The sequence below is a fragment of the Achromobacter sp. genome (genome assembly GCF_050285585.1).
In the GTDB taxonomy this organism is placed as follows: Bacteria; Pseudomonadota; Gammaproteobacteria; order Burkholderiales; family Burkholderiaceae_B; genus Achromobacter.
Window position 1 is genome coordinate 1 of the sequence record NZ_JBLZXF010000025.1, and the last position, 55118, is coordinate 55118.

At 68.6% G+C, this 55118-nt stretch carries 53 protein-coding genes, 1 pseudogene and 1 riboswitch (1 of these 55 running past the window's edge); of the genes and pseudogenes, 34 read left to right on the forward strand and 20 right to left on the reverse strand.

Going from position 1 to position 55118, the window contains the following annotated elements; genetic code table 11:
* The 4 genes from ACN6PJ_RS23895 to ACN6PJ_RS23910 all read right to left on the reverse strand — a co-directional run.
* On the reverse strand, nucleotides 1-725 hold a 725-nt coding region (locus ACN6PJ_RS23895), incomplete at its 3' end, for an ABC transporter substrate-binding protein (RefSeq protein WP_427998281.1).
* A 104-nt stretch (nucleotides 726-829) separates the two neighbouring features.
* On the reverse strand, nucleotides 830-1573 hold the full coding sequence (locus tag ACN6PJ_RS23900; protein ID WP_427998282.1) for a GntR family transcriptional regulator: 744 nt from the start codon (nucleotides 1571-1573) through the stop codon (nucleotides 830-832).
* A 2-nt stretch (nucleotides 1574-1575) separates the two neighbouring features.
* Nucleotides 1576-3186 (reverse strand): AMP-binding protein, encoded by a 1611-nt coding sequence (locus tag ACN6PJ_RS23905; RefSeq protein WP_427998283.1) that lies wholly within the window; start codon nucleotides 3184-3186, stop codon nucleotides 1576-1578.
* 3 nt (nucleotides 3187-3189) lie between these two features.
* Complete coding sequence (locus ACN6PJ_RS23910) at nucleotides 3190-4224, reverse strand: cyclase family protein (RefSeq protein ID WP_427998284.1); 1035 nt, start codon at nucleotides 4222-4224, stop codon at nucleotides 3190-3192.
* A gap of 125 nt (nucleotides 4225-4349) precedes the next feature.
* Between ACN6PJ_RS23910 and ACN6PJ_RS23915 the strand changes: the two genes are divergently transcribed.
* Nucleotides 4350-5348 (forward strand): Bug family tripartite tricarboxylate transporter substrate binding protein, encoded by a 999-nt coding sequence (locus ACN6PJ_RS23915; RefSeq protein ID WP_427998285.1) that lies wholly within the window; start codon nucleotides 4350-4352, stop codon nucleotides 5346-5348.
* Nucleotides 5345-6067, forward strand: coding sequence for an SDR family oxidoreductase (locus ACN6PJ_RS23920; protein ID WP_427998286.1), 723 nt, complete (start codon nucleotides 5345-5347; stop codon nucleotides 6065-6067). The genes ACN6PJ_RS23915 and ACN6PJ_RS23920 overlap by 4 nt, the downstream gene beginning before the upstream one ends.
* Before the next feature lie 4 nt (nucleotides 6068-6071).
* On the opposite strand, the gene ACN6PJ_RS23925 is transcribed toward ACN6PJ_RS23920, so the two are convergent.
* A complete protein-coding gene (locus tag ACN6PJ_RS23925; protein ID WP_427998356.1) occupies nucleotides 6072-6968 on the reverse strand; it encodes a GlxA family transcriptional regulator in 897 nt (298 codons plus the stop codon).
* Nucleotides 6969-7058: 90 nt separating this feature from the next.
* On the opposite strand from ACN6PJ_RS23925, the gene ACN6PJ_RS23930 reads away from it, so the two are divergent.
* Nucleotides 7059-7736 (forward strand): DJ-1/PfpI family protein, encoded by a 678-nt coding sequence (locus tag ACN6PJ_RS23930; RefSeq protein WP_427998287.1) that lies wholly within the window; start codon nucleotides 7059-7061, stop codon nucleotides 7734-7736.
* 6 nt (nucleotides 7737-7742) lie between these two features.
* On the opposite strand, the gene ACN6PJ_RS23935 is transcribed toward ACN6PJ_RS23930, so the two are convergent.
* Nucleotides 7743-8225 (reverse strand): Lrp/AsnC family transcriptional regulator, encoded by a 483-nt coding sequence (locus tag ACN6PJ_RS23935; protein WP_043545456.1) that lies wholly within the window; start codon nucleotides 8223-8225, stop codon nucleotides 7743-7745.
* A 141-nt stretch (nucleotides 8226-8366) separates the two neighbouring features.
* Here ACN6PJ_RS23935 and ACN6PJ_RS23940 point away from each other — a divergent pair, with 141 nt between their 5' ends.
* A complete protein-coding gene (locus tag ACN6PJ_RS23940) occupies nucleotides 8367-8990 on the forward strand; it encodes a LysE family translocator (RefSeq protein WP_427998288.1) in 624 nt (207 codons plus the stop codon).
* A 47-nt stretch (nucleotides 8991-9037) separates the two neighbouring features.
* On the opposite strand, the gene ACN6PJ_RS23945 is transcribed toward ACN6PJ_RS23940, so the two are convergent.
* The 3 genes from ACN6PJ_RS23945 to ACN6PJ_RS23955 form a co-directional block, all read right to left on the reverse strand.
* Nucleotides 9038-10924 carry an ABC transporter ATP-binding protein gene (locus tag ACN6PJ_RS23945; RefSeq protein ID WP_427998289.1) on the reverse strand — a complete coding sequence of 629 codons (1887 nt, stop codon included), beginning with the start codon at nucleotides 10922-10924 and terminating at the stop codon, nucleotides 9038-9040.
* A gap of 386 nt (nucleotides 10925-11310) precedes the next feature.
* Nucleotides 11311-13191 (reverse strand): TRAP transporter large permease subunit, encoded by a 1881-nt coding sequence (locus ACN6PJ_RS23950; protein ID WP_427998290.1) that lies wholly within the window; start codon nucleotides 13189-13191, stop codon nucleotides 11311-11313.
* An 8-nt stretch (nucleotides 13192-13199) separates the two neighbouring features.
* Nucleotides 13200-14213, reverse strand: coding sequence for a TRAP transporter substrate-binding protein (locus ACN6PJ_RS23955; RefSeq protein ID WP_427998291.1), 1014 nt, complete (start codon nucleotides 14211-14213; stop codon nucleotides 13200-13202).
* Between the two features lie 237 nt (nucleotides 14214-14450).
* Between ACN6PJ_RS23955 and ACN6PJ_RS23960 the strand changes: the two genes are divergently transcribed.
* From ACN6PJ_RS23960 to ACN6PJ_RS24050, 19 genes and pseudogenes are all read left to right on the forward strand, one after another.
* Nucleotides 14451-15278, forward strand: coding sequence for an IclR family transcriptional regulator (locus ACN6PJ_RS23960; RefSeq protein ID WP_427998292.1), 828 nt, complete (start codon nucleotides 14451-14453; stop codon nucleotides 15276-15278).
* Between the two features lie 42 nt (nucleotides 15279-15320).
* Entirely contained in the window at nucleotides 15321-16493 is a 1173-nt protein-coding gene (locus ACN6PJ_RS23965) for an acetyl-CoA acetyltransferase (protein WP_427998293.1), read from the forward strand.
* The gene (locus ACN6PJ_RS23970; protein WP_427998294.1) at nucleotides 16490-18151 is read left to right on the forward strand and encodes an acyl-CoA synthetase; all 1662 of its coding nucleotides are present in this window, start codon (nucleotides 16490-16492) and stop codon (nucleotides 18149-18151) included. The genes ACN6PJ_RS23965 and ACN6PJ_RS23970 overlap by 4 nt, the downstream gene beginning before the upstream one ends.
* Before the next feature lie 34 nt (nucleotides 18152-18185).
* Nucleotides 18186-18950 carry an SDR family NAD(P)-dependent oxidoreductase gene (locus ACN6PJ_RS23975; protein WP_427998295.1) on the forward strand — a complete coding sequence of 255 codons (765 nt, stop codon included), beginning with the start codon at nucleotides 18186-18188 and terminating at the stop codon, nucleotides 18948-18950.
* Nucleotides 18951-19116: 166 nt separating this feature from the next.
* Entirely contained in the window at nucleotides 19117-19608 is a 492-nt protein-coding gene (locus tag ACN6PJ_RS23980) for a PPC domain-containing DNA-binding protein (protein WP_427998296.1), read from the forward strand.
* Nucleotides 19595-19990 carry a PPC domain-containing DNA-binding protein gene (locus tag ACN6PJ_RS23985; RefSeq protein ID WP_427998297.1) on the forward strand — a complete coding sequence of 132 codons (396 nt, stop codon included), beginning with the start codon at nucleotides 19595-19597 and terminating at the stop codon, nucleotides 19988-19990. The genes ACN6PJ_RS23980 and ACN6PJ_RS23985 overlap by 14 nt, the downstream gene beginning before the upstream one ends.
* Before the next feature lie 178 nt (nucleotides 19991-20168).
* Nucleotides 20169-21032: a VOC family protein gene (locus ACN6PJ_RS23990; RefSeq protein ID WP_427998298.1), complete on the forward strand. Its 864-nt coding sequence runs from the start codon at nucleotides 20169-20171 to the stop codon at nucleotides 21030-21032.
* A complete protein-coding gene (locus tag ACN6PJ_RS23995) occupies nucleotides 21029-21736 on the forward strand; it encodes a class II aldolase/adducin family protein (RefSeq protein WP_427998299.1) in 708 nt (235 codons plus the stop codon). Before ACN6PJ_RS23990 ends, ACN6PJ_RS23995 begins: the two co-directional genes overlap by 4 nt.
* 11 nt (nucleotides 21737-21747) lie before the next feature.
* Nucleotides 21748-23202, forward strand: coding sequence for a 2-hydroxymuconic semialdehyde dehydrogenase (locus ACN6PJ_RS24000; RefSeq protein ID WP_427998300.1), 1455 nt, complete (start codon nucleotides 21748-21750; stop codon nucleotides 23200-23202).
* 81 nt (nucleotides 23203-23283) lie between these two features.
* Entirely contained in the window at nucleotides 23284-24459 is a 1176-nt protein-coding gene (locus ACN6PJ_RS24005) for an ABC transporter substrate-binding protein (protein WP_427998301.1), read from the forward strand.
* A gap of 28 nt (nucleotides 24460-24487) precedes the next feature.
* Nucleotides 24488-25408, forward strand: coding sequence for a branched-chain amino acid ABC transporter permease (locus tag ACN6PJ_RS24010; protein ID WP_427998302.1), 921 nt, complete (start codon nucleotides 24488-24490; stop codon nucleotides 25406-25408).
* A 28-nt stretch (nucleotides 25409-25436) separates the two neighbouring features.
* A complete protein-coding gene (locus tag ACN6PJ_RS24015; RefSeq protein WP_427998303.1) occupies nucleotides 25437-26471 on the forward strand; it encodes a branched-chain amino acid ABC transporter permease in 1035 nt (344 codons plus the stop codon).
* A gap of 59 nt (nucleotides 26472-26530) precedes the next feature.
* Nucleotides 26531-27010: pseudogene (locus tag ACN6PJ_RS24020) on the forward strand (ABC transporter ATP-binding protein); the annotation flags it as partial.
* Between the two features lie 99 nt (nucleotides 27011-27109).
* Nucleotides 27110-27247, forward strand: coding sequence for a hypothetical protein (locus ACN6PJ_RS24025; protein WP_427998357.1), 138 nt, complete (start codon nucleotides 27110-27112; stop codon nucleotides 27245-27247).
* Nucleotides 27248-27262: 15 nt separating this feature from the next.
* Nucleotides 27263-27961, forward strand: a complete 699-nt coding sequence (locus ACN6PJ_RS24030; protein WP_427998304.1) for an ABC transporter ATP-binding protein — start codon at nucleotides 27263-27265, stop codon at nucleotides 27959-27961.
* Nucleotide 27962: 1 nt separating this feature from the next.
* Nucleotides 27963-28733 carry an SDR family NAD(P)-dependent oxidoreductase gene (locus tag ACN6PJ_RS24035; protein WP_427998305.1) on the forward strand — a complete coding sequence of 257 codons (771 nt, stop codon included), beginning with the start codon at nucleotides 27963-27965 and terminating at the stop codon, nucleotides 28731-28733.
* A gap of 106 nt (nucleotides 28734-28839) precedes the next feature.
* Nucleotides 28840-29577 (forward strand): 3-oxoacyl-ACP reductase family protein, encoded by a 738-nt coding sequence (locus tag ACN6PJ_RS24040; protein WP_427998306.1) that lies wholly within the window; start codon nucleotides 28840-28842, stop codon nucleotides 29575-29577.
* Nucleotides 29578-29632: 55 nt separating this feature from the next.
* A complete protein-coding gene (locus tag ACN6PJ_RS24045) occupies nucleotides 29633-29950 on the forward strand; it encodes a DMT family transporter (RefSeq protein ID WP_427998307.1) in 318 nt (105 codons plus the stop codon).
* Nucleotides 29947-30576: a TetR/AcrR family transcriptional regulator gene (locus ACN6PJ_RS24050; protein WP_427998308.1), complete on the forward strand. Its 630-nt coding sequence runs from the start codon at nucleotides 29947-29949 to the stop codon at nucleotides 30574-30576. Before ACN6PJ_RS24045 ends, ACN6PJ_RS24050 begins: the two co-directional genes overlap by 4 nt.
* A 48-nt stretch (nucleotides 30577-30624) precedes the next feature.
* Here the strand turns inward: ACN6PJ_RS24050 and ACN6PJ_RS24055 are convergent, their stop codons facing one another.
* Together ACN6PJ_RS24055 and ACN6PJ_RS24060 are read right to left on the reverse strand one after the other, a co-directional pair.
* Nucleotides 30625-30885 (reverse strand): DUF2798 domain-containing protein, encoded by a 261-nt coding sequence (locus ACN6PJ_RS24055; protein ID WP_427998309.1) that lies wholly within the window; start codon nucleotides 30883-30885, stop codon nucleotides 30625-30627.
* Between the two features lies 1 nt (nucleotide 30886).
* Nucleotides 30887-31786 (reverse strand): NmrA/HSCARG family protein, encoded by a 900-nt coding sequence (locus ACN6PJ_RS24060; RefSeq protein WP_427998310.1) that lies wholly within the window; start codon nucleotides 31784-31786, stop codon nucleotides 30887-30889.
* A gap of 107 nt (nucleotides 31787-31893) precedes the next feature.
* Between ACN6PJ_RS24060 and ACN6PJ_RS24065 the strand changes: the two genes are divergently transcribed.
* Complete coding sequence (locus tag ACN6PJ_RS24065; RefSeq protein WP_427998311.1) at nucleotides 31894-32787, forward strand: LysR family transcriptional regulator; 894 nt, start codon at nucleotides 31894-31896, stop codon at nucleotides 32785-32787.
* A gap of 127 nt (nucleotides 32788-32914) precedes the next feature.
* A complete protein-coding gene (locus ACN6PJ_RS24070) occupies nucleotides 32915-33154 on the forward strand; it encodes a hypothetical protein (RefSeq protein ID WP_427998312.1) in 240 nt (79 codons plus the stop codon).
* 72 nt (nucleotides 33155-33226) lie between these two features.
* Here ACN6PJ_RS24070 and ACN6PJ_RS24075 read toward each other — a convergent pair whose 3' ends face one another.
* Nucleotides 33227-34150, reverse strand: a complete 924-nt coding sequence (locus ACN6PJ_RS24075) for a LysR family transcriptional regulator (RefSeq protein WP_427998313.1) — start codon at nucleotides 34148-34150, stop codon at nucleotides 33227-33229.
* Nucleotides 34151-34304: 154 nt separating this feature from the next.
* On the opposite strand from ACN6PJ_RS24075, the gene ACN6PJ_RS24080 reads away from it, so the two are divergent.
* The gene (locus ACN6PJ_RS24080; protein WP_427998314.1) at nucleotides 34305-36881 is read left to right on the forward strand and encodes a penicillin G acylase; all 2577 of its coding nucleotides are present in this window, start codon (nucleotides 34305-34307) and stop codon (nucleotides 36879-36881) included.
* On the opposite strand, the gene ACN6PJ_RS24085 is transcribed toward ACN6PJ_RS24080, so the two are convergent.
* Nucleotides 36853-40467 (reverse strand): ATP-binding cassette domain-containing protein, encoded by a 3615-nt coding sequence (locus tag ACN6PJ_RS24085; RefSeq protein ID WP_427998315.1) that lies wholly within the window; start codon nucleotides 40465-40467, stop codon nucleotides 36853-36855. The two genes, ACN6PJ_RS24080 and ACN6PJ_RS24085, sit on opposite strands and share 29 nt — an antisense overlap.
* Before the next feature lie 93 nt (nucleotides 40468-40560).
* Between ACN6PJ_RS24085 and ACN6PJ_RS24090 the strand changes: the two genes are divergently transcribed.
* The gene (locus tag ACN6PJ_RS24090; RefSeq protein WP_427998316.1) at nucleotides 40561-41517 is read left to right on the forward strand and encodes a LysR substrate-binding domain-containing protein; all 957 of its coding nucleotides are present in this window, start codon (nucleotides 40561-40563) and stop codon (nucleotides 41515-41517) included.
* Nucleotides 41518-41551: 34 nt separating this feature from the next.
* Here the strand turns inward: ACN6PJ_RS24090 and ACN6PJ_RS24095 are convergent, their stop codons facing one another.
* From ACN6PJ_RS24095 to ACN6PJ_RS24105, 3 genes are read right to left on the reverse strand one after another with little or no spacing between them, the layout of a single operon-like run.
* Nucleotides 41552-42340: an ABC transporter ATP-binding protein gene (locus ACN6PJ_RS24095; RefSeq protein ID WP_427998317.1), complete on the reverse strand. Its 789-nt coding sequence runs from the start codon at nucleotides 42338-42340 to the stop codon at nucleotides 41552-41554.
* Nucleotides 42328-43098: an ABC transporter permease gene (locus ACN6PJ_RS24100; RefSeq protein ID WP_043545505.1), complete on the reverse strand. Its 771-nt coding sequence runs from the start codon at nucleotides 43096-43098 to the stop codon at nucleotides 42328-42330. The genes ACN6PJ_RS24095 and ACN6PJ_RS24100 overlap by 13 nt, the downstream gene beginning before the upstream one ends.
* An 18-nt stretch (nucleotides 43099-43116) precedes the next feature.
* Nucleotides 43117-44115 carry an aliphatic sulfonate ABC transporter substrate-binding protein gene (locus ACN6PJ_RS24105; RefSeq protein WP_427998318.1) on the reverse strand — a complete coding sequence of 333 codons (999 nt, stop codon included), beginning with the start codon at nucleotides 44113-44115 and terminating at the stop codon, nucleotides 43117-43119.
* 204 nt (nucleotides 44116-44319) lie between these two features.
* Here ACN6PJ_RS24105 and ACN6PJ_RS24110 point away from each other — a divergent pair, with 204 nt between their 5' ends.
* The 4 genes from ACN6PJ_RS24110 to ACN6PJ_RS24125 all read left to right on the forward strand — a co-directional run bounded on the left by ACN6PJ_RS24110 (nucleotide 44320) and on the right by ACN6PJ_RS24125 (nucleotide 47870).
* Nucleotides 44320-45507, forward strand: coding sequence for an NAD(P)/FAD-dependent oxidoreductase (locus ACN6PJ_RS24110; RefSeq protein WP_427998319.1), 1188 nt, complete (start codon nucleotides 44320-44322; stop codon nucleotides 45505-45507).
* Nucleotides 45491-46117, forward strand: coding sequence for a HutD/Ves family protein (locus ACN6PJ_RS24115; protein WP_427998320.1), 627 nt, complete (start codon nucleotides 45491-45493; stop codon nucleotides 46115-46117). The genes ACN6PJ_RS24110 and ACN6PJ_RS24115 overlap by 17 nt, the downstream gene beginning before the upstream one ends.
* Nucleotides 46118-46188: 71 nt before the next feature.
* Nucleotides 46189-46938: an electron transfer flavoprotein subunit beta/FixA family protein gene (locus ACN6PJ_RS24120; protein WP_427998321.1), complete on the forward strand. Its 750-nt coding sequence runs from the start codon at nucleotides 46189-46191 to the stop codon at nucleotides 46936-46938.
* The gene (locus ACN6PJ_RS24125) at nucleotides 46938-47870 is read left to right on the forward strand and encodes an electron transfer flavoprotein subunit alpha/FixB family protein (RefSeq protein ID WP_427998322.1); all 933 of its coding nucleotides are present in this window, start codon (nucleotides 46938-46940) and stop codon (nucleotides 47868-47870) included. Before ACN6PJ_RS24120 ends, ACN6PJ_RS24125 begins: the two co-directional genes overlap by 1 nt.
* A gap of 20 nt (nucleotides 47871-47890) precedes the next feature.
* Here the strand turns inward: ACN6PJ_RS24125 and ACN6PJ_RS24130 are convergent, their stop codons facing one another.
* From ACN6PJ_RS24130 to ACN6PJ_RS24140, 3 genes are all read right to left on the reverse strand, one after another.
* Nucleotides 47891-48904, reverse strand: coding sequence for a LysR family transcriptional regulator (locus tag ACN6PJ_RS24130; RefSeq protein ID WP_427998323.1), 1014 nt, complete (start codon nucleotides 48902-48904; stop codon nucleotides 47891-47893).
* 32 nt (nucleotides 48905-48936) lie between these two features.
* Entirely contained in the window at nucleotides 48937-49740 is an 804-nt protein-coding gene (gene hutG, locus ACN6PJ_RS24135) for an N-formylglutamate deformylase (RefSeq protein ID WP_427998324.1), read from the reverse strand.
* A gap of 124 nt (nucleotides 49741-49864) precedes the next feature.
* On the reverse strand, nucleotides 49865-50818 hold the full coding sequence (locus ACN6PJ_RS24140; RefSeq protein WP_427998325.1) for a LysR family transcriptional regulator: 954 nt from the start codon (nucleotides 50816-50818) through the stop codon (nucleotides 49865-49867).
* A gap of 105 nt (nucleotides 50819-50923) precedes the next feature.
* Between ACN6PJ_RS24140 and ACN6PJ_RS24145 the strand changes: the two genes are divergently transcribed.
* Together ACN6PJ_RS24145 and ACN6PJ_RS24150 are read left to right on the forward strand one after the other, a co-directional pair.
* Nucleotides 50924-52153: an MFS transporter gene (locus ACN6PJ_RS24145; protein ID WP_427998326.1), complete on the forward strand. Its 1230-nt coding sequence runs from the start codon at nucleotides 50924-50926 to the stop codon at nucleotides 52151-52153.
* 94 nt (nucleotides 52154-52247) lie between these two features.
* On the forward strand, nucleotides 52248-52931 hold the full coding sequence (locus tag ACN6PJ_RS24150) for a MarC family NAAT transporter (protein ID WP_427998327.1): 684 nt from the start codon (nucleotides 52248-52250) through the stop codon (nucleotides 52929-52931).
* 33 nt (nucleotides 52932-52964) lie between these two features.
* Here ACN6PJ_RS24150 and ACN6PJ_RS24155 read toward each other — a convergent pair whose 3' ends face one another.
* The gene (locus ACN6PJ_RS24155; RefSeq protein ID WP_427998328.1) at nucleotides 52965-54251 is read right to left on the reverse strand and encodes an LLM class flavin-dependent oxidoreductase; all 1287 of its coding nucleotides are present in this window, start codon (nucleotides 54249-54251) and stop codon (nucleotides 52965-52967) included.
* A 185-nt stretch (nucleotides 54252-54436) separates the two neighbouring features.
* Nucleotides 54437-54543: riboswitch (TPP riboswitch) on the forward strand.
* Nucleotides 54544-54648: 105 nt separating this feature from the next.
* On the opposite strand from ACN6PJ_RS24155, the gene ACN6PJ_RS24160 reads away from it, so the two are divergent.
* Nucleotides 54649-55118, forward strand: the beginning of a protein-coding gene (locus ACN6PJ_RS24160) for a sodium:solute symporter family protein (RefSeq protein ID WP_427998329.1). Its footprint extends 982 nt past the window's final position; 470 of the gene's 1452 nt are visible here — the first part of the coding sequence; the start codon lies at nucleotides 54649-54651; its stop codon lies beyond the right edge, outside the window.

The following is a 55118-nucleotide window of genomic DNA, read 5'->3' on the forward strand; positions in this document are numbered from 1 at the left end:
TTGGCCAGGCCCACGATCTGCGCGCGGCTGGCCTGGGCCTGCAGCAGGTAGGAGGCGAAGTCGCTGGAGCCCAGCGGGTGGCGGGACGCGCCCAGCACCGTGCCGCCGTTGGCCTTGACCACGTCGGTCGCGGACGCCTGCAGCGTATGGCCGAACGCGTAGTCGGCCGTCAGGAAGTACCAGCGCTTGCCGCCTTGCTCGACGGTGGCGCGCGCCGTGGTGTTGGCCAGCGACCAGGTGTCGTAGGTGTAGTGGACGGAATAGGGCGAGCACAGGTCGTTGGTGATGCGTTCGGTGCCCGGCCCGCTGAAGACCACGATCTTCTTCTTTTCGCGGGCGACTTCCAGCACCGCCAGGGCCGGCGCGGATCCCGCCACGTCCATGATGGCATCCACCTTCTGGGTGTCGTACCACTCGCGCGCCTTGGCCGCGGCGATGTCGGCCTTGTTCTGGTGGTCTACCACCATCAGGTCTATCTTTTTGCCCAGCACCGTGCCGCCGAAATCGGCGATGGCCATTTCGGCCGCGGTGGCGCTGCCCTTGCCGGTCACGTCGGCGTAGATGCCGCTCATGTCCAGTATCAGGCCCAGGCGGACCACGTCGTCGGAGATCGCCGCGGGCTGCGCCGGCGCGGCGCTGGCCGCGGCGGCGAGGGTGGCGGCGGACAAGAGGGCAAGCGTGCTGCGCAACTGCAGGGAAATCCGGGGCGTTCCGGGGCATTTCATGGCGGGTCTCCTTTTTTGCCGGATCTTTTCGGATACTGCGGAAGGCGCCTCGGGGCTTGCTGCGGCGCTCTGTTCTTGGAAAAACGGGTGGGGCGCGCCTCGCTTCAGCGCTCGGTCAGCAGATCGAATTCCATCCGCACCTTGCGGAAGGGGAATTCCAGCCGGGCGAAATACACCACGCGGCCGTCGATGCAGGCGTAGCGGCGCAATTCCGCAACCGGGGACGACACGGGAATCTGCAGGGATTCGGCGGATTCCTGGCCCGCCTCGATCACGTTGAGCACCTGGCGGGCTTCACTGATGCGCGCGCCGTAGAACTGGTCCAGCACGGGCGCCACGGTGCTTTTCTGGATGCGGGCCCGGTGCTTGCGGAACAGCCCGCTGTCCAGGAAGACTTCGCTATAGCAGAACGGGCCGGCCTCCGTGGTGTGCACCCGGCGCAGGTACTGGAAGCTGCCGCCGCGCTCGGCGCCGCAGGGCATGCCCAGGGTGTCGGGCAGCGGCGAATCGGCGCTGGACTCCACCAGCGAAACCGTGCCCAGCTGGTTGCTCAGTTCCACGGTTTCCGCCCAGGTCTTGGGGATCAGCAGGGTAGGCGTCTCGGGCAGTTCGGCGTTGACGAAGGTGCCCGAGCCGCGCGAGCGCCGGATCAGGCCGTCTTCTTCCAGCAGGCCGAAGGCCTGGCGGATCGTGGCCCGCGAGATGCCGTAGGTTTCCATCAGGGATTCCAGTGGCGGGATCTGCTGGCCCGGCCGCCAGGTACGGTTCTGGATATGGCTGCGGAAAAGCGCCGCCGCCTGCAGGTAGAGCGGCTGTGGGCTGTGCGAGAAAAGCTTGCGGGCGGACATGGTCAGGGCGAAGGCGGCGTGGCGGCCTGGGCGAGGGCGGCGTCCGCCATCTCGCGCAGCCGGTGTTTCTGGATCTTGACCGAATTGGCGCTTTCCACCGAGGGAAAGGCGTCCAGCACGCCGAAGCCGGCGGGCACCTTGAAGCCGGCCATCGCGGCCTTGCAGGCCGCGGTCCAGCCCGCCGGATCGGCCTGGGCGCCCTCGCGCAGCAGCACGAAGGCGTAGGGCACGATCTTGCCGGCGTGAGCGGCGCCCACGACCTGGCAGGCGCGCACGCCGGGCAGGGTTTCGACCACCTGCTCGATCTCCACGGGATTGACGAGAAAGCCGGACAGGCGCAGCGAATCGCCGATGCGCGTCTGGAACACGAACTGGCGCGGGGTCAGCGTGTAGCCAAGGTCGCCCGTCTTGAAATAGCCGTCCGCGGTCAGCGCGCCGCGGGTGGCCTCGGGGTTGTCCAGGTAGCCCTGCATCAGGCTGGGGGACAGGATTTCGATCTCGCCGGACTGGCCGTGGGGCAGGACCTGGCCGCTGACAGGGTCGCGCGCGCGCACGCGGGCGTCGGGGTAGATCAGGGCGCCGCCGGGCAGGTGGCGGGCGGAGACCTCGCCTTCGGCCGGGTCGCGGGGCTGGCCGGCAACCAGCGCCACCAGTTCGCTGGATCCGTACAGGCCGGTAAGCGGCACGCCGGCTTCCCGGGCGAGGTCTAGCATATGGTCCAGCGCCGGCGTGAAGCTGGCGAAGCCGAACAGCCGCACGGAAGCGAAATCGCCCGGCGCGGCGGCCTGCATCATCCCGACCAGCGCTTCATTGTTGGCGTAAGTGTGCGTGACCGCGTAGCGGCGCACGGCGGCGGCGGACTGGGCCGCGTTGAAGACGGGCGCGCAGACCACGGGCACGCCCTGCGCCAGGCCGCCCACCAGCGTGGCGAAGCCGAAGGCGCCGCAGAACGGCGCGCTGGCCAGCACGCAGCTGCGGGCGTCGTAGCCATAGGCCCCGGCCACCGCCGCGCCGTGGCGCAGCAGCGTGCGCTGGTCGTGCAGCACGAATTTGGGCTTGGAGGTGGTTCCGGAGGTGGTGAAGCACAGCACGCCGGCGTTGTCCCGGGCGGCAGGCGCGGGATCGGGGCAGGCCAGCAGGTCAGCATAGCGGTGCGCCGGCTTGCCGTGTGCCGGCGGGGATTCGCCCGCCTCGCCCAGCGCGATCACGCCTTGCAGCCGCGTCAGGCGCTCGGGCGCGACGCCCTCCAGGATGCCCTGGAAGTCGATGCCCTTGAACCCCGGCCAGTACACCAGCCAGTCGGCCTGGCCGCGGCCGAGGATGTCGGCCACTTCCAACGCGCGAAAGCGCGTGTTGACCGCCAGCACCAGGGCGCCCAGGTGCGCGCAGGCCAGGAAGGATTCCACCCAGGCCGCGCAATTGGGCAGCCAGACCGCCACGCGATGCCCCGGCTGCACGCCGAGGCGGGCAAGTCCGGCGGCCAGAGCGCGGCTATGCGCGCGCAGCGCCTGGGCGCTGACCGGCCGGTCCTGATCGATCAGGAGCGGGGCGTCGGGCTGGCGCGCGGCGAGCGCGTCCAGGTGCGCGGAGAACGTCGAGTACGGAAAGGGCATGGCTTACACCGTGGCGATCGGCGTCACCGGGGAACCCACCGCGCCGGGCATCCGCAGGGGCGGCGCGGTCAGCAGGAAGCGATTGCGGCCCTGCGCGTGCAGCCAGTCGGCCAGGTCTTTCAGATACCAGAGCTCGGCCAGCGGCACGCCCAGCTTGAACAGGCAATGGTGATGCAGCGGCAGGATGGAATGGCCGGGCCCCGAGGTGCGCGCCGGGTAGGCCTCGACCGCATAGTTGTCCGCGCAGATGGCGGCGATGCCGGACTGCGTGATCCAGTCCAGCAGCGCCGGGTCGGCCCCGTCGAGCACGGCGCCGGTCTGCTCCAGCTTGTGCGGGTCGGGCTGGCCGTTCATGGCCACGACGGCTTCGGCGAAGCCGGTGCGCAGCACCAGCATGTCGCCGGCCTCGACCGATACGTGTTGCGCCTGCATGGCGGCCTGCAGCCCGGCATGGTCCACGATCGTGCGCCCGGGGCCGAATGCGCGTTCCAGGTCCACCAGGACGCCCCGGCCCTGCATGCCTTTTTCCGCGTAGCGGCTGACGCTGAGCTTGCGCGCGTACGAGCCGCCCGGCGGGCAGCAGGCGTCGGCCGAGGCGTCGGCTCCGCCGAACACGTCCACGCCGGCCGCGTAGCCGTTGTAGTAGACGCGGCGGGCTTCGCCGTCGCCCTGGATGTCGAACATCGCGCCCACATGGCACAGGCCGTCCCATTGCGTGGAGTACTGCATGGACAGGGTGACCTGGTCGTCGGACAGCACGTCCACCGCATCGGGCTGCACCTGCGACATCTGGAAATTCAGGTAGGGCGTGCCTTCGCGGAACGTGGGCTTGAGCGTGGGCGCGTGCCGACGCGGATTCAGCACGTTGCCGCCGGGCAGGTCCAGCGGCAGCGACAGGCAGAACACCTTGCCGGCCCGCACCTCGCGCACCGCCTGGAGCACTTTTTCCTCGGTCAGCAGGTTCAGGCGGCCGAGCTCGTCGTCCGCGCCGAAGTCGCCCCAGGTCGAGCCTTCCGGGCGTCGGGTCCAGCGTTTCATTTGCTTGTCTCCTGTCGGTTTTCTATGTTCTTATTAATATAGTACGTATTTACGTACTTTAAAAAGAAACCCAAAAGAAACCCAAAAGAAATCCGCAAGCAGCGGATTCGGTAGGAGACAAAACCATGACGCAATTCCTGCATCCGCGCGCCGCCTGGCGCCGCGGCCTCGCAGTCGCGGCGCTGGCCGTGCTGGCGCTGCCCGCGGTCCACGCCGCGGGCTACCCCGACCATCCCGTCACCGTCGTCGTGCCGTATCCGCCCGGAGGCGGGGCGGACATCTTCGGCCGCGCCATCGCCCACGCGCTGGAACCGGGCCTGAAGCAGACCGTGCTGGTCGAGAACAAGCCCGGCGCGGGCGGCAACATCGGCATGGCCTACGTGGCCCGCGCCAAGGCGGACGGCTATACGCTGGGCCTGGGCACCATCGGCACCCAGACCATCAACCAGTTCCTCTACAACAATATGGCGTTCGATCCCGAGCGGGACCTGGTGCCCATCGCGCTGGTGTCGACGACGCCCAACGTCATTGCCGTCAGCGCCAAGTCTCCGTACAAAACGGTGGCCGACGTGATCAAGGCGGCCAAGCAATCCAAGGACAAGAAGCTGACCTATGCCTCGCCCGGCGTCGGTTCGTCGGTGCACCTGACGGGCGCGTATTTCGAGGCCATGGCGGGCGTGACGATGCTGCACGTGCCGTTCAAGGGCACGTCCGCGTCGCTGCCGGCGGTGGCCGGCGGACAGGTCGACCTGCTATTCGACAATCTGCCCGGATCGCTGGCGCAGATCAAGGACGGGAACCTGGTGCGCGGCGTGGCCGTGACCTCGTCCACCCGCGATCCGTCGGTGCCCGATCTCCCGACCGTCGCGGAGTCGGGCCTGCCGGGCTTCGACGTCACGGCCTGGTTCGCGCTGTACGCCCCGCGCAACACGCCGGAACCCGTGGTAAAGCAACTGATCGAAGCCGCCCGCAGCGGCCTGCAGAGCCAGGCCATCGCGAAGAACTTCGCGGGCATGGGGGCCAAGCCCGGCACGCTGTTCGGCGCCGATCTGGCGGCCTTCGAAAGCCAGGAGCGCAAAAAATGGGGCGGGCTCATCAAGGACAAGGGGATCACCGCGCAATGAACACTCCCACCGCACTGGTCACCGGCGGCAGCCGGGGCATCGGCCGCGCCATCGTCGCGCGCCTGATCGAGGACGGCTACCAGGTCGTCAACTTCAGCCGCGGGGCGCCCCAGGCGCCGCTGCCAGGCGAGACGTTCCGCTCGGTGGACCTGGGCGACGCGGCGGCGACCATCGCCGCCGCGCGGGAGCTGGCCGCCGAGCGCTCCGTGCTGCACCTGGTCAACAACGCGGGCATGATCCAGGTCGCCAACCTGGAGGACGTGACGCAGGAGCAGATGGCCCGGACGATGGCGCTGAACGTCACGGCGCCGCTGTTGCTCATGCAGGCGCTTCTGCCCGGCATGCGGGCGGCGCGCTACGGGCGGGTGGTGAACATCGGCAGCCGCGCGGGCCTGGGCAAGGGCGGGCGCACCGTCTACGGCGCGTCCAAGGCGGGGCTGGCGGGCATGACGCGGACCTGGGCGCTGGAACTGGCGAGCGATGGCATCACGGTGAATACCGTGGCGCCGGGGCCGGTGGCCACCGAGCTGTTCAACCAGTCGAATCCTCCCGGCGCGCCCAAGACGCTGGCGCTGGAAGCCTCGATTCCGGCGGGTCGGGTGGGCCGGCCGGAAGAGGTGGCCCATGCGGTCGCCATGTTCCTCGATCCGCGGGCGGGCTTCACCACCGGGCAGCTGCTGTACGTCTGCGGCGGCGTCTCGGTGGGCCTGGCCGGCTAGGGCGTCATTCCGGCGCCGTCCGTCCCGGCGCCGGCCGCAGCGCGAACTGGCGCGCCATTTCCTTCCTGGATACCTTGCCGCTCGCGGCAAGCGCCGCCGCGCGCTCCTGGCGCAGCCGCCTCAGCACCTCGGTGGGAGCGACGCCGAAATGCGCGGCGAACTTGCGCTGGAACGTCCGGCGCGACATGTGGCAGGCGTCGGCCATGTCGTCCACCGACCAGCGCGCCGACAGCTGCGCTTCCATCTTCTCGACCAGATCGCGAAAGGGCGCTGCCACCCGGTCCTGCAGGCGCAGGGTCTGGCTGTACTGGCGCTGGTCGCCGTTGCGCCGCATGAAGACGACCAGCCTGCGCGCCACCTGTTGCGACAGATCCGGCCCGAAATCGCGTTCGATCAACGCCAGCGCAAGGTCGATGCCGGCGGTGACGCCGGCGGAGGTCCAGTACTTGCCGCTTTCGATGAAGATGCGGTCGTCCTGCACGCGCAGGGCGGGATAGTGGGATTGCAGGCGGGTGGCCGAGCGCCAGTGCGTGGTGACGGCCCGGCCGTCGAGCAGGCCGGTGGCAGCCAGGACGAAGGCGCCGGTGCATACGCTGCAGGTGCGCCGGGCGTCAGGGTCGCGGCGGCGCAGCCAGGCTTGCGTTTCGCGATGGGCGCTGGCCAGGTCTGCGCCGGGGCCGCCCGGCACGAGCATGGTGTCGATCGGCGCGTCGGCGTCGTCCGCGAAGGTGCCGTCCATCTGCATGCGCAGCCCCTGTTCCCAGGTGGCGACCACGGGCGTGGCGGCGATGGTGTGCAATTGGTACAGCTTGCGTCCGGCCTCTTCGTTCGCCGAGCTGAACGCCTGCCACGGCCCGGCCAGGTCCAGCGGCTGGAAACCGTCGTAGAGCACGAACAGGATGCGCAATGGCGCATTCGGGGCCGCAATTGGCGCGTCCGGCAGGGCGCGTCCGCCTATCCTGGAGGCTGGCGTTTCTATGGGAGCATCGTCATGCATGTGAATTTTCTCTTGTTCGAGGGCCTGACCCAGCTGGATATGACCGGGCCGTACGAGGTGCTGTCTGGCGCGCCGGGCTTCACCGTGGATTTTGTCGCAAAAACGCGCGATCCGGTACGGTCCGATCGAGGCTTGTGCTTCGTGCCCACGCAAACCATCGCGTCCGCGCCGCCCTGCGATCTGTTGGTGGTGCCAGGCGGGCCGGGCACGGATGATGCCATCGTCGATCCCGATTGGGTTGCGTTCACGCGCAGGCAGGGGCTGGAGGCGCAGTACGTGTTCGGCATCTGCACGGGTTCGCTGCTGCTGGGCGCGGCGGGGCTGCTGCGCGGCAAGCGCGCTTCCAGCCACTGGCGCGCGCGCGAACTGCTGTCGCGCTTCGGCGCCATTCCCAGCGACGAGCGCATGTGCGTGGACGGCAGGCTGTTCACCGCGGGCGGGGTGACCTCGGGCATCGACATGGGGCTGAAGGTCGTGGCGGAACTGTGCGGCGAGGACGTGGCCAAGCTGATCCAGCTGCAGATCGAATACGACCCCAAGCCGCCGTTTCCCGGCGGCACGCCGGAGACCTCGGAGCCGGCCGTGGTGGAGCGCTATCTGGCGATGTCCCAGGCCCGGTTCGAGCGCCGCTCGCAGGCGGTGGACCGCGCCGCGGCCGCGATGGCGCGCTGAAGCGGCCTACCTGGCCAGGTGTTCCAGCGGCAGCGGGCTCTGCGGCTTGACGGTCTGGATGGCGAAGTTGCTGCGGATATCCTTCACGCCCGGCAGCTTGAGCAGGGTATGGAGCAGGAAGCGCTCGTAGGCGCGCAAGTCCGGCACCACCACCTGCAGCAGGAAGTCGGATTCGCCGGACACCAGATGCGCGGAGATGACTTCCGGCAACGCGCTGACTTCCTTGCGGAATTCGGCGGCGTCCCGTTCGTGGTGCCGCTCCACCTTGATGCCCACGAAGACGGTCAGGCCCAGGCCGACTTCGTCGGGCGCCAGCCTGGCCTCGTACCCCTGGATGACCCCCGCCTCTTCCAGCAGGCGCACGCGGCGCAGGCAGGGGGACGGCGACAGCCCGATCTGCTCGGCCAGTTCGACATTGGTCAGCCGGCCGTTCTGCTGCAGGGCCTCGAGGATGCGGCGATCGTAGCCGTCCAGTTCGCGTTTTGGCATGAAATCAGGATTCAAACAAAGCCATTGGTGAGATATGCCACTAATGATAATTAGGGTGGCAGGAATAGCAAGCACATGCCAGCCCGATTTTCTTAGAATGGGCTCCTTACACCAGACAGGCAGGAGCGGGCGATGGCGGATATGGCGATGTTTCTGGGGGCGCTGCTGATCGTCTACGTGGTGCCGGGGCCCGACATGATCCTGCTGCTGGAAACCGGCCTGCTGCGTGGGCGCGGGCAGGCGCTGGCGGTGGCTGCGGGGTTGGCGATCGCCCGCGCCGCCCACGTGACTTTGGCCGCGCTGGGGCTGGCGGCCTTGTTCAAGACTCACCCGTGGGCCTTCGACGCCGCGCGCGCGGTGGGCGGGTGCTACCTGGTCTGGCTGGGCGTGCGCCTGTTGCGCGCTGGGCCGGTGTCGTACGATGCCGCCGGCCAGGCCGCGCCGAGCAGGGCGGGCTGGGGGCCGGCGCTCCTGAGCGGCGTGCTGACCAATGTGCTCAATCCCAAGGCCCTGTTGTTCTGTTCGGTGCTGTTGCCCCAGTTCGTGTCGCCGGCGCATGGTCCCATCGGCCGGCAATTCGCGCTGCTGGGGGTGGTGCTGGTCGGCCTGGGCCTGATGCTTGACGTGGCGTGCGCGCTGGCGGGCGGCGCGGTGGGGCGCTGGATGTCGGCCAGCCCGCGCGCGCAGAAGATCCAGGGCCGGCTGTTCGGCGTGGCCCTGATCGCCTTCGGGCTGCGGCTGACGATCGCGCAGCGCCCTGCGTGAAACGCGGGCGCTTGCGGGGCGGCCGACCCGCAAGCGCCGCAGGAGGCCTATTTGGCGAAGGCGTAGGAGGATTCGTCCTCTTCTTCGTCCCGCACCGGAGGCGGAACCGCGCCGTCCTCCAGCAGCTCGTCCGGCCGCAGGCCCTTGGTCAGTTCCAGGGCCTGGCGTTCGAACAGGCGCCGGTACAGGCCGTTCTTCAAACGGATCAGCGCCTCGTGGCTGCCTTCCTCGATGACGCGGCCGTGGTCCATGACCAGCAGGCGGTCCAGCGCGCGCACGGTGGACAGGCGGTGCGCCACGACCAGCGTCGTGCGGCCCTCCATCAGGCGGTCCATCGCCCGCTGGATCAGCACTTCGCTTTCGCTGTCCAGGCTGGACGTGGCCTCGTCCAGGATCAGGATGGGCGCATCGGCGAGGAACGCGCGCGCGATGGCCACGCGCTGGCGTTCGCCGCCCGACAGCTTCACGCCGCGCTCGCCGACCAGCGTGTCGTAGCCCTTGGGCAGCGCCATGATGAAATCATGGGCGCTGGCCAGCCGGGCGGCCTGCTCGATCTCGCCCTGGGTGGCGCCGGGCCGCGCATAGGCAATGTTCTCCGCGAGGGTGCGGTGGAACAGCACCGGCTCCTGCTGCACGATGGCGATCTGGCTGCGCAGCGAGGCCTGCTTCGCCTGGGCGATGTCCTGCCCGTCGATGGTGATGCGGCCGCCGTTCACGTCGTAGAGGCGCTGGATCAGCTTGATGAACGTGGTCTTTCCCGATCCGGAATGTCCCACCAGCCCGATGCGCTCGCCCGGCGCGATGCGGACGGAGAACCCGTCGTACAGCGCCGTGCCATGCGCGCCGTAGCGGAAGGTCACGTCCTCGAAACGGATCTCGCCGGCGGTGACGCGGATCTCGCCCGCGCCGCGCCGGTCCTCCACGCCCAGCGGCTGCTTTTCCAGCGCGACCAGCTCTTCCATGTCGTTGACCGAGCGCTGCAGGTTGCGGATGTGCATGCCCACGTCGCGCAGGTGGCCCTGCAGCATGAAGAACATCGTCAGGGCGAAAGTGATGTCGCCCACGCTGGCCTGGTTGCGCGACCACAGCAGCAGCGATACGCCCAGGATGCCGGCCTGCATCGCCACCAGCATCGCGGCCTGTACGCCGCCGTTCAGCGTGCCGCGGACCCAGGTGCGGCGGGTGCGGCGGCGCCATTTGTCGACGACGCGGCCCAGCCGGGTCTCTTCGCGTTCTTCGGCGCCGAAGGCCTTGACCACGGCGTTGCAGCTCACGGCGTCGGCCAGGGCGCCGCCCATGCGGGTGTCCCAGGCGTTGCCCAGGCGCGCCGCGGGCGCCACGTAGCGCAGCGACAGCGTGGTGGTGACGGCGATGTACAGCACTGAACCCGCGCCGACCACCAGGCCCATCATGGGCCAGTGCGCGCCCAGCAGGGCGGTGGCGCCGACCAGCATGACGACCGAGGGCAGCAGCGCGACCAGCAGCGTATCGTTCAGGAGGTCCACGGCCCACATGCCGCGGGTGATCTTGCGCACCGTCGAGCCCGCGAAGCTGTTGGCGTGCCAGTCCGTGGAAAAGCGCTGCACCCGATAGAAGGCGTTGGACACCATTTCATTCATCATCTTCAGCGTGAAGACGATGATGTTCTGGAATACCGCCTGGCGCAGCAGGGCGCTGCCGATGCCCAGCGCGATCAGCAGCCAGAAGGAGGTGAGGGCCGCGCTCCAGACCAGCTCGTCGGCCGCGGCGCCGGACGCCACGGCGTCGACCAGCCGGCCCGCGTACAGCGGCGTCAGCACGTCGGCGAGCGCCGACAGCAGCGCCAGCGCGACGATCAGCCCCGTGCGCCAGGGTTGCGCGCGCCAATAGCGGAAGGTAAAGCCCAGGACATCCTTGAAGGCCTGTCCTCGAAGATCGTTTGTTTTTCTAGCCATTGCAATGGCCCGGCGGCACCAGGACGCCGGGAGTCCTTGTGTGGAAAGAGGAAGGAACGGCCCGCGCGATAGGCGCGGGCATTGCGATTACGGGTTTGGGACGGGCACGGAGGACCAGTCGCTAGATAGGCATCCAGCGATGGGTCCGCGCGGGCGACGGCTTAATGGCGTCGCGGAGACACGCGCGGGACGGCGGTATGCGGGTACATCATCGTTCGCCTCCCAGTGGTGTGTTGAATGGAGAAAAAGGAATGGGCAAAGGCCCGAATTGAAGATTCTATAGAAATGGTGTAGCCGGATCAACGGTCGCGCGCGCGGTGTGGGTTTTTTTCAACTTGCGGCGCGGGCCGGGTCGGGGCGCGCCGGCAGGGCGCGCCCCGTTCGGGCTATTTGAGAAAGCCCGTGGAGATCCAGGGAATCGCGGCAATGACGACGATGCCGATCGCCAGCGAACCCAGATATCCCATGATGGGCCGGATGCCGGCTTCGGGGGCGACCCGGCCGATGGCGCAGGCGGCGTAGTAGCCCACGCCGAAGGGCGGCGCGAACAGGCCCAGCCCCATGGACAGGATCACGACCATGGCGTAGTGGACTTCATGGATGCCCATCTGGTGGGCGATGGGAAAGAGCAGCGGGCCGAACAGCACGATGGCGGGAATGCCCTCCAGCACGCTGCCCAGGATGACGAACGCGACGATCGACACGGCCATGAAGGTCGCCGCGCCGCCGGGCAGTCCGGCCATTGTGGTGGCGAGCTGCGTGGAGAAACCGGATTGCGTCAGCGCCCAGGCCATGCCGGTCGCGGTGCCGATGATGAGCAGGATGGCGCCGGACAGGCAGGCCGTGTCCACCAGCATGGGCTTGAGCCGCTTGGCATCGAAGCAGCGGTAGACCAGCAGCCCGACGAGCGTGGCGTAGACGATGCCGATGGTGGAAACCTCGGTCGCCGTGGCCACGCCTTCCACCACGGCCGCGCGGATGACGAAGGGCAGCGCCAGCGCCGGCAGCGCCACCACCAGCGCGCGCCCGATCTGGCGGCCGCTGGCCTTGCGCACCGCGCTCAGGTCTTCGCGGCGGTTGCGCCACCAGACGACCAGGCACAGCATCATGCCCAGCACCAGCCCCGGCAGCAGGCCGCCGATGAACAGCGCCGTGATGGATACGCCCGTGACGGAGCCGATGGTGATGAGCACGAGGCTGGGCGGCACGGTTTCGGTCTGCGCGCCCGTGGCGGACAGCAGCGCGACCAGGTCTCCCTCGTTGGCGCCGCGCTCGCGCATTTCCGGAAACAGCACCGGCGCCACTGCCGCCATGTCCGCCGCCTTGGCGCCGGAGATGCCCGACACCACGTACATGGCGCCGATCAGCACGTAGGACAGCCCGCCGCGCACGTGCCCGAGCAGGCTGGCCAGAAACGCCACCATGCGCTTGGCCATGCCGGTCATTTCGATCAGGACGCCCAGGAATACGAACAGCGGCACCGCGAGCAGGATCAGGTGCGACATGCCCTCGTCCATGCGCCCGACCACCACCATCATCGGCACGTCGGTGGTCAGCGACAGGTAGCCGAACGTGGCCAGGCCGAACGAGAAGGCGATCGGCACGCCGGCGAACACCGTCGCCGCCACGATCCCGACGAAGAAGATCAGCAGGTTCAGATTGCCCAGGCTGGCGAACACCGGCTGCAGCGCCGCCATGGCGGCCACCGCGCCGCCGACCAGCAGCAGCGCGAGCCCCGTGGTGCGCCATTGCGCCCGTTCGACCAGCCGCAGCAGGGCGATCAGCGCCATCAGGGCCGTGCCCACGGGCAGGGCGGCGGCCCGCCAGACGTTGGGGATCTCCAGCGCGGCGGTCGTGACATAGCGCTCTTCCGAGGCGTATTCGAATCCCGGCGCCTGCAGCATGAGCAGGAAGGCCAGCGCGGCCGCCACCGCCACCATGTCCAGCACGGCGCGCGCCGCGGGCGAGACGCGGTTGACCAGCGCGCCCATGCGCATGTGCTCTCCGCGGCGGAAGGCGACGACGGCGCCCAGCATGGCCAGCCAGAGGAACAGGATGGAGGCGAGTTCGTCCGACCATACCAGGGGCTCGTGCAGCGCGTAGCGGGCCACGATGCCGGAGAACAGGATGACGATCTCCGCGACCACCAGGATCGCCGCGGGGATCTCCACCAGGTGTCCCAGCGCCCTGTCGGCCGCGACTGCCCAGGCGCGCCTGGCGCCCGGCGCCGCCTCTGCGCCCGCCAGCATCTCCGCCGGGTGCGTCATCGCCGCCCTCATGACAGGCTCCCCACGGATTGCTCGAGCAGGCTCCACGCCTTTTCGCCGTACTTCTCCTTCCAGCCCGCATAGAAGCCGGCCTTGCGCAGGGCGTCGCGGATGGGGGCGGGGTCGGGGGTGTTGAAGGCCAGCCCTTCCTCCGCCAGCTTGGCCTGCAACTGGTTGTTCAGGGCCAGCACGTCCGCGCGTTCGGCCATGCCGGCGGCGTTGATGTGCTTGGCCACGATCTCGCGGATGTCGGCGGGCAGTTTTTCCCAGGCGCGGCGGTTGCCCAGGAACCAGAAGCCGTCCCACATGTGGTTGGTCATGGAGCAGTACTTCTGTACCTCGTAGAACTTGGCCGTCTGGATGATAGCCAAGGGGTTCTCCTGGGCGTCGACCACGCGGGTCTGCAGCGAAGAATAGGTTTCGTTGAAATTGATGCTGGCTGGCGAAGAGCCCAGCGCCTTGAACATGGATGTCCAGAGGGGGCTCACGGGCACGCGGATCTTCAGGTCGCGGAAGTCGTCCGGGCTGGCGATGGCGCGCGAGCTCGTGGTGACCTGGCGGAATCCGTTGTCCCAGATGCGGTCCATGACGATCAGGCCCTTGCCATTGATTTCGCGGCGGATGTGCGCGCCGAGCTCACCGTCCATGGCCTTCCACACGGCATCGTAGTCGGGAAAGGCAAAGCCGATGCCGCTGATGGAGGCGGCGGGCACAAGCGTGGACAGGATCAGCCCGGACAGGGTGAAGAACTCGACGGCGCCCGCGCGCAATTGGCTGAGCGTGTCGGTATCGGAACCCAGCTGGCTGCTGGGAAACACGGCCAGTTCGAAGCGGCCTCCGGTATCGCGCAGGATGTTCTGCGCGGCCTCGTTGGCGCGCAGGTTCATGGGGTGCGCGGGCGGCAGGTTGTTGGCGTACTTGTATCGGTACTGCGGCGCGGCCAGCGCGCGCTGGAACGGCGCCAGGGCCAGAAGCGCGCCGCCTCCCGCGGCGCTCATGAGTTTGCGGCGAGTCGTGTTCATGCTGTCTCCTTGGTTATGAGATCCGGCCCCTGCGGGGAGGGCCGGATAAAGCGCCTTTCCAGGCTTCTTGCTTTATCTTTGCATGAGGTCCATGATATGGACCTATGTACTACCCTTAAATTCATTAAATCACAGCGATTATCTAGCGTAAATCACTAAAACTGGTGCAGAATGAAAAAACAGGATAAATACAGTGGTCCACAAAATGGACCATCTGAAAAATCAGACGGAGAAGATGTGGCGGAAACCTCATCCCAGGTCGGCGGCGCCCAGGCGATTTCACGCGCCATGCTCGTGCTGCGCGGCGTGTCGCGCATGCGCGGCGAGGGCGCGGGCCTGTTGGCGCTGACCCGGGACACGGGCATGAGCAAGCCGACCGTCCATCGCATCCTGGCGGCGCTGAGCGCCGAAGGCATGGTCGAGCAGGACCCGGCCAGCCGCCGCTACTTCCTCGGGCCCGAATGCCACGTGCTGGGCAATATCGCCAGCGAGCGTTTCGGCATCAATCGGCTGGCCGCGCCCGTGGTGGCGCGGCTGGCGCACGAATGCGGCGACTCCGCCTTCTTTTCCCTCCGGCGCGACGTGTTCGCGGTATGCGTGCTGCGCGAAGACGGCGACTATCCGCTGAAGACGCACGTGCTGCTGCCGGGAGACCGCCACCCGCTGGGCATCGGCGCCGGCAGCCTGGCCATCCTGGCGGCCCTGCCCGACGACGACGTGGAGGCATGCCTGCAGGCCAACGCGGCCTTGATCGCGCGGCGCTATCCGCACTATTCGGTGCCCCTCATCCGCACGCTGGTGGACGAAGTCCGTGAACAGGGCTACGCCGTGAACCGCGGCCTGGTGGTCCCGGGCTCATGGGGCATAGGCATGCCGCTGCGCGACGAACAGGGGCATGTGCTGGGCGCGCTGAGCATCGCAGCGGTCGAGTCGCGCATGGACGAGGAAAGGCAGTTTCAGTTGGCCAAGCTGTTGTCCCGCGAGGCCAAACGCCTGCTAGCGCAGGCCAATCCCGGGAGCCGCGAGACGCGGGCGCGTCCGCCGGCCCCCAAGCCCAAGTCCTGATCCGCCGAGCGGAGGGGGCGGGGCACACTTGAGGAGACAGCAATGAGCAAGCGTGCCGTCATCGTGGGGTGGTCGCACATCCCATTCGGCAAACTCGAGGACCCCGACACCGAGAGCCTCATGGCGCGCGTGTCCGGCGCGGCCCTGGACCACGCGGGCGTCGCCCCGGAAGCGGTGGACGGCATTTACGCCGGCGTCATGAACAGCGGCTTCCAGAAGCAGGATTTCCAGGGCGCGCTGGTGGCCCTGGCGCATCCGGCCCTGGCGCAGGTTCCGGCGGCGCGGCTGGAAAACGCATGCGCGACGGGCTCGGCGGCGCTGTACGCGGCGATGGATTTCATCGAGGCGGGGAGAGGACGCGTCGCGCTGGTCGTTGGCGCCGAGAAAATGACCTCGCGCCCCACGGCGGAAATCGGCGACATCCTGTTGAACGCCAGCTATCGCAAGGAAGAGGCGGACATCGCCGGCGGATTCGCCGGCGTCTTCGGCCGTATCGCCGCAGCCTATTTCGAGCGCCACGGCGATCAGGGCGAGGCGCTGGCGCACATCGCCGCAAAGAACCACAAGAACGGCGTGGACAATCCCTACGCGCAGATCCGCAAGGACCTCGGTTTCGATTTCTGCAATGCCGTCTCGGAAAAGAACCCATACGTGGCCGCGCCGCTGCGCCGCACCGACTGCTCGCTGATCTCGGACGGCGCGGCGGCTCTGGTGCTGGCGGACGAGGAAACGGCCGCCGGCCTGAGCCGCGCCATCTCCTTCAGGGCGCGGCGCCAGGCCAACGACATCCTGCCGCTCAGCCGGCGCGACCCGATCGCTTTCGAGGGCGCGGCGCGCGCATGGCGCGAGGCGCTGGCGGACGCCGGCGCGACGCTGGACGACCTGAGCCTCGTGGAGACGCATGATTGCTTCACCATCGCCGAGCTGATCGAGTACGAGGCCATGGGGCTGGCGCCGCGCGGGCAGGGGGCGCGCGCATTGCGGGAAGGGTGGGTCCAGAAGGGGGGGCGCCTGCCCGTGAATCCGTCGGGCGGCCTGAAGGCAAAGGGGCATCCGGTGGGCGCGACGGGCGTGTCCATGCACGTCATGGCCTGCCTGCAGCTGATGGGCGAAGCGCAGGGCATGCAGGTGCCGGGCGCCACGCTGGCGGGCGTGTTCAACATGGGCGGCGCCGCAGTGGCCAACTACGTCAGCATCCTGGAGCGCGTCAAATGAGCGGCCGTCCGGATTCCGTTGCGGATGCCGGCGGCGCGGCGCCCGCTGGCGGCGTGGCTCCCGTATCGCGCCGGGCGATGAACCTGGCGCATTTCCTGGTCCAGGCGGCGCGCCGCCACCCCTCCCGCGCGGCGCTGTTGTGCGGCGGCACGCGCCGCAGCTGGAGCGAGCTCGACGCGCGCACCGCCGCCCTGGCGCAGGCGCTGGCCGAGCGCGGCGTGGGCAAGGGCGACCGGGTGCTGGTGCATTCCCGCAATAGTTTCGAATTCGTCGAAACCCTGTTCGCCGTGCTGCGCCTGGGCGCGGTCTGGGTGCCGACCAATTTCCGCATTTCGCCGGACGAGGCCGTCTATCTGGCCCAGGCGGCGGACGTCAAGGCCTTCCTCTGCGAAGGGCAGTCCCCCGATCACGCCGCGGCGGTGGCGCGGGCCTTGCCCGGGCTGGCGCTGCTGGCGCGGCTGGGGCAAGGCGGTTTCGGCGAGGCCGACACCGCCTCCCTCATCGAGGCCCGCCTGGGCGATGCGCCGCGGGCGTGCGCCGACGTCGATTACGACGATCCGTGCTGGTTCTTCTTCACCTCCGGCACCACCGGACATCCGAAGGCCGCCGTCCTGACCCACGGGCAGATGGCCTTCGTGATCACGAATCACTTGTGCGACCTGATGCCGGGCACCACGGAAGACGACGTCAGCCTGGTCGTCGCGCCGCTGTCCCACGGCGCGGGCATCCATTTCCTGACTCAGGTGGCGCGCGCCGCATGCTCGGTGCTGCCGGAAGGGGCGCGCTTCGACGCCGGCGAACTGTGGCGCCTGGTCGAGCGCCATGGCGTGACCAATATGTTCACCGTGCCCACCATCGTGAAAATGCTGGTGGAGCATCCCGCGGTGGACGAGTGCGACCACGGCAGTCTGCGTTACGTGATCTACGCCGGCGCGCCGATGTACCGCGAAGACCAGAAGCGCGCGCTGGAGAAGCTCGGCAGCGTGCTGGTGCAGTACTTCGGGCTGGGCGAAGTCACCGGCAACATCACCGTGCTGCCGGCCTCGCAGCATCGCGCCGGCGATGCGCCGGGCGCGCGCGCCGGCACCTGCGGATACGAACGCACCGGCATGCAGGTCAGCATCCAGGACGACGCGGGGCTGCCGCTGCCGCCCGGGCAGACGGGCGAGATCTGTGTTTGCGGCCCCGCGGTGTTCGCGGGCTACTACGCCAATCCGCAGGCCAATGCCAAGGCTTTCCGAAACGGCTGGTTCCGTACCGGCGACCTGGGCTACCAGGACGAAGAGGGCTATCTCTACATCACGGGCCGGCAGTCCGACATGTACATCTCGGGCGGGTCGAATATCTACCCGCGCGAGGTCGAGGAAAAAGTGCTGGCTCATCCCGCCGTGGCGGAAGCCGCCGTGCTGGGCGTGCCGGACCCGACCTGGGGAGAGGTGGGCGTGATGGTCTGCGTGCTGCGTCCCGGCCATGCGCTGGAGGCGGAGACGCTGCTGGACTGGCTGGCGCCCCGCATCGCCCGCTACAAGCTGCCGCGCCACGTGTTTTTCTGGGAGGCGCTGCCGCGGTCCGGCTACGGCAAGATCACCAAGAAGCTGGTGCGCGACGCCTTGCGCGAGCGCGGCTGCCTGGCTGTTGCGGCGCAAGCAGGGCGCTGAACGGCAGTATCCACAACAACGAGGAGACAGGATCATGAATATGGCGCAAGAGGCAATTCTGGTCACGGGCGGGGCGTCGGGCATCGGCCTGGCCGTGGCGCGCGGTCTGCTGGACGCGGGACGCAAGGTGCTGGTGGCCGACGTGTCGCAGGAGAAGCTGGACGAAGTCCGGGACATGGCGCCGGCCGCCCGCCTGGGCTGCGTGCGGCTGGACGTGTCCGACGAGGCGCAGGTGGTGGACGCGATGGCCAGGCTGGAGCGGGATTTCGGGCCGATATCCGGCCTGGTGAATTCGGCCGGAATCGGCCGCGATGTTCCCTTTCTCGATACCGACGCAGCCATGCTGCGGCGCATCCTGGAAGTCAATCTCGTGGGGTCTTTCGTGGTCGCGCGCGAAGCGGCGCGGCGCATGCGCGAGCGGCGGCGAGGCTCCATCGTCAATATCGCCTCCGTCTCCGGCATACGGGGCAATGCCGGCCGCGCGGCCTACGGCGCATCCAAGGGCGGCGTGGTGACGCTGACGCGCGTGATGGCCGTGGAGCTGGCGGCTTATGGGATCAGGGTGAACGCCGTCGCTCCCGGCCCGATCGAGACGCCGCTGGTGGGGCAGATGCATACGGAAGCGGCCCGCGCCGCCTGGCGCCAGGTCGTGCCGCAGCATCGTTATGCCACGCCCGAAGAGCTGAACGGAACCATCGGCTGGCTGCTGGACGAAGCCCAGTCCAGCTATGTGACGGGCCAGGTCATTTGCGTGGACGGCGGATTCACCGCCGCCGGCATGCTGCCCGCCGTACATTGACCCGGGCCTGTCGGCGCCGACACGCCCGGGCCTTCCGATTCCACCCATCGCGCCACAAGCGCACGGAGTCCAGACCATGCGAACCATCACCGTGGATCGTACGTCGCGGGGATCACAGGCATTGCCCCGCCCTAGAACCTTGATACATCCGGGAGCCTTCAACCCGGTGCGCATCCATAGCCGCAGCGCGCGGCAGGGGCGCCACTTCCGCCTGTCCCTGCGGCCTGGCGCCAGCCTGCACGACGCCCTGGTCGGCGCGCTGGCCGGCGCCGGCGTCGCCAGCGCCTCGATGACTTTGCTGGGCGGCGTCTTCAGCCACCTCGACTATTGCACCGCTCCGCCGGATCCCGAGCGCCATCGGGTCGTGGCCTACACCGAACCTATCTCGGCGGGGCCCGCGTACCTGATCTTCGGCAACGCCACGCTGGGCAAAGCCGATGGTGGCGGGGCGCTGGTGCATTGCCATGCCGCGTTCTGCGACGAGCGCGGCGAACCGCTGGGCGGCCACATCATTGCGCAAACCACGATAATCGGCCCCGTGCCGGTCCCGGTGCTGGTGACGGCGCTGGACGGAATCGAACTGCGCGCCACCTACGACGCCGAAACCAATCTGCGATTGCTGCAACCTCATGGAGCCCAAGACCATGATGCCGCCTGAAATCGAAACCGGAACCATGGGCCGGGTGGCCTACGCGCGGATCGGTCCCAACGAGGACCTGGTGCAAGGCGTGGAAAAACTATGCCTTGCCGAGGGCTTGCGCAATGCCTTCGTCCGGGGAGCGTTGGGCAGTCTCGTCGACGCTTGCCTGTATGCCCGCGACGGCGGCTATCGCCATCTCAAGGGGCCCGCCGTGGAAATCGTCAGCCTCGCCGGGGAGGTCAGGGCCCAGCCGGACGGTTCGCTCACTGCCTCGCTGTCCGGCGTGGTCGCCGATCCGCAGGGACGGATACACGGCGGTCCCTTCGTGCCCGGCGCCAATCCCATCTGCATGACGTTCGAGGTGACGCTGGAGGAATGGCTGCCTGCCGGCGGCGATTGATCCGCCGGCCGGGGCGCCTCGCCGCCCCGGCCGCCACGCGCGGTTTGCGCTGCTTCCGCTCCCGGATTTGAAAATCTCGATAAAATTTATTGACGCCGAGATTTTTGCTGCTTATCGTAGAAAAAAAGCGCTCGGACGACCGGCATGAAGCCGGCGGCGGCGCACCAGGAGACAAGCAGTGATACGGCTACACGACATCCGGTACGTCCGGCTGGGCACCCGCGACCTCGAGGGCGCGATCCGCTACGCGACCACGGTGCTGGGACTGGAACTGGCTCGCAGGGAGCACGGCGCGGCCTATTTCAAGTCCGATTCGCGCGACCATACCCTTTGCTATTTCGAAGGCGACCCGCGGGACCATACCGCCGCGTTCGAGGTGGACACGCCCGAAGAACTGGAGCGCGCCGGCGCGGTGCTGGAACGCAGCGGCTACGCGGTTGCGGCGGGCAGGCGGGAAGAGGCCGAACAGCGCTACGTGCGCGACTTTCTCAGTTTCATCGACCCGTCCGGCAACCGTATCGAGCTCGTGCATGCGCCGCAGCACAGCGGCCGCCGCTATTTCCCGGGCCGCGACGCGGGCATCACGGGGTTTTCGCATATCGGCCTGCGCACGCTGGATGCGCGGCGCGACGAAGCCTTCTGGACCGGCCTGCTGTCGGCGCGCGTCAGCGACCGCATCGGCGAGGCTCCGCTGCTGCGCATCGACGAGGTGCACCACAAAATCGCGCTGTTCCCGTCGGCCTATCCGGGCGTGCAGCACATCAATCACCAGGTCGAGAGCATCGACGACATCATGCGCGCCTGGTATCAGCTGCGCGAATGGAACGTGCCGATCCGGTTCGGTCCGGGGCGGCATCCGACCTCCGGCGCGATGTTCCTGTATTTCGACGGCCCGGACGGCATGATCTACGAATACTCCACCGGCGTGCGGCTGATCAGCGCCGAAGCGGAAAAGACCCACCGGCCCCGGAGCTTCCCGGCCGTGCCGTCGTCATTCTGCATGTGGGGCGCAAAGCCCGATATCCCGGAGTTCAAGTCGTGAGCGCCGCGCAAAGGCCTTGCGCCGGCCAGGAGGCGCTGGTCCGCGTGGCGGCGCGCGCCCTGGCCCGCGCCAACCTGGTCCATGCCTACGGCCATTGCAGCAGCCGGCTCGACGACGATCACTTCCTGGTGTGCGCGGCCCGTCCCATGGGCCTGATCGAACCGGGCGAGGCCGGCGCGGCGGTGCCGGTGCATGGCGAGCTGCCCGACGGCGTGCTGGGCGAGGTCCGCATCCATCAGCACATCTACCGGACGCGGCCCGACGTGCGCGGCGTGGTGCGCTCGATGCCGCCCGCCGTCATGACCCTGTCCTCGGCGCGCGTAACGCCCAGGCCGCGGCACGGCATGGGCTCGTATTTCTCGCCGGCCGTGGCGCTTTGGGACGATCCGCAGCTGGTGCGCAGCGACGCGCAGGCGCGCGGCGTGGCCGAGGCGCTGGGCGCGGCGCGCGCGGTGGCCATGCGGGGCAACGGCGCGGTGGTTGCGGCCGAGTCCCTCATGCACGCCGTGGTGCTGACCTGGTACCTGGAGGATGCCGCCCGCATCGAATTGCAGCTGCGGTCGGCCGGGCTGGCCGACGGCGCGCCGACGCTGGCGCCCGAAGAGGCGGCCGCCCGCGCCGTGGGCACGGGGCGCATCTACGAGCGCATGTGGGAATACCTGACCGCCGGCGACCCTGAAGCGGCGCTGGCCGACCTGTCTTAACCGAGGACGCAATGAGCGATTTCCGCAATTTCATCAACGGCCAGTGGGTCGCCACCGGCAATACGTTCGACAACCGGGATCCGGTCGACAACCGCCTGATCGGCCGCGTGCACGAGGCGGGCGAGGCCGAGGTCGACGCCGCGGTCCTGGCCGCCAAGGCCGCGCTGCGCGGCCCCTGGGCCAAGCTGAAGACCCAGCAGCGCGTCGAACTGCTGCACGCGGTGGCCGATGGCATCACGCGCCGCTTCGACGACTTCGTTGACGCCGAGATCGCGGATACGGGCAAGCCCTATGACCTGGCCAGCCACCTGGACATCCCGCGCGGCGCGGCGAATTTCAAGATCTTCGCGGACCTGATCCGGAACGTGCCGAATGAGACCTTCGACCTGGAGACGCCGGACAACGGCCATGCGCTGAACTACGGCGTGCGCGTGCCGCGCGGCGTGATCGGGGTGATCTGCCCATGGAACCTGCCGCTCTTGCTGATGACCTGGAAGGTGGGGCCCGCGCTGGCCTGCGGCAATACGGTGGTGGTCAAGCCGTCCGAGGACACGCCGGGCACGGCCACGTTGCTGGGCGAAGTGATGAACGAGGTCGGCGTGCCGCCGGGCGTCTACAACGTGGTGCATGGCCGGGGCCCCGGCTCGGCGGGCGAAAAGCTCACCCGCCATCCGCTGGTCGACGGCATCACGTTCACCGGCGAGACCCGCACGGGCGAAGCCATCATGCAGGCCGCGGCGGCGGGCGTGCGTCCCGTGTCCTTCGAACTGGGCGGCAAGAACGCGGGCATCGTGTTCGCCGACGCGGATTTCGACAAGGCGGTGGCGGGCATCGCGCGCGCCGCGTTCGACAATACCGGGCAGGTCTGCCTGGGGACCGAGCGCGTCTACGTGCAGCGGCCGATCTTCGAGCGCTTCGTGGCGGCGCTGGGCGAGCGGGCCCGGGGCTTCAGGCTGGGCCGCCCCAGGGATCCCGGCGTGAACCTGGGGCCGCTGATTTCGCAGCGCCACCGGGACAAGGTGCTGAGCTATTACTCGCGCGCCCGGGAAGAGGGGGCCACGGTGGTGGCGGGCGGGGGCGTGCCGGACATGCCGGACGAGCTGGCCGCCGGCGCGTGGGTGCAGCCCACGGTCTGGACCGGCCTGCCGGAAACCTCGGCCGTCATCCAGCAGGAAATCTTCGGGCCCTGCTGCCACATCGCGCCCTTCGACACCGAGGAAGAAGCCGTCGCGCTGGCGAACGCCACGCGTTATGGGCTGGCCGCCAGCGTGTGGACCAGCAATGTGGGCACCGCGCACCGGATGGGGCAGGCGCTGGAAGTGGGCATCTGCTGGATCAATTCCTGGTTTCTGCGCGACCTGCGCACGGCCTTCGGCGGCGCCAAGCAATCGGGCATCGGCCGCGAAGGCGGCGTGCATTCGCTGGAGTTCTATACCGAGCTGCGCAATGTCTGCGTGAAGCTTTGAACCGGGGGCCCGGGTACGGGCCCCGACAAGGCAGGCGCCGCGCAGAACGGCGCCGCCGCCCATCCCCCAAGGAGACATAGCATGCAAGCATACGCACGCGGGCTGTCCGCGCTTGCCGCCGCGGCGGCCCTGATCGCGGCAGGCCCGGCAATGGCGGACATCCGCATCGGCTTTACCGGCGTGCTGTCGGGCCCGCAGGCGGCGCTGGGCCAGGATCAGTACGACGGCCTGATGCTGGGCATCGAGCAACTGGGCGGCAGCCTGGGCGGCCAGAAGGCCGTGGTGATCCGCGACGACGACCAGCTCAAGCCCGACGTGGGCGCGCAGATCGTGCAGAAGTTCATCGAGAAGGACAAGGTGGACGTGATCGTCGGACTGGGCTTCTCCAACGTGCTCATGGCCGAACTGCGGCGCATCAAGGAGTCGGGCGTGGTGGCCCTGTCCACCAACGCGGGCCCCGCGCCGATCGCCGGCCGCATGTGCCTGCCCAATCTGTTCGTGCTGGGCTGGCAGAACGACAGCATGTCGGAGGCGATGGGCAAGTACGTCAAGGACCAAGGCTACAAGCGGGCCTACCTGATGTCGTCCAACTACCAGGCCGGCAAGGACAAGCTGGCGGGTTTCAAGCGTTTCTACGGCGCGGCCCCGTCGGACGAGATCTATACCCAGCTGGGTCAGCTCGACTATTCCGCCGAGATCTCGCGCATGCAGTCGGCCGGGCCCGATGCGCTGTTCGTGTTCTATACCGGCGGGGTGGGCGTGAACTTCGTGCGCCAGCTGCGCCAGGCCGGCCTGATGGAAAAGCTGCCGTTCTTCTCCGAGAGCCTGATCGACTCCAACACGTTGACCGCGCTGAAGGACCAGGCCGTGGGGGCGATCTACGGCACGCCCTGGGCCACCACGCTGGACAACCCGCAGAACCGCAAGTTCGTCGAGGCCTTCAAGGCCAAGTACGGACGGTTGCCGTCCGAGTACGCGGTGGGCGGCTACGACGCGGCCCATCTGCTGGATGCGGCGGTCGGGCAACTGGACGGCAGGCTGGGCGACAGCAAGGCGCTGGCCGCGGCGGTGAAGGCAGCCGGCGCCAAGTTCCCCTCGGTGCGCGGCGCGTTCCGCTTCAATACCAACAACATGCCGGTGCAGAACCTGTACGCCTACCAGGTCGTGAAGGAGGGCGACGGCGTGAACGTGAAGCAGCTGGCCACGGTATTCACCGACCACCAGGACGCCTATGTGGCGGACTGCCCGCTGAAGTGACCCGCGCGCGGCGCAAGGGAGAGGCCCCATGAACGGATCATTGCTCTTGTCGCAGCTGCTCAATGGCCTGCAGCTGGGCGCCTTGCTGTTCCTGCTGTCTTCGGGGCTGACCCTGATCTTCGGCATCATGAACTTCATCAACCTGGCGCACGGGTCTCTATACATGATCGGCGCCTTCCTGGGCGCCACGGCCTACAACGCCAGCGGCTCGTTCGCCTTCGCCATCCTGGCGGCGGTGGCGGGCAGCGGCTTCGTCGGCGTGGTGCTGGAACGGCTGATCGCCCGTCCGCTGTACCGGCACGACCACCTCTACCAGGTGCTGGCCACCTTCGGCCTGATGGTGTTCTTCAACGAGCTGGCTTCGGTCATCTGGGGCAGCCGGCCTTACTTCGCCGCCGTGCCGCGGGGGCTGGACGGGGCGGTCAGCCTGTTCGGCAGCGACTATCCCGTGTACCGGCTGATGATCATCGGAGTCGGGGCGCTGGTGGCGCTGGGCGCCTGGTTCCTGATCCAGCGCACGCGCTTCGGCATGTTGATCCGGGCGGGCGCCAGCAACGCGCCCATGGCCAGCGTGCTGGGGGCCAATGTGGACCTGCAGAAGACGCTGCTGTTCGTGCTGGGGGCGGTGCTGGCCGGCGTGGCGGGCGCCTTGGCGGGGCCGATCCTGTCGGTGCAGTCCGGCATGGGCGAGCCGGTGCTGATCCTGGCGCTGGTGGTGATCGTGGTGGGCGGCATCGGATCGGTGCGCGGCACCCTGGCGGCCGCGCTGTTGATCGCCATGATCGACACGCTGGGCCGCGCCTTCCTGCCCGACATGCTGCGCGCCGTCTTCGACGCCTCCGTCGCCAACGCGGTCGGGCCCGCGCTCGCCTCGATGCTCATCTACGTGCTGATGGCCGTGGTGCTGGCGTTCCGGCCGCAAGGCCTGGTGTTCTCGGCGCGGCGTTGATCCGCAACCGTCCAAAGGTCTATTCATCATGCAAGAGCACAACAAACGACGCTGGGCGCTGCCCTTGCTGTTCCTGGTCCTGGCCGGCGTGCCGTTCGCCGCGCAATGGCTGGGCGAACCGTTCTACGTGACGCTGGGCGCGCGCATCCTGATCTACGCGCTGGCGGCGCTGGCGCTGAACCTGGTGCTGGGCTTCGCCGGCCTGGTGAGTTTCGGCCACGCCATGTTCCTGGGCCTGGGCTGCTACGCGGTGGGCATCCTGAGCTACTACGGTTTCGGCAATGGCTGGCTGCAGCTGGCCGTGTGCATCGCGGTGTGCGCGCTGGTGGCGCTGGCGGTAGGCGCGGTCTGCCTGCGCACCTCGGGCATCGGTTTCATCATGATCACGCTGGCGTTCGCCCAGATGTTCTATTTCCTGGCGGTGAGCCTGCGCGAGTATGGCGGCGACGACGGCCTGAACATCTATGAGCCCAGCGCCTTCGGCCTCTTCGACCTGGACGGCAGCCAGCCGGTCTACTGGGCCGCCTGGGGGCTGCTGCTGGCCTCCAGCATTGCGATGCTGCGCCTGCGGCGCTCGCCCTTCGGCATGATCCTGCGCGCCACGCACGCCAACCCCCGCCGCGTGGATGCCCTGGGCTATTCCGTGTTCGGCGTGCGCCTGACGGCGTACGTGGCGTCAGGCGTGCTGACGGGCGTGGCCGGGCTGCTGCTCGCCAACCTCACGGCCTTCGCCTCGCCCAGCTACATGTCGTGGCCGGTGTCGGGCGAACTCATCGTCATGGTGGTGATCGGCGGCCTGGGCAGCGTGCTGGGGCCGATCGTCGGCGCCATCGCCTACCTGCTGATGGAAGAAGGGTTCAAGAGCCTGACACAGCACTGGATGCTGTTGATGGGGCCGGCGGTGGTGGCCATCGCCATGGTGGCCAGGGGCGGCTATGGCGGGGTCCTGGCCCGGCTGCGCCGCCCGCCGCCGAGCGCCACGCCCGGCGTGCCGCCCGCTGGCGGCGAGGGCAGCACGGGCCGCCGTCCGCCGGACGCGCTGGCCAAGGAGGCATCCGCATGAACACGCAGACTGTCCATTCCGCCGCGCCCGCCGGCCTGGCCACGCAGGACCTGGTGCGCCGCTTCGGCGGCCTGAAAGCGACCGACGGCGTGTCGCTGGCCGTGGCCCCGGGCGAACTGCACGCCCTGATCGGCCCCAATGGCGCCGGCAAGACCACGCTGATCAATCTGCTCTCGGGCGAGTTGCGCCCCGACGGCGGGTCCGTGCGCCTGGGCGGCGCCGACGTATCCCGCGCCTCGGTGCAGGAGCGCGTGGCGCAAGGCATGCTGCGTTCCTACCAGGTGACCTCGGTGTTCGACAGCTACACCGTTCTGGACAACGCCTGCCTCGCGGCCTTGCGCAAGCGCCGCCGGCGCCTGTCGCCCTGGACGGCCCTGCGCGATTGCGCGGACGTGGTGGACGCGGCGAGGCAGGCGCTGCGGGCCTGCCGGCTGGACGACGTGGCCGAAGCGCCGGTGGAAAGCCTGGCTTACGGCCAGCGCCGCCAGCTGGAGATCGCGATGGCGCTGGCCGGCGAGCCTTCCGTGCTGCTGCTGGACGAGCCCATGGCCGGCATGAGCGCCGCCGAAAGCGCGGGCGTGATCGCCTTGCTGCAAAGCCTGAAGGGCCGCTACACCATCGTGCTGGTCGAGCACGACATGAACGCGGTCTTCGCGCTGGCCGACCGTATCAGCGTGCTGGTCTATGGCAAGGTCATCGCCACCGGCAGCGCGGACGAGATCCGCAATCACCCCGACGTGCGCCGCGCCTACCTGGGCGACGACGCAGACGCATAGGAACAGGAGCCCGCCATGTTGAACGTACGCGGATTGACGGCGGCCTACGGCCATTGCCAGGCGCTGTTCGGCGTCGACCTGGACGTGGGACGGGGCGAGGTCGTGGGCCTCATCGGCCGCAACGGCATGGGCCGCAGCACCGTCATCAAATGCCTGTTCGGCCTGCTTCCCGCCAGCCAGGGCAGTATCGAGTACGGCGGCCGTTCGCTGCGCGGCCTGGCGCCGTACCGGATCGGGCGGCTGGGCCTGTCGCTGGTGCCCGAAGGCCGCCAGATCTTCCCGACGCTGACCGTGGAGGAAAACCTCGTGGCCACGGCCTGCGCGCCCAAGGCCGCCGGCGGTTGGACGCTGGAACGCGTGTACGGCCTGTTTCCCCGCCTGCGCGAACGGCGGGCCAACCTGGGCACGCAGCTCTCGGGCGGCGAGCAGCAGATGCTGGCGCTGGGCCGCGCCCTGATGACCAATCCCAGCCTGCTGGTGCTGGACGAGGCGACGGAGGGCCTGGCGCCCGTGGTGCGGGCCGAGATCTGGCGCGTGCTCGCCCAGTTGAAGGCCGAAGGGCTGTCGATGATCGTGGTGGACAAGAACACCACGGCCTTGCTGCGCCTGTCCGACCGCAACTTCATCCTGGACAAGGGAGCGACGGTGTGGCGGGGAAGCTCGGCGGAATTGTCCGCGCGGCCCGAATTGGTGGCCGCCTACGTAGGAGTCTGAGATGAGATTGCAGGACAGGGTGGCGCTGGTCACCGGCGCCGCCGGCGGCATCGGGTTGGCGATTGCGCGGCGCTTCGTGGCCGAAGGCGCCTATGTGCTGATGGCGGACCGCAAGGCCGCCGAGCTGGAAGCGGCGGCTCGGGCGCTGGGCGAGCGCGCGGCTGCCGCGGTGGCCGACGTGACCGATCCCGCCGACGCGCGGGCGCTGGCCGATGCGTGCGTGCGGCGCTGGGGCGGCCTGGACGTCTGCGTCTGCAACGCGGGCGTGATCCGCGCGGCGGATTTCCTGGAACTGACGCTGGAAGACCTGGACGCCGTCATGGACGTGAACGTGCGCGGGACCTTCCTGGTGGCCCAGGCCGCGGCGCGCGCCATGGTGGCGGGCGGGCGCGGCAATGGCGCCATCGTGACCCTGTCGTCCATGACGGCGGAGCTGGCGATGCCCGATCAGCTGGCCTACGGCGCAAGCAAGGGCGCGGTCCGCCAGATGACGAAATCCATGGCGCTATCCCTGGCGCCGCACGGCATCCGCGTCAACGCCATCGGGCCGGGCAGCATCGACACCGAGATCCTCGCCACCATCACCGCCAACCCGGAGGCCCGCAGGACCGTGCTGTCGCGCATTCCCATGCAGCGGCTGGGCGCGACCGACGAGGTGGCCAAGGTGGCCGTCTTCCTGGCCAGCGACGATTCCAGCTACGTTACCGGCCAGACGGTGTACGCCGATGGCGGCCGGCTGGCGCTGAACTACACGGTGGCGGTGAAGGAATAGGGGGCGCCGCGGCGCACGCCATAGGGATCGATTCAACGGCTCTTGACGAGGAATTCCCGTTCGCTTACTCTTTTTTGAACCGATCGGTATAAAAGGAGCCGTCGATATGGAATTCAAAGGCAAGGTCGCCCTCGTTACGGGCGGTACGCGCGGCATCGGCGCCGCCATCGTCCGGCGGCTCGCGCAGGGTGGCGCCGATGTCGCCTTCACTTACGCCAGGTCGGACCAGGCGGCGAAGGATCTCGCCCGCGAGCTCGGCGCTGCCGGGGGCAAGGCCTTGGCCATCAAGGCGGACAGCCGCGATCCGGTCGCCGTCCGGGCGGCGGTGCAGCGGACCGCCGGTGAACTTGGCGGCCTGGATATACTCGTCAACAGCGCCGGCGTGTTTCCCTCCGGGCCGATCGAGGAGGCCACGCTCGACGAGCTCAACGACACCTTGGCGATCCATGCGGGGGCGGTCTTCGTGGCCTCGCAAGCCGCGCTTGCCCATATGGGGTGCGGCGGGCGCATTATTTCCATCGGCTCCTGCTTCGCCCAGCGGGTGCCCTATGGGGGAGTGACGCTCTACGCGATGAGCAAGTCCGCGCTGATCGGCTTTACCAAGGGCCTGGCGCGCGAGGTGGGCACGCGCGGCATCACGGTCAATATCGTCGACCCGGGTTCGACCGACACCGATATGAATCCTGCCGACGGCCCCGCCGTCTCCGCCGAACTGGAGCTCATGGCGGTCAAGCGTTACGCCGGGCCGGACGAGATCGCGGCCGCTGTCGGGTATCTTGCCGGGGCCGAGAGCCGCTTCATCACCGGCGCGTCGCTCGCGATCGACGGAGGCTTTACGGCCTAGCGGCGCCGCCGGTTGCAGGGAACGCCACCGCAACCAGGATTGAACGGGGATTTGGATGGCTTGGGGATTATTGGTTGTGGCCGGCCTGCTTGAGATCGTCTGGGCATTGGCGCTCAAGCAGGCGGACGGATTGACGAGGTTTTGGCCGAGCCTGATCGGCGTGAGCGTCGCCATGCTGAGCCTGGTGCTGCTCGGCCTGGCGCTCAAGCATCTGCCGGTGGGCGCCGCCTATGCCATTTGGGTCGGCATCGGCGCCTTCGGCGTGGCGGTTTTCGGAACCTTGCTGCTCGGCGAGCACATGTCGCCGGCCAAGCTGTTGTTCCTCGCGCTCATCGGGGTTGGCGTGGCGGGTCTGCGGATGATTGAATCGTGAGCGTCCGCGGCAAGGCCAAAACGACTCCCGCCCCGAAAATCGGGCGGCCGAAGGAATTCGACAGGGAGCTGGCCCTGCTCGCGGCCATGCGCACCTTCTGGGCGCAAGGCTACGAGGGCACGTCGGTGCAGGATCTCGTCGAGGCCACGGGCGTCAACAAGCCCAGCCTCTATTCGACCTTTGGCTGCAAGGAAGAAATTTTCCGGGAGGCCGTCGCTCTCTACGACCGGCTCGAGGGGCGAGCGACCTCGCAGAGCCTGAGCCAAGCCAGGACTGCGCGCGAGGCCGTCGAAACCATGCTGCGATCGAACGCGCGGGCCTATGCGGTCGACGAGGGGCCGCGCGGTTGCATGATCGTGTTGTCCTCGCTACTCGGCGCTCCCGAGAACGAGCGCGTGCGCGCGTTTCTTGCCGCCAATCGGCTGGACGGGGAAACGATGCTGAGGGACCGCCTCGCGCAAGGCATTGCCGAGGGCGACCTTCCGGCTTGCGCGGACGTCGATCAGCTTGCCGCCTTTTACACCACCGTTCTCGAAGGGCTCTCCGTCCAGGCCCGTGACGGGGCTTCCGCGGAAAAGCTCGACATGATCATCGATGCCGCGATGCTCGCCTGGCCGGCGGGGTGACGCGCGGCGGCGCAGCGGAGGCCCGTTTCCGCTTGCGCCGCCAGGGGTTCAGGGCTGGGCGACCATCCAGGCGACGATCCGGCGCACGACGGGCAACAAGAGCAGGAGGCTGGGAAAGGCCACGATCCAGGAGGCCCCCCAGGCGTTCGGCCAGGTGACGACGAAGTCGGAGCCCAGTCCGACGCTCGTAGCGGTCGCTACCGCCGACACGATGGCCGACATGAACACGGAGAGCACCAGTGGCATGAGGAAGCGGGCAGAGCCCGGCGGGAGTTTCTTCAGGGCAGATGGCGGCGGATTTCCAGACATGTCAATGCTCCTGGCGGCGGACTGCGGGCGGGTTTTTTTCGGCGACCAGATCCCTGATGTAGTCGCGTAGCGATCTCGGTTCCCGTCCGAGCGCCGCCCTGAGGGCAAGGCTATTGCCGCCCAGCCCGTACGCCCGGTAGTGGTCGAGAACCCGGGACAGCAGAAGCAACTGTTGGCCGCTGTAAGGCAGGCGCGCGTTCGCGGCCCATTCGCTGAAATCGGGCTGCCGCGCCGCGATCGGGGTCTCCAGCGCTTCGGACAAGGCCGCCACGATGTCCAGGCGGCTGAACATGCCGGCGCAGAGCTCCAAGGTTGCGAAGGACAGCCTGTCTTCGGTCAAGGCGATAGCGGCAATCTCCGCAACGTCCCGGTAGTCCACCCGGGCGATTCTTGCGTCCTTGGGAAAGGGCTCGCCGAAGCACGAGTGATCCCGGATCGACGGCCATGCCAGGCCGATGTTCTGCATGAAGTTCGCGGGGTGCAGGATCGTGTACTCCAGCCGCGACGAATAGAGGGCGTCCTCTACCGGTATCTTGCTGGCGTGATTGGCCAGGCGCGTGAGGGTCGGCTGGATGACCGATGAAAAGACGAATTTCCGCACGCCGGCCCGTTCCGCCGCTTCGACCAGGGCGACGCCCATTGCCGCCTCGTCGTGCGCGAACGCCGGGCCGATATGGAAGACGCCGTCCACGCCTTGCGTTGCCTCGGCGAGGCTGTCGATGTTGCGCAGGTCGCCGATGACGGTCTCCGTCGCTCCGGATGCGCGGGCGACGGCGGCGCGCGGCTCGTCGCGCACGAGCGCCCGGACCGCAACCTTGCGCCGCCGCAATTCCGGAATCACCAGGCCCGCGAATTTGCCGGTGGCCCCTACGGCCAAAACGGTGGATTGAGTGCTGCCCACGGGTTCCTCCTCGGTATGGGTGTATGCGTGGAAGCAGTGTAAATTCTCACTCTTATCAGAACAATGCATATGAAAAATGAAGCTGAATCACGATATCCGAGATAATCATGAGCCGCCTGGAAGATCTTGAAGCCTTCATCCGCATCGTCGAGGTCGGAAGCCTGACCAAGGCAGCCCGTAACCTCGGCCGCTCGCTCCAGGCCGTCAGCCGTTCCCTGGCGGCGCTGGAAGAGGACGTCGGCGTTCAGCTCGTTCACCGCAGCACGCGGCATCTGGCGCTCAGCGAAGCCGGCGAGACTTTCTACCGGCGGGTCAAGCCGGCGATGGCGGAAATCGGCGAGGCCCGGCTGGAGGCCGCGGATCGCCGGACGGAGCCTTCAGGCATATTGCGCGTGGGCGCGCCGATACTGTTCGGTCCGGATTTCCTGGTTCCCATCATCGCGGACTACCTGCGCGCGTATCCGCAGGTCGAGGTCGATCTGCAGCTGACGGATTCCTTTTCCGACCTGGCCGGCGAAGGCCTCGACCTGGTGGTGCGCATCGGCGATCTGCCCGATTCCGGCCTGCAAGGGAAACGGCTGGGAACGTTGCGCAGGGTCGTCTTTGGCGCGCCCTCATATTTCGAACGGCATGGCCGCCCCGCGCACCCTTTGGAATTGCGCCAGCACGCCTGTATCGTCAGGACGGTCGATCCGCGCCCCGGCCTATGGGCCTTTCAAATCGGCGGAAAGCGGCGCACCGTCGGGGTGCGGGGCAGGTTCCGGAGCAACACGATGGCGGCGATCTATGGCGCGGTCAGCGCCGGGCTGGGTATCGGCTATTCGCCGCTGTGGCAGATCAGGCACCTGCTCGATGCGGGGGAGGTGGAGCTCATCCTCCAGGATTTCGAGCCCAGGCCGGTGCCTATCCATGCGCTCTGGCAGGAGAACCGGCTTCCGCCCGCCAAGGTGCGCGCTTTCGTCGATTACCTGGCGGCGCGGCTGAAACTCGACCGCCTGTGACGCGTCGGTGTCGCAGGCAGACACCATTTCCGCCTGCCGGGGCGTCGTATTACGAGTAAGGTACGGGGGTAGAGGCCTTGATTGCCCGGCGCGTCGGCCGGTGCGGCCAATGGAAACCAGGAACACCATGAAGACCCTTCGTCCATCGTTTCGGACACTTCTTGCCGCGCTCGCGTGCGCGTCGATTGCCGCCTGCGCCGATGCTCCGCCCCGGCAAACCGATATGGATTACCGGAGCCGGCCGGCTCCCAAGACGCAAGCCCCGGGTTCCTCGGGCCAGCGTTTGACCATACAGTCCGGCGAGGGCGAGAGATTGAATCTTCCGTGGTTCATCCAGGACACGCAGGACTGGATCAACAGCAATTGAGCTCGGCCCGTTGCCGCGTCCGCCGTCCGGCGCGCAGCGCATCGGGCTACATCAAATCCCGCAACCGCCCGTCTACGGCTTCGCCCTGAACGACGCGAAGCCATCCCAGCACGCCCGCGTGAAATCGTACAGGGCGTCCTGGGCCGTCAAGGGCGTGCGCCCCGCGAGCCGGGCCAGCGCATAGTGTCCCTGGCGCTGCGGATCGGGCGGAATCGGCACTTCGGCCAGCCGGCCGGCGTCCTGGTGCCGTCGGGTGACGCAGATCACGCCCAGCAGCAGGGTGTCCGAGCACAGGGCCAACTCCACCAGCGCGTCCAGGTTTTCGCAGCGATGCGTGACCATCTGCTCGGGCGCGGCGCCCGGCCCCAGCGTTTCCGCCAGCCGCAGCGACACTTCGGGGCTGAGCGTGCTGGAGGCCACGGGGTACCGGCGGATCTGTGCGATGCCTGGCCGCTTATGGGCCAGGATGGGATGGCCCTTGCGGCAGACCAGGCCGGCGCGCAGCGGGGGCAGGGGGCGGGTTTCCAGGTCGGCCGCCTCATAGAGCATGCGCGCGTCGCACACCATGGCGTCGATGCGTTCGACGCGCAGCATTTCCAGCAAGGCCGCGGTGGCGCCCAGTTCGACGCCGACGCGCACCTGCGGGTGGCGCTCGGCCATGTGGGCCAGGAAAGGCGAGAGCAACAGCGATGCGGGCGTGGGGCTCAGCCCGATCGACAGCGTGCCCGATTCGCCGCTGTGCAGGGTCTTGAGTTCGCGTTGCAGCTCGGCTTCCTCGAAGCGCATGCGGCGCGCGCGTTCGGCCACGCAGGCGCCGTAGGGCGTCAGGCGCACGCGGCGCGTGCCGCGGTCCAGCAGGGGCAGGCCCAGTTCGGCTTCCAGCGCCTGGATGCTGCGGCTGAGCGCGGGTTGGGACAAGTTGACCGCGTCCGCCGCGCGCGAGTAAGTGCCGTGCTCCACCACGGCGAGCAGGTGCTTGAGTTTCTGGAAGTCCATGTTTCCAACGCATGAATACTATGAAATAAATGCATTGGAATTATAAATAGGCTGTCCGTATGATGGTCCGCAGACGGTGCCCGCAAGAGGCGCCGCAACCCGCGCCCGGGACTCGCACCGCGGCGCGGCTCGTCAAACACGGAGACAGATTCGAATGAAGCAGCACTTGTTGTCGGCCGCCGTCCTGGCGGCCTGCGCGGCCATGGGCGCCCAGGCCCAGGAAGTCCGGCAAACTACGCAGAAGCCTGCCGAAGCCGCGGTTCGCCCGCCCGGCGCCGCCAGCGGCCAGGTCACGATCCGGCGCGACGGCTATGGCATGCCGCATGTGTACGCCAATACCGTCTACGGCATCTTCTATGGTTACGGCTACGCCGTCGCGCAGGACCGCCTGTTCCAGATGGAGATGGCGCGGCGCAGTACCCAGGGCCGCGTGGCGGAAGTGCTGGGCCAGTCCATGGTGGGTTTCGACAAATCCATCCGCGGCAATTTTTCGCCGGAGCGCATCCAGCGCCAGCTGGCCGCGCTGCCCGCCTCGGAACGCAGGATACTGGATGGCTACGCGGCCGGCATGAACGCCTGGATCGCGCGCGTGCGGGCCGAACCCGGCAGCCTGATGCCCAAGGAATTCAACGATCTTGGGTTCAAGCCGGCGGACTGGACCGCCTACGACGTGGCGATGGTGTTCGTCGGCACCATGGCCAATCGCTTCTCCGACGCCAACAGCGAGATCGACAACCTGGCGTTGCTGACCGCGTTGAAGGACCGGCACGGCGACGAGCGCGCCATGCAGATCTTCAATCAGCTGCGCTGGATGACCGACAGCCGCGCGCCCACCACGGTGCCGGAGGAAGAGGGCGTCTACCGCCCCGGCGGCGGCGAGCCGCCCGCCCGGCTGTCCTACGCCTTGCCGCGCTACGATGGCACGCCGCCCATGCTGGAGCGCGTGCCGCGCGATCCGCAAACCCGCGGCGTGATGGACGAATCGCCGGCCGGCACGCGCGACCTGCTGCTGGCGCAATTCGCCGAATCCGGCCAGCCGGGCATCGCCGGCTTCCCCACCACCAGCAATATGTGGATCGTGGGGCGCGATCACGCCAAGGACGCGCGCTCCATCCTGTTGAACGGCCCCCAGTTCGGCTGGTGGAATCCGGCCTATACCTATGGCATCGGCCTGCACGGCGCGGGATACGACGTGGTCGGCAATACCCCCTTCGCCTATCCCAGCATTCTGTTCGGCCACAACGCTCACGTGACCTGGGGCTCGACCGCGGGGTTCGGCGACGACGTGGACATCTACGCCGAAAAGCTGGATCCCGCCGACCGCACGCGCTACTTCCACGACGGCGAGTGGAAAACGATGGACAAGCGCACTGAACTCATCCAGGTCAAGGATGGGGAGCCCGTGATGATGGACGTGTACCGCACGGTGCACGGCATCGTCACCAAGTTCGACGACAAGCAGAACGTCGCCTACGCCAAGGCGCGCGCCTGGGAAGGCTACGAGCTGCAATCGCTGATGGCGTGGACGCACAAGGCGCAGTCGCGCAACTGGGATCAATGGAAGCAGCAGGCCGCGCGCCACGCCCTGACGATCAATTGGTATTACGCGGACGACCGGGGCAACATCGGCTACGCGCACACGGGCTTCTATCCCAAGCGCCGCCCGGGCCACGACCCGCGCCTGCCGGTTCCCGGCACCGGCGAAATGGACTGGGACGGCATGCTGCCGTTCGCGACGAATCCGCAGGTCTACAACCCGCGCCAAGGCTTCATCGCCAACTGGAACAATCAGCCGATGCGCGGCTATCCCTCCACCGATCTGTTCGCCATCGTGTGGGGGCGGGCCGACCGCTACGCCGAGATCGAGACCCGCCTGAAAGCCATGACCGCCGATGGCGGCAAGGTCAGCGCGCAGCAGATGTGGGACCTGATCCGCACCACCAGCTATGCCGACGTCAACCGCCGCCATTTCCTGCCCTTCCTGCGGCAGGCGGTTCAAGGCCTGCCGGCCGACGACGCGCGCGCCCGGCTGGTCGCGGGGCTGGCGTCCTGGGACGGCATGGCGACGAGCGAAAGCCAGGCCGGCTACTACGACAACGCCGGACCGGCCGTTATGGACGCCTGGCTGCGCGCGATGCTCAAGCGCACGCTGGCCGACGAGATGCCCGCCGACTTCTTCAAGTGGTACAGCGCCACGGGCTACCCCACGCCCGCGGCGCCCGCCACCGGGTCGGTCAACCTGACGGTGGGAGCGAAGGTGCTGTACAACGCGCTGGCCGGGCGCGACGCGGGCGTGCCGCAGCGGTACGACTTCTTCAACGGGCAGCCCCCGCAGGCTGTGACGCTCGCCGCGCTGGACGACGCGCTAGCCGCCTTGCGCAAGACCTACGGCGATGATCCCGCCGGCTGGCGCATTCCGGCGCCGCCCATGGTGTTCGCGCCCAAGAACTTTTTGGGCGTGCCGCAGGCGGACGACAAGGCGGTGCTGAGCCATCCTGCCACGCAGAACCGCGGCACCGAGAACAACATGACGGTGTTCGATGCCCGCGGCGCGCGCGCGGTGGACGTGGTGGCGCCGGGCCAGAGCGGCTTCGTCGCCCCGGACGGCACGGCCTCGCCCCATACCCGCGACCAGTTCGATCTGTACGCCCGCTTCGGCAGCAAGCGGGTCTGGTTCACGGAGGCCGAAGTGCGGGCCAACGCTAAGTCGGTAGAGACGTTGCGCTATTGACCGCGTACCCGCCCTGGTGGCTGGCCAGGCGCGCATAGACCCCTTGCCGTTTCAGCAACTGGTCGTGCGTGCCGGCCTCGGCCAGCGTGCCGCGCTCTAGCACCAGGATGAGGTCGGCGTCGCGGATCGTCGAGAGACGGTGGGCGATGACCAGCGTGGTCCGATGCCGCATCAGCACGTCGAGCGCGCCGCGCACCTGCATCTCGGACAGCGTGTCCAGGTGCGAGGTGGCTTCGTCCAGGATCAGCACCGGCGCGTTCTTCAGGAAGGCGCGGGCGATGGAGATGCGCTGGCGCTGTCCGCCGGACAGCTGCATGCCGCGCTCTCCCACGCGCGTGGCGATGCCGTCGGGCAGGCTGCGCACGAAGTCCGCCAGCGCGGCCTGCTCCAGCGCGCGCGCCAGTTCCTCGGGGCTGGCCTCGGGCCGGGCCAGACGGATATTGCCTTCCAGCGTATCGTTGAACAGATAGGTGTCCTGCGTGACGAGCGCCACGCGTTCGCGCAGGCCGTCCAGCTGCAGTTGCCGCACGTCGATCCCCTCCAGCTTCACCGCGCCTTCGCGCGGGTCCCAGAAGCGCAGCAGCAGGCTGGCCACGGTGCTCTTGCCAGCGCCCGACGCGCCCACCACGGCAACCGTGGCGCCGGCGGGCGCCTTGAAGCTCAGGTCGCGCAAGGTGTCTTCGCGCTTGCCGGGGTAGGCGAAGCTGACGCGCTCGAACGCCAGCGACAGGCCATGCGCGGCGGCGGGCGCCGCCAACGGCCCGTCGGTGACCGGTTCGGGCTCGTTGGCCACCACGTGCAGGCGGCGGGTCGCGGCGATGGTGTCCGCCAGTTGGCGGCTGACCTGGGAGATTTCCGACACGGGAAGAAAGGTGGCCAGCGCGATCAGCACCAGCAGCGGCAGCATGCTGGCCGACAACGCGCCGGCAGCGACCTGCAGGGCGCCCACGACCGCCACGGCCAGGCCGCCCAGCCCCATCGCCACCTCGAACCACGCGGTCTGCCTGGACAGATCGCGCAGGATGTCCAGGCGGCGGATGCGGTACCGGTCGGCCACCCGCAGGAATTCGTCGCGGCGGCGGCCCGTGGCCTGGAAGGCGGTCAGGTCGGCCAGGCCCTGGATGGTGTCGGTGGCGTGCGCGCTCATCTCGCCCAGCGCGTGCCGTGCCTTGTCGCCCAGCGCGTCGACCTTGCGGCGTCCGCGCACCGGCGACACCAGCGCATAGCCCAGGAAGGGCAGCAGCGCCAGCGCTACCGGCCAACTGTAGACGCCCAGGAATCCCAGCACGGACAGCGGCACCAGCACCGATACGATGGCGGGCGCGATGGTGTGGGCATAGAAGTACTCCACCATCTCCACGTCCTGAGTGGCCAGCGCCACCAGGTCGCCGGAACGGCGCTGCAGCAGATAGGCCGGCGCCAGGCGCTCCAGTTTGTCGTAGAGCTTGACGCGCATGTCGGCGAGCAGCTGATAGGCCATCGCGTGGGCCAGCCACGACTCCAGCCAGTGGAAGAGGGCGGCGAGCGGCGCCGTGATCAGCAGACCGACGACCAGCGAGGATACGTCGCGCCCGTCGCGGATGGCGGCCACGATCAGCGCGCTGAAGACGCCCACCCCTATGAAGGCGGCAACCCGCGCCACGCCCAGCAGGATGGTGGCCGCCAGGGTGCCGCGCCACGGGCGCACCACCGACAGCAGCGTGCCCAGCGTGTCGCGCCAGCCGACCTGGGAGGCATCCTCGTCCAGGGCGCGCAGCGGCGGGCCCTGCGTGCCGGGGGCGTCGCCGGAGCCGCCGGGTTCGGGGGAGGGAACGGAGGCGTCCGCGGTTGCGGGGCTGCCGGCCGCCGGGTTCCTGTGCGCCTCGGCCTGTTCGCGCATCAGGCTGTAGTACAGACCGCCCTGCTGCATCAGCGCGGCGTGCGTGCCGGATTCCACGACCCGCCCCTGGTCCAGCACCAGGCAGCGGTCGGCGCCGATGACGCTGGCCAGCCGGTGGGCCAGGATCAGCGTGGTGCGGCCCGCCATCAGCCGGTCCAGCGCCTGCTGGATCAATGCTTCGTTCTCGGTGTCCACCGAGGACAGCGCCTCGTCCAGGATGAGGATGGGGGCGTCGCGCAGCAGGGCGCGGGCGATCGCCACGCGCTGGCGCTGGCCGCCGGACAGTTGCAGCCCGCGTTCGCCGATGCGGGTGGCGTAGCCATCGGGCAGCGCCATGATGAAGTCGTCGATATTGGCGGCGCGGGCGGCGGCGCGCACCTGCTCGTGCGTGGCGTCGGGGCGTCCCAGGCGCAGGTTGTCGTCGATGGTGCCATGGAACAGCGTGATGTCCTGGCTGACCAGCGCGATGTGCGACAGCAGGGCCTGCGTATCGAGTTCGTTCACATCGTGGCCGCCGACCCGGATGCTGCCGGCCTGCGGCACGCATTCGCGCAGCAGCAGGCGCACGATGGTTGACTTGCCCGCGCCGCTGGGTCCGACCACGCCGACGCGTTCGCCCGCCGCGATGCGGAAGGCCAGCCCCTGGTGCGCGCGGCGCTCGGGCGTATAGGAGAACGCCACGTCGTCGAATTCTATGGTGGGCGCCAGCCGCGTCGGCGCGGCGCCGGCGGCGCGCGCGTCGGGCGCGGGCGTCAAGGGCTGGGCGTCCGTCAAGGCATGGATGCTGACGGCCGCCGACTGGCCCAGCATGCCCCGGTGCAGCACCGAGCGCAGGTCGCGCAGCGGGCGGAAGATCTCGGTGCCGGCCATCAGTACGATCAGCAGGGCCTCTACGCTCATGTCGCCGGCGGCCACGCGCCAGGCGCCCAGCGTAAGCGCCAGCGCCGCGCCCAGGGCCACGCCCAGGTCGCTGATGCCGCGCGTCAGCAGGCTGACCGACAGCACCCAGAAGGTATTGTCCGAGAGGCTGCGGGCGCGGGCGGCGAGCCGCCGGCCCCAGGCCTTGCCCTGGCCGTAGGACTTCAGCGTGGGCAGGCCCTGCACCGCGTCGAGGAAGTCTTCGCCGAAATCGTTCAACGAACGCGTGCGCGCCAGGCTGGCGCGGCGGTCCAGCATGTGCACGGCCATCGGGCCGAACAGCGCGAACAGGGCCGCCGCCAGGAAGACCAGCGCGGTCGGCACGTCCCAGAACGCGATGACGGCGAAGATGGCGAAGGGCGCCGCGGCCGCGATGGCGACCTGGGGCAGGTACTGGCCGAAGAAGGTCTGCAGTTGTTCGACGCCGTCCACCACGGTCAGCATCACGCCGCCGGTGCGCTGGTTGGCGAACCAGGCCGGGCCCAGGGCCACGATGCGGTCATAGAGCCGGCCGCGCAGCGCCTGCTGCACCTCGGCCGAGCAATGGTTGGCCTGCACGGTGCGCCAGTGGTCGAAGCCCGCGCGCAGCAGCACCATCGCGGCCGCATACAGCGCGGGGGCGATCCAGTCCTGCCAGGGCGCGCCTTCGAACACTCGGGCCAGCAGCTGGCCCAGGAACACGTAGCGCGCGATGCCGGCGGCCAGGGCCAGCAGGCCCAGGAATATGCCGCCCGCCATGCCGGCGCGCAACCCCTCGGTCAGGCGCCAAAGCCGTAAATCGAAATACATTGCAATCTCCTTCCCAGAGCTTGCATGGTCCTCCATACCGCAGGCTGGCGAAAGCGATAGTTTTTCAATAAGAGGTTGAGATAAACTCAACCCATGCCCGATCTCCCCAACCGCACGCCGCCGCTGGCCGCGTTGCGCGCCTTCGAGGCCGTGGCCCGCCTGGGCAGCCTCAGCCGCGCCGCCGCCGAACTCAACGTAACCAAGAGCGCCGTCAGCCACCAGTTGCGGGCCCTGGAGGCCGATCTGGGCGTCACGCTGCTGCGCCGGGGCGGCACGGTGCGGCGCGCCGAAACCACCGGGGCGGGCGCCGATCTGCTGGCGTCGGTGCAACAGGCCTTGACCCTGCTGGAGGCCGCGTGCCGCAATGTGCGGGCGGCCGCCCGCGGCAAGCGGCGGTATACCCTGAACGTGTCGGCCAACCCGTCGCTGGCCTCCCTCTGGCTGGCGCCGCGCATCGGCCGGTTCATCGAGTTGCACCCCGACATCGACATCCGGGTGTACCTGCACGCCAGCCAGGATCCGGCCTGGAAGAGTCAGGACATCGACCTGGCCTTCCTGCACGTGCGCGCCATGGGCCCGCACAACGCCGAGCCCGGAGACATCCCGCTCATGACGGAGACGGTCGTGCCGGTATGCAGCCCGGCGCTGGTTCCAGAGGCCGACCGCGGCGATCCGCGCATCTTCACGCGCCACCGCTGGCTCGAGGAAAAGCACATCGACAGCCCCGAAACCGATTGGCGCACCTGGAGCCCCCGGCTGGGGCTGGCCGAATCCGACTGGCAGGAACCCATGGTGCTCAGCGGCCTGAGCACGGTCGCCGCGGCCGCCGCCGCCGGGGTGGGCATTGCGCTGGGGCGCGCGCCGCTGATCGACGAAGATCTGGCCAGCGGCCGGCTGGTGCCCCTGGTACCGCAGCTGCGCATGGCGGGCTCATGGGGCTACGTGATGCGCATTCAGCCCAACCGGCCGATGGACGCGTCCCTGCCTGCGCTGGTGGAGTTCCTGGCCGCGGAAGGCCGCAGCCCCGGCGCGTGGCAGAACCCGGCATGACCATTCCGTGGGTCCCTCGATGCCTGGAGAGGCCCTAGACGGTCAGCTCCATGCTGCGCGTGACTTCTTCCTGCACGCGCTCCCAGATGGCCCGCTTCAGTTCCACGAAACGGGGCGACAGCTGCACATCGGCGCTGCGTGGATGGGGCAGGTCGTTGTCGATGTCCTGCACGATGCGCCCGGGCTTGGAGCCCATGACGGCCATGCGGGTGGACAAGGTCAGCGCCTCGTCGATCGAGTGCGTGATGAAAACGATGGTCTTGCCGCTCTGTTCATAGATGGACAGCAACTGGTCCTGCAGCACCTGCCGGGTCATGGCGTCCAGGGCGGCGAAGGGTTCGTCGAACAGCATCACGTCCGGATCGTTGGCCAGCACGCGGGCGATCGACACGCGCTGCTTCATGCCGCCCGACAGCGCGTGCGGATACTTGTCCGCCGCCTGCTTCAGCCCCACCATCTCGATGTACTTGCGCGCGATGGGCGCGCGTTCCTGGCGCGACATGCCGCGCATCTTCAGGCCGAACTCCACGTTCTCCTGCACGGTGCGCCAGGGGAACAGCGCGTATTGCTGGAACACCATGCCGCAGGCGGCGGTCACGTCGGTCACGGGCCTGCCGTTGACGGCGATGCTGCCGCGGTCGGGCGCGATGAATCCGGCCATCAGGTTCAGCAAGGTGGACTTCCCGCAGCCGGAGGCGCCCAGCAGCACCAGGAATTCGCCGCGCCGGACCCGCAGGTCCACCTTGTCGAGCACCACGAGGCCGCCGTAGGACTTGGAAACGCCGTCGAGGCGGATCATCGTATCGTCGCTCATCGTTGCCATGACAGCACCCATCGTTCAAGTAGACGCAAACACAGATCGGTCACCAGCACGGTGAAGCTGATCAGGACCATGCCGAGCACCACGGTGTCGGTCTGGAAGAACTCCTTGCCGTTCATGATCATGAAGCCCAGGCCTTCCTTGGACGCCACCAGCTCGGCCGAGATGACGCAGGTCCAGGACAGGCCCAGGATGATCTTCATCCCGGACAGGATCTGCGGCAAACAACCGGGGAACAGCACTTCGCGCATTACCTGCCAGCGGTTGGCGCCCAGGTTGCGGGCGGCGCGCACGAGCACGGGATCGATGCTGCGGGTGGCCTCCATCACGTAGAGCAGGGCGGGCACGAAGGAGCCCATGAAGACGATGCTGTACTTCTGCGTCTCGGTGATGCCGAACCACAGCAGCGACAGCGGAATCCAGCTCATGGACGGCAGTGGCCGCAGGAAGGAGATGATGGGATCGAAAACGGCGCGGGCCACCTTGGAGGTGCCCAGCAGGATTCCCAGCGGAATGGCCACGGCGACCGCCGCCATGAAACCCACCATGACGCGTCGGGTCGAGGCCAGCACGTTGTAGAACAGCGTGCCCTGGTCCGACATGGACAGGGCGCGCGCCAGGACCTGGGACGGCGCGGGCAGGAATATCGGATCCACCGCGCCGGCGCGGCACAGGGCTTCCCAGCACAGCAGGAAACCCAGCAGCGATAGCGCGCTGACCCAGATCAGCCGCGTTTCCCGTGAAGATGAACGTATGGACATAGGCGGACGGTTCCGTGCTCAGAGGTACGAAACCTGGACCCAGTCCTTGACCGTGGGCGCGCGGTCGATCTGCTTGAGCGAAACCAGCATCTCCGCCAGCTGCTGCATGCCGCTGACGAAATTGCCCGGATCCACCATCAGCCCCTTCTGGTCGGCCGCGGAGTACCACTGCGTCTGCTTGATGACGGCCAGCTGGTCTTCTTTGGACAGGCCCGTCAGTTCCAGCAGCACGCCCGCGGCTTCCTCGGGCTGTCCGGTCAGCATGGCGTTGGCCTCGAACACGGCATGCAGAAACTTGCGCACCGCCTCGGGATCGTCCTTGCCCAGCTTGGCGCGCGTGAGCAGCACGTCGGGGCCGGGCGTGATCGCGTATTTCTTGTAGAGCGAGAAAGCCGTGTCGTCCAGCAGCACGCGCGTTCCCGGCACGGCCTTGATGCGGTCGAAGGCCGGGGTCCAGGCGACGGCCGCGTCGATCTGCTTGCCCTGGTAGGCCGACAGGATGTTGGTGGCGGGCAGGTTGATGATGGACACGTCCTTGTCCGGGTCCAGCCCGGCCTGGCGCAGCACGTCCAGCAGCAGCACGTGGGCGCTGGATGCGTAGGTGACGCCGATCTTCTTGCCTTTCAGGCCGGCGACGGACGTAACGTCCTCACGCACCAGCACCCCTTCGGCGCGGCCGAAATTGTTGGGGGTGGCGATGACCTGGAACTGGCGCGCGCCCGCCGCCATCAGGGCCAGCGACGACACCACGCCGGTGCCGGCCAGGTCGACGTTGCCCGCCATCACCGCGCTCATGCGGTCGGAAGAGGTGGCGAAGCTCTGCCATTTGATGTCCAGGCCCTGCTTGGCGAACAGGCCGGTCTTCATGGCGATGTAGGCCGAGTAGTGGCCCAGCCAGGCGGAGCCGCCGTAGGTGTACGACGGCGCCGCCGCGCGGCCGATCATGGGAAATCCGAGGACGCTTGCGCCCGCCAGTGCCGCGGTGCGCGCCAACATGGCGCGGCGGTTCATGTTCATAGTATTCCCCTACGTGAATGTAGATTGACTGATGGATGTCATGTCACCGGCGCTCTTTGGGCGCGGCAGACGTGACTTTCGCCTGTACATCGGCCGGCGGCGTGAATATAAGCAGCGGCGATGGTCAGATTTCGTCGGGCTTATATTGCGGCGGCTCCGGAAAGCCGGGTACACACTCGCGCCACCTGTCCTTGGAGCCTTGTCTTGAAAAGCTATGACGTGATCGTGATTGGTGCCGGCGTGATCGGCAGTTCCGTGGCCTTCCACCTTGCGGAGCTGGGTGCGAAGAACGTGCTGGTGCTGGATCGGGCGACGATCGGCGCGGGCACCACATCGCAGTCCTCCGGCATCCTGCGCACCCATTACTCGGTGCGCGAGAACGTGGAACTGGCCCAGCGCTCCTGGAGCGTTTTCAACGATTTCGCCAACTATGTGGGCGACGAAGAGGCCTCGTGCGGCCTGGTCAAGTGCGGCTATCTCATCAGCGCGGCGGACGACGGCAAGCTGGAGCCGCTGCGCAGCGCCCTGGCGCAGCAGGCGCAGCAAGGCATCGCGCTGGAAATGTTGAGCCCTGCCCAGGCGCGGGAACTGCTGCCCATCGCTTCGTTCGACGATGCCGCGCTGATCGGCTTCGAGCCCGAGGCGGGCTTCGCCGACGCCTACCTCGTGGCCACCAGCTTCGCGCGCGGCGCGCGCCGTCGCGGCGTCGCCATCCGCGAGAACGTCGGCGTGCGGGGCCTGCTGGTCGAGAATGGCAGGGTAGTGGGAGTGTCCACCTCCGAAGGGGACTACGCCAGCCCGCTCGTCATCAGCACGCAGAACATCTGGACCTCGGAACTGGCGGCCTGGACGGGCGTGCCCATGCCCGTCGTGCCGGAGCGCCATGCCGTGCTGGCGCTGGAATGCGAGCAGGCGCCCTATACCTATTCCATGCCGGTCTACAAAGACCTGGCGTCGCCGGGAATGCTGTACTGCCGCAGCTATGGCGGCAACCAGATGCTGGTGAGCGAGGGCGTCGTCGGCGAAAAGCTGCAGCAAAGCGATACCGAGCAGGGAGACATCCCGCTGGACTACGTCGCCGAAGTCGGGGCGCAGGTGGCGGAGCGCTTCCCGGCGTACGAGACGGCGGGGCTGGCATCTTCCTGGACAGGCGTCTACGACGTCACGCCCGATTGGAATCCGGTGCTGGGCCGCGTCGCAGGCATGGCGGGCCTGATCGTGGGATTCGGATTCTCGGGCCACGGCTTCAAGCTGTCGCCCACCGTGGGCCGGGTGCTGGCGCAGGAAGCGCTGGGCCTGGCCACCGATGTGTCGCTCGCGCCCTACGGGATCGGCCGCTTCCAGAGCGGCTCCCTGCTTACCGGGAAGTACGGTCTTGGCGCGGTGTCCTGAGGTGGCGCCCGCGGGGCCCGTCAACTGGCTTGCGTTGCCGCCGGAGCCCTGGAAGAACGGCGGGGGCTCGACTCGGACGCTGGCCGCGGACGGCGCCGGGCGCTGGCGCGCGAGCATCGCCGACGTCGATCGCGATGGCCCGTATTCCTGCTTTCCCGGCTATGACCGCGTGTCGGTCGTGCTGTCGGGGCAAGGCGTGGAATTGCGCGGCGCTGGCGCGCGGGTCGTGCTGCCGCCCGGGGTGCCCGTCGGCTTCGCGGGCGACGCGGCCTTCCAGTCCCGCCTGCTGGGCGGGCCGGTGCGTGTGTTGAACCTGTTCGTGCTGCGCGGAGCGGCCTCGGCGCGGGTGCATGCCGTCGGCGCGCCGGCCGCCACGCTGTCGGCCGGCGAACCGGGAGGCCCGGCGCGGACGATCCGGCTGGTGCTTGCGCTGCGCCCGGGCAGCCTGGGCGGAGGCGGGCCCGGCGCGCCGCTGGCGGCGGGGGAGTTCGTCGCGACGGCGGCCTCCGGCGATGCCGGCGCGGCGTTCGTGCCCGAGTCCGGCCCGGCGGCGGGCGGCCTTGCCGCCGTGGTGCTGGATATCGGCGTCGCGGCGCCGGCCTGTCCCTGAAACCGTTTGCGCCGCGCGCCGGCTCCGGCGGCCCCGCGGGCGCATGTGACTCTTTTCTCCTGGAGGTTTTCATGAAGGTAATTGCCGCGGTCAAGCGCGTGGTTGACCACAACGTCAACGTGCGCGTCAAGGCCGATCAGAGCGGCGTCGACATCGGCAACGTGAAGATGTCGATGAACCCGTTCGATGAAATCGCAGTCGAAGCCGCCGTGCGTCTGAAAGAGCAGGGCGCGGCAAGCGAGGTCGTCGCCGTTTCCTGCGGCACGGCGCAATCGCAGGAAACGCTGCGCACCGCGCTGGCGATCGGCGCGGACCGGGGCCTGCTGGTCCAGACCGACGCCGCGCTGCGGCCGCTGGCCGTGGCCAAGCTGCTGTGCGCCGTCGTGCGCAAGGAGCGGCCCGCCCTGGTGATCCTGGGCAAGCAGGCGATCGACGACGATGCCTGCCAGACCGGCCAGATGCTTGCGGCGCTGCTGGGCTGGCCCCAGGCCACGAACGCGAGCGGCATCCGGATCGAGGGCGGCACGGCCCGCGTCACGCGCGAGGTGGATGGCGGGCTGGAGGTGCTGGACCTGACGCTGCCGGCCGTGATCACGGCCGACCTGCGGCTGAACGAACCGCGCTACGTGACGCTGCCCAACATCATGAAGGCCAAGAAGAAGCCGCTGGATGCCGAGACGCCGGAAAGCCTGGGCGTGGACCCCGTGTCCCGCCTGGAGACACTGCGCGTAGAGGCGCCGGCGCCGCGCGCGCCTGGCATCAAGGTGGCCGACGTGGCCGCGCTGCTCGATAAACTCAAGAACGAAGCGAAGGTGATCTGATGACGGTACTCGTTATTGCCGAACACGACGGGCGCGCGCTGAGCGGCGCCACGCTAAGCGCGATTGCGGCCGCCGGCGCGCTGGACATGCCGGTGCACGTGCTGGTGGCGGGCGCGGACGCGCGACCGGTGGCCGAGGCGGCCGCCCGCGTCGGCGGGGTGGCCAAGGTGCTGCTGGCCCAAGCCGGGCATCTGGCCGACGGGATTGCGGAAAGCCTGGCGGCCCAGGCCGTGGCGATGGCAGGCAGCTATTCCCATCTGTTCATGGCGGCCTCGGCGCAGGGCAAGAGCGTCGCCCCGCGTGTCGCCGCGTTGCTGGACGTCGCGCAGATTTCCGATGTGATCCAGGTGCTTGCCCCCGACACGTTCAAGCGCCCCATCTACGCCGGCAACGCGATCGAAACCGTGCGCAGCGGCTATCCGGTGGTGGTGGCGACGATCCGCCCCACGGCCTTCGATCCCGCGCCGGCCGAAGGCGGCAATGCCGGGATCGAGAAGGTCGAAGCAGCGCCTTGCGACAGCCGGGCGCGTTTCGTCAGCCGTGAGATCGCCGTGTCCGAGCGGCCCGACCTGGGCAGCGCGCGCGCGGTGGTTTCGGGCGGGCGCGGGCTGGGCAGCGCAGAGAACTTCAAGCTGCTGGATCTTCTGGCGGAAAGGCTGGGCGCGGCCCTGGGCGCTTCGCGGGCGGCGGTCGACGCCGGCTATGCGCCCAACGATTGGCAGGTGGGCCAGACCGGCAAGATCGTTGCGCCGGCGCTGTACGTGGCCGTCGGGATCTCGGGAGCCATCCAGCATCTGGCGGGCATGAAGGACTCCAAGACCATCGTCGCCATCAACAAGGACGCAGACGCGCCTATCTTCGGCGTGGCGGATTACGGGCTGGTCGGAGACTTGTTCGATGCCGTGCCGGCCCTGACGGCGGCCCTGGCTTGAAGCCTTGAAGCGGGGGAGGGTCAGCGCCGCGCGCTGCGCCACAGCGTGGCGGGCGGCAGCCCCAGCGCCGGGGCGATGTCCTTATGGATCAGGCGTTCCATCGCCATCAGGATCACGTCCCGGGCCTCGGTCGGCAGCTTGCCGACCTCCTGCTGGCGCGCGGCCAGGTAGAGCGTGCGCGACAGGTTTGCGCCGTCGCCGCGCGCGGGGCCCAGGTAAGGCGCCAGCGGCAGCACCCGCAGCTGGTCCACGAAATGGCGCGACTGCCAGATGCATAGCGGCGTGCTGATCGCAAAGCCCAGCCCCGCGGTGACCAGGCTGAGCAGCGGATCGGTATTGTCGAACTCGAAGGTGCGTTCGATCATGACGCCGTGCGCCTCGATCAGGCGATCGATCTCGGCGCCGATGAAGGAGCGGGCGCTGTAGCGGATGAATTGCGTCCGCCTGCCCAGTTCCTTCAGGGATTCGATCTTCTCCATGTCCATCGTGCGCGGCACGATCAGCAGGTAGGGCTCGCTGAACAGGCTGTATTTGCGGATCTGGGGTTTTCCGGCCGAGGCGCTGGTGGTCACGACCAGATCCAGCTGGCGGTCTTCGAGCTGCTTGTCCAGCACCGGCGTGATGCCCGACCACAGCCGGATCTGGCGCGATGCGCCGGACAGGCCGTGGATCAGCGTGGGGCCCAGCGTGCCCGCGAACGAATCCACGCACCCGAAACGGACGATATTGCGCTTGGCCCGGCTGAGGTTGCGCACGCTTTCCGTCATATCGCCGGCCTGCGCCAGCAGGCGGGCGGCATGGTCGAACAGCAGCTCGCCGGCGGGCGTGGGCCGCGCGGGCCGGGTGCTGCGGTCCAGCAGCACGGTGGACATCGCGGTTTCCAGTTGCTTGACGCGTTGCGATACCGCGGCCTGCGACAGATCCAGCAGGCGGGCCGCGCCGGATACGGACGCGGATTCCACCACCGCCACCCAGGTCAGCAGCAGGTTCCACTCCGGATAGTTTTCCGTGGTGTTGAACGTGAACCGGTTCATTGCCTGGGGCCGCGGGGCAAGGGGCGGAAATGTCAGCGCTGGCGCGCGCGGGTCTGCCGCAGGGCGGCTTGCACCAGGCCTTCCACGACGGGGATCACCTTCTCCGCCAGATCCGCGCGATAGCCGTAGGGGTGCGTTTCGTCCATGTAGGTGGATTGGCACATTTCCAGCTGGATGGCATGCACGTTGTCGGCCGGCGCGCCATAGTGGCGCGTAATGTAGCCGCCCTTGAAGCGGCCGTTGACGGCCCAGGTATAGCCGGAACAGCCGCGCAGGCCGTCTTCGACTTGCGCGAGGATATCGGGCGCGCAGGCGGCGCCGTCGGAGGTGCCGATGTTCAGGTCGGGCAGCTTGCCTTCGAACAGGCGCGGCAGCACGCTGGCGATGGAATGGGCTTCCCACAACAGCACCGTGCCGTGCTCGGCCTTGATGCGGTCCAGTTCCTCGCGCAGCTTGGCGTGGTAGGGCTGCCAATAGGCCTGCAGCCGGTGGGCCCGCTCGGCGTCGGTCAGGACGGCGTCGTTCAGGTAGAGGGCCTCGCCGCGGAATGTCTGGGTCGGGCACAGGCCGGTCTTGGTCTGGCCGGGGTACAGGCTTTCATCGTTGGGCGGACGGTTCAGGTCCACGACGTAGCGCGAATAGCGCGCGCCGAGGATCGAGGCGCCCATGGCTTCGGCGAAGCGGTACAGCGTGTCCAGGTGCCAATCGGTGTCGCCGGATTGCAGGCCCAGGGGCGTCATCTGCGCGCGCTGCGTATCGGGGATCAGGCTGCCCAGGTGGGGGATGGAAACCAGCAGCGGCGCGGTGCCGCGGCTGAATTGGTAAATATCGCTCAAGAAAGACTCCGGGGGAAAAGGCGGGACGCCGCGGGCGGCAGCGGGGATATGCTAGGCAGCGTCCTTGGGTATCCGGTATTGCATAACGATGCACAATATTCAATATCATAAAGGACGATGCAAATCAGCGCGGCCGCGGCGCCGCGCCGGCATCCCAGGGCGGGCCCGCGCCCCAGGCCTGCGCCACGCGGTCGAGCAGGACGCGCACCTTGGGCGCAAGGTGGCGGCGGTGCGGATACACGGCGCAGACCGGGGCGCCGGCGGGCGCGACGGATTCGAGCACTGCCTGCAGCCGTCCGGCGCGCAGGTCCGCGCCCACCAGGAAGGCCCCCAACTGCACGATGCCTTCGCCCGCCAGCGCGGCGTCGCGCAAGGCTTCGGTGTTGCCCATCCGCAGGCGTCCGCCCACCTGCGCCAGGCGTTCCTGCCCATTGATCGAATAGCGCCAGGGCACCAGCGCTCCGGCATGGGTGAAGGCCATGGTCTGGTGGCGGGCCAGGTCGTCCGGCGCGGCGGGAACGCCATGCCGCTCGAGATAGCCGGGCGAGGCGCAGGTGATCAACCGGTGCGGCGCGAGCACGCGCCGCACCAGCCGGCTGTCCGTGTCGCCGCCGATCCGGATGGCGACGTCCACGCCATCGCGCACCAGGTCGGTGTAGTCGTCCGAAAAACTGACGTCCGCCTCCACGTCGGGCCACTCGCGCAGATAGCCGCGCAGCAGCGGCATGATGTGCAGCCGGCCCAGGGACACGGGCATGTCGATGCGCAGCCGTCCCCGTGGCGCCTGCTTGCGGCTGTCCATCGCGTCGGCCGCGGCCTCCACCTCGGCCAGGATGCGTCGCGCGTGCTCATGGAAGACACGGCCTTCGTCGCTGAGGCTGACGCTGCGGGTGCTGCGGTGGAGCAGCCTCGCGCCCAGGCCGTGTTCCAGGCGGGCGATGCATTTGCCGATGGCGGAACGGGACAGGCCCAGCTTTTCGGCGGCCGCGGTAAAGCTCTGCGCGTCCGCCACCCGCACAAAGGCAAGCAGGTCCCCAATGTGATCCAGGCGGGCCTCGGGCAAGGATGGATTAGGCACGATTCGTCCCGTATGTTTCTCGAAATTCCTACTTTATCAGCCGATTGGAAACAGTAGAGTGCATAAGGGTCGGCCCGTAACGGGCCTTTCACGGAATCCCTCGTCATGACCCGCGGCATCTCCCGGCAGAACAGCGCCATTCCCGGCCCCCAACTTTCCGACTCGAAGCCGCGCCTGGAGGCGCGGCGCCCGTGGCTGGCCGTCACGGCCGTGGGCATGGCCACGTTCTGCGTCGTCACGACCGAAATGCTGCCGGTGGGGCTGTTCGTGCCGATCACCGCCGCGCTGGAGGTGTCGGTGGGCATGGGCGGCTTCATGCTGTTCGTGCCGGCGATCCTGGCGGCGCTGTTGGCGCCGTTGGTCGTCCTGGGCGCGAAGGGCGCGGACCGGCGCGCCATTCTTTGCGGCCTGCTGGCGCTGCTGGCGGGCGCCAATGCCGCCAGCGCCCTGGCGCCGAGCATGCCGTGGTTCCTGGCCGCGCGGATGCTGGTGGGGTTCTGCATCGGCGGCGTGTGGGCGATCGCGGGCGGCCTGGCGGCCAGGCTGGTCGCGCCCGGCGCGGTCGGGCTGGCCACTTCCATCATTTTCGGCGGAGTGGCGGTGGCGTCGGTGCTGGGCGTGCCGCTGGGGGCGTTCATCGGCGGGCTGGCGGGGTGGCGCGCGGCGTTCGGCGCCATGGCGGCCTTGTGTTTCGGCGTGCTGCTCCTGAACGCCCTGAGCCTGCCGCCACTGCCCGCCGCGCGCACGCTGCGCGCGGGGCAGATGCTGTCTCAGCTGGGCAATCCCGCCCTGCGGCAGGGCCTGCTGATCACGCTGTGCCTGGTCGCGGGCCATTTCATGGCCTATACCTACGTCCGGCCGCTGCTGCAGTCCCTCGCGGGATTCGGACAGGGCTGGATCGGGCCGCTGCTTTTCGCCTACGGCGCGGCGGGCGTGGCCGGCAACTTCCTGGGCGGAGCGGCCGCCGCCAGGAGCCCGGCCGCGACGCTGCGGGCCATCGCGGCCGGGCTCCTGCTGACCCTGTTGTGTTTCAGCGTGTCGGGCCAGTTCCGCCCGGCAGCCGGGGCCTTGCTGCTTGCCTGGGGGCTGGCCTACGGCGCGGTTTCGGTATCGCTGCAGACGTGGATGATGAAGGCCGCGCCCGACGCGGTCGAAGCGGCCACCTCGCTTTTCGTGGCGGTGTTCAACCTGGGGATCGCCGCCGGTTCCCTGCTCGGGGTGCCCAGCGTGGACGCCCTGGGGCTGCGGGCCAACCTGTGGCTCGCAGCGGCGCTCATGCTGGCGCCGATGGCGATGCTGGCGCGGGCGGGACGCGTGCCTCCCGGTTCGCGGTAGGCCGGGGCGGTCCAACGGACGCGCATTACACTATCGGACATTTGTTGCGCGGCCGCAGGCCATGGCGCTGCGCATTCTGCATAAGGCGGCCTACATGACCGATGACCTGGTTCAATTGGGCAAGCTGGTGAGTTTGGGGCTTGCCCTGATGCTGCCGCTGGCCAACCCGCTGACTTCCATGACGCTGCTGCTGTCCCTGGGCCAGCACATTCCCTACAAGGAACGCGAACGCCAGGTGACGCAGGCGGCGTTCTACGTGGTCGGCATCATGGTCGTGACCTATTACGCCGGCGCCTGGATCATGCACACCTTCGGTATCTCGATCCCGGGGCTGCGCATCGCGGGCGGCCTGATCGTGGCCAGCATCGGGTTCAGCATGGTGTTCCCCTCGGGCGACGCAAGCGCCTCGGAGGCCGACGTCGCCGACGCGCAGGCCAACCGGCAGGTGCCCAATATCGCCTTCGTGCCGCTGGCCCTGCCAGGGACCGCGGGTCCGGGCACCATCGCCATGATCATCAGCGGGGCGGCGTCGGTCGATTCGACCGTGACGCACGACTACGTGCCGTGGGTGGTGGCCGTGACGCCCGTCATCGTGTTTTCCCTGCTGGGCCTGCTGTTCTGGGTCTGCCTGCGCTCGGCCGGGCGCATCGTCGCGGTGATCGGCCAGGGCGGGGTGGAGGCCATCTCTCGCATCATGGGCTTTCTGCTGGTGTGCATGGCGGTCCAGTTCGTCATCAACGGCGTGCTGGAAATCGTGCACCAATACGGCGGGGGCTAACCGCGCCCCGCGCCCTTTGGAGACGCCCCGCCTTCAGCGCCGGGGCACTTCCAGGCCCAGGTGGCCGCGCAGGGTCGCGTGTTCGTATTCCTTGCGGAACAGTCCCCGGCGCTGTAGCACGGGAATCACGTGCTCGACGAAGTCCTCGATGCCGCCGGGCAGCGAGGGCGGCATCAGGTTGAAGCCGTCGGCGCCTTCGTTGCGGTACCAGTGCTCCATTCGGTCGGCGATCTGCTCCGGCGTGCCCACCATCGTGCAGTGGCCACCGCCGGCAGCCAGCCGTCCCAGCAATTGGCGGACCGTGGGCCGTTCGGTCTCGATGATGCGCAGGATGGTGGCGTAGCGGCCCTTCGGCCCCTGGAATTCCGACAGGGGAGGCAGGGGCGGCACGGGCGCGTCCAGCTCCCACGCCGAGCAGTCCTGCAGCACGAACATGCCCAGCTGGCGCAGCGACGCGTCGGCGGGCAGCAGCTCGTCCAGCTCGCGCTGCTTGGCCCGCGCCTCGGCTTCGGTGGAACCCACGTACGTCACCAGGCCCGGCATGATCGGCACGAAGGCCTTGCGGCCGGCGGCCAGCACCCGCTGCTTGATGTCGCGGTAATAGGCCTGCGCGGCGGGGAGGTCGTACGCGACCGCGTAGATGGCCTCGGCGCGCCGCGCGGCCAGGTCGCGGCCCTGGTCCGACGCGCCGGCCTGGAACAGCACCGGATGGCCCTGGGGCGGGCGCGGTACCGTCAGCGGCCCGTCGACCAGGAAGTGCTCGCCATGGTGGTCGATCTTGCGCACGCGGTCGGGCACGCCATAGAAGCCGCCGCGGTCGATCGCCAGGGCGTCCTCGCCCCAGGAGTCGAACAGCCGCAACGCAACGTCCACGAACTCTTCCGCCCGCGCATAGCGCCAGTCGTGCCCGGGCATGGATGCATAGCCGTGGTTGCGCGCTTCCGCGTCGAACATGGACGTCACGACGTTCCAGCCCATGCGCCCGCCGGAAATGTGATCCAGCGAGGCGACCATGCGGGCCGCGTGGAAGGGCGTGAAGAAAGTGCTGGATACGGTGCTGATCAGGCCGATGCGGCTGGTGGCGCGCGCCAGCGCGGCCATCGTCGTCAGCGGTTCCAGATACCAGCGCGGCCCGTCGCCGATGTTGTCTACCGATTGGCCGTCGGCGAAGAAGATGGCGTCGAGCTTGCCCCGTTCCGCGCTGCGGGCGAGTTCCTCGTAGTAGGCGATGTCGCCCAGGCGCTCGATGGGAGAGTCCGGATGGCGCCAGGCGGCGCGGTGGTGGCCGCAAGCGAAGATGAACAGATTGAGATGCAACATGGCGGTCGGTTCCCGGTAAGGCCGCAGGCGAGGGGGCGATGGACAGGGGCGGGCCCGGCCGCGCGGCCGGCGGACGCGCGTAGGGGGCCGCAAGCGGGCGAACTTAGCACAAATGGCCCGGGCCGGCGCCGGCTGCCGCCCTGCGCAAAGGCGTTGACATTGCCGCGCCGCTCTCCTAATCTTGCGGCAATTCCTGGGGGAGCCCTTTACGGGCTGAGATTCCGCGCCGCCGCGGTAACCCTTTGAACCTGATCCGGGTAATGCCGGCGAAGGGAAGGACATCGCAAGACTCGCGCGCCCTCCCTGAACTTACATCCATTTTGCGGCCCCCCTTGGTCGGGCGGGGCCGCCGCGTTGCGCATCCGGCCGCAGGCCGGCCGCGGGAGGACCGATTTCCATGCTGACCCAACCCGTCGCCCTGATGTGGCTGCTGCTGTTCTCGGGCGGCTTCGCCGTGGCGAGCGTCCTGTACACCCGGCGCAAGCGGGGCACGCTGGAAGACTATATCGTGGCCCGCAACAGCCAGGGGCCGGTCGGCACGATCCTGACCCTGATGGCGTCCACGCTGGGGGCGTGGATCCTGTTTTCGCCCGCCCAGGCGGCCACCTGGGGCGGCCTGGCTGCGGTGATCGGCTACGCGCTGGGGTCGATGTCGCCCCGGCTCGTCATGATTCCGCTGGGACGCCGCATGCGCGAACTGATCCCGCACGGGCACACCCTGACCGAGTTCCTGATGGCCCGCTACGGCCGCCCCATGTACGGCCTGGCGCTGTTCATCATGCTGTTCTACCTCTTCATCGCGCTGTCGGCCGAAGTCACCGCGATCGCCAAGCTGGTCACCATGCTGGCGCCCGTGCCGCTGTGGGC

Bases quoted from the DNA above. Each gene is read 5' to 3' on its own strand.
- ACN6PJ_RS23950 (WP_427998290.1), bottom strand. From the start codon at position 13,191: ATGACGCACCCGGCGGAGATGCTGGCGGGCGCAGAGGCGGCGCCGGGC.
- ACN6PJ_RS24010 (WP_427998302.1), top strand. From the start codon at position 24,488: ATGAACGGATCATTGCTCTTGTCGCAGCTGCTCAATGGCCTGCAGCTG.
- ACN6PJ_RS24150 (WP_427998327.1), top strand. From the start codon at position 52,248: ATGACCGATGACCTGGTTCAATTGGGCAAGCTGGTGAGTTTGGGGCTT.
- ACN6PJ_RS24040 (WP_427998306.1), top strand. From the start codon at position 28,840: ATGGAATTCAAAGGCAAGGTCGCCCTCGTTACGGGCGGTACGCGCGGC.
- ACN6PJ_RS24000 (WP_427998300.1), top strand. From the start codon at position 21,748: ATGAGCGATTTCCGCAATTTCATCAACGGCCAGTGGGTCGCCACCGGC.
- ACN6PJ_RS24045 (WP_427998307.1), top strand. From the start codon at position 29,633: ATGGCTTGGGGATTATTGGTTGTGGCCGGCCTGCTTGAGATCGTCTGG.
- ACN6PJ_RS23970 (WP_427998294.1), top strand. From the start codon at position 16,490: ATGAGCGGCCGTCCGGATTCCGTTGCGGATGCCGGCGGCGCGGCGCCC.
- ACN6PJ_RS24085 (WP_427998315.1), bottom strand. From the start codon at position 40,467: ATGTATTTCGATTTACGGCTTTGGCGCCTGACCGAGGGGTTGCGCGCC.
- ACN6PJ_RS24145 (WP_427998326.1), top strand. From the start codon at position 50,924: ATGACCCGCGGCATCTCCCGGCAGAACAGCGCCATTCCCGGCCCCCAA.
- ACN6PJ_RS23975 (WP_427998295.1), top strand. From the start codon at position 18,186: ATGAATATGGCGCAAGAGGCAATTCTGGTCACGGGCGGGGCGTCGGGC.
- ACN6PJ_RS24005 (WP_427998301.1), top strand. From the start codon at position 23,284: ATGCAAGCATACGCACGCGGGCTGTCCGCGCTTGCCGCCGCGGCGGCC.
- ACN6PJ_RS24070 (WP_427998312.1), top strand. From the start codon at position 32,915: ATGAAGACCCTTCGTCCATCGTTTCGGACACTTCTTGCCGCGCTCGCG.
- ACN6PJ_RS24015 (WP_427998303.1), top strand. From the start codon at position 25,437: ATGCAAGAGCACAACAAACGACGCTGGGCGCTGCCCTTGCTGTTCCTG.
- ACN6PJ_RS23900 (WP_427998282.1), bottom strand. From the start codon at position 1,573: ATGTCCGCCCGCAAGCTTTTCTCGCACAGCCCACAGCCGCTCTACCTG.
- ACN6PJ_RS23935 (WP_043545456.1), bottom strand. From the start codon at position 8,225: ATGCCAAAACGCGAACTGGACGGCTACGATCGCCGCATCCTCGAGGCC.
- ACN6PJ_RS23955 (WP_427998291.1), bottom strand. From the start codon at position 14,213: ATGAACACGACTCGCCGCAAACTCATGAGCGCCGCGGGAGGCGGCGCG.
- ACN6PJ_RS24130 (WP_427998323.1), bottom strand. From the start codon at position 48,904: ATGAACCGGTTCACGTTCAACACCACGGAAAACTATCCGGAGTGGAAC.
- ACN6PJ_RS23985 (WP_427998297.1), top strand. From the start codon at position 19,595: ATGATGCCGCCTGAAATCGAAACCGGAACCATGGGCCGGGTGGCCTAC.
- ACN6PJ_RS24025 (WP_427998357.1), top strand. From the start codon at position 27,110: ATGAACGCGGTCTTCGCGCTGGCCGACCGTATCAGCGTGCTGGTCTAT.
- ACN6PJ_RS24030 (WP_427998304.1), top strand. From the start codon at position 27,263: ATGTTGAACGTACGCGGATTGACGGCGGCCTACGGCCATTGCCAGGCG.
- ACN6PJ_RS24080 (WP_427998314.1), top strand. From the start codon at position 34,305: ATGAAGCAGCACTTGTTGTCGGCCGCCGTCCTGGCGGCCTGCGCGGCC.
- ACN6PJ_RS24095 (WP_427998317.1), bottom strand. From the start codon at position 42,340: ATGGCAACGATGAGCGACGATACGATGATCCGCCTCGACGGCGTTTCC.
- ACN6PJ_RS23915 (WP_427998285.1), top strand. From the start codon at position 4,350: ATGACGCAATTCCTGCATCCGCGCGCCGCCTGGCGCCGCGGCCTCGCA.
- ACN6PJ_RS23910 (WP_427998284.1), bottom strand. From the start codon at position 4,224: ATGAAACGCTGGACCCGACGCCCGGAAGGCTCGACCTGGGGCGACTTC.
- ACN6PJ_RS23905 (WP_427998283.1), bottom strand. From the start codon at position 3,186: ATGCCCTTTCCGTACTCGACGTTCTCCGCGCACCTGGACGCGCTCGCC.
- ACN6PJ_RS24055 (WP_427998309.1), bottom strand. From the start codon at position 30,885: ATGTCTGGAAATCCGCCGCCATCTGCCCTGAAGAAACTCCCGCCGGGC.
- ACN6PJ_RS24090 (WP_427998316.1), top strand. From the start codon at position 40,561: ATGCCCGATCTCCCCAACCGCACGCCGCCGCTGGCCGCGTTGCGCGCC.
- ACN6PJ_RS24035 (WP_427998305.1), top strand. From the start codon at position 27,963: ATGAGATTGCAGGACAGGGTGGCGCTGGTCACCGGCGCCGCCGGCGGC.
- ACN6PJ_RS23930 (WP_427998287.1), top strand. From the start codon at position 7,059: ATGCATGTGAATTTTCTCTTGTTCGAGGGCCTGACCCAGCTGGATATG.
- ACN6PJ_RS24075 (WP_427998313.1), bottom strand. From the start codon at position 34,150: ATGGACTTCCAGAAACTCAAGCACCTGCTCGCCGTGGTGGAGCACGGC.
- ACN6PJ_RS24125 (WP_427998322.1), top strand. From the start codon at position 46,938: ATGACGGTACTCGTTATTGCCGAACACGACGGGCGCGCGCTGAGCGGC.
- ACN6PJ_RS24105 (WP_427998318.1), bottom strand. From the start codon at position 44,115: ATGAACATGAACCGCCGCGCCATGTTGGCGCGCACCGCGGCACTGGCG.
- ACN6PJ_RS23945 (WP_427998289.1), bottom strand. From the start codon at position 10,924: ATGGCTAGAAAAACAAACGATCTTCGAGGACAGGCCTTCAAGGATGTC.
- ACN6PJ_RS24065 (WP_427998311.1), top strand. From the start codon at position 31,894: ATGAGCCGCCTGGAAGATCTTGAAGCCTTCATCCGCATCGTCGAGGTC.
- ACN6PJ_RS24120 (WP_427998321.1), top strand. From the start codon at position 46,189: ATGAAGGTAATTGCCGCGGTCAAGCGCGTGGTTGACCACAACGTCAAC.
- ACN6PJ_RS23940 (WP_427998288.1), top strand. From the start codon at position 8,367: ATGGCGATGTTTCTGGGGGCGCTGCTGATCGTCTACGTGGTGCCGGGG.
- ACN6PJ_RS24100 (WP_043545505.1), bottom strand. From the start codon at position 43,098: ATGTCCATACGTTCATCTTCACGGGAAACGCGGCTGATCTGGGTCAGC.
- ACN6PJ_RS24155 (WP_427998328.1), bottom strand. From the start codon at position 54,251: ATGTTGCATCTCAATCTGTTCATCTTCGCTTGCGGCCACCACCGCGCC.
- ACN6PJ_RS23920 (WP_427998286.1), top strand. From the start codon at position 5,345: ATGAACACTCCCACCGCACTGGTCACCGGCGGCAGCCGGGGCATCGGC.
- ACN6PJ_RS23965 (WP_427998293.1), top strand. From the start codon at position 15,321: ATGAGCAAGCGTGCCGTCATCGTGGGGTGGTCGCACATCCCATTCGGC.